The sequence below is a fragment of the Citrobacter sp. CK199 genome (assembly GCF_030333285.1).
Taxonomy (GTDB): Bacteria; Pseudomonadota; Gammaproteobacteria; order Enterobacterales; family Enterobacteriaceae; genus Citrobacter_B; species Citrobacter_B koseri.
Genome location: NZ_JAOWGF010000028.1, coordinates 173015 through 230685, shown reverse-complemented (window position 1 = coordinate 230685; position 57671 = coordinate 173015). Strand labels below are relative to the sequence as shown.

The window sequence follows — 57671 nt, the reverse complement described above, 5'->3', positions numbered from 1 at the left end:
TCGCACGTAATCTGGCCTTAAAACTCGGCGCGCGTGCGCATAAGGTGCTGGACGTAACGCTGCTGAGCGAACTGGCGGTCAGTAGCCTGACGCGCGATAACATTCCCGTACCGGACTATGAACCGGATGCCGACGGTATTCCGAATACGTTTGTCCCTGGGCGTAATATTCTGTTTCTGACTCTGGCGGCGATTTATGCCTATCAGGTGAAAGCCGAAGCGGTGATCACCGGCGTTTGCGAGACGGATTTCTCCGGCTACCCGGACTGCCGCGATGAGTTTGTCAAAGCGCTGAATCATGCCGTCACCCTGGGTATGGCGAAGGATATTCGCTTTGAAACCCCGCTGATGTGGATTGATAAAGCCGAAACCTGGGCACTCGCTGATTACTGGGGCAAGCTGGATCTGGTGCGTGAAGAGACGCTGACCTGTTATAACGGCATCAAAGGTGACGGTTGCGGGCAGTGCGCCGCCTGTAATCTGCGCGCCAACGGCCTGAACCATTATCTGGCGGATAAACCGGCAGTGATGGCGGCAATGAAGCAGAAAACAGGGTTAAAGTGATCGTTTTGCCGGATGGCAGTGCACGCACCTTATCCGGCCTGGCGACATTCACCGTGGTCAATGTCGCCCGCAGGCCTGATAAGCGAAGCGCCATCAGGCAACTTTCCGTTACTTCACCATCTGCTCCAGTTTCTCGCGTAACTCACCTTCCAGCGGCAATGCTTTCTGCGTTTTCAAATCAATACAGACAAAAGTAATCTGTGCGTCCACCACAACCTGCCCTTCCGGCTCAAGCGTAATGACCTGGCTTAAAATGCCGCTCTTCCCGTTTAACTGCTGCACCTGACTGGTGACGGTCAGCAGATCGCTCAGCACGGCAGGGCGACGGTAGTTAATATTAATATTCACCACCACAAAAGCGATGTTGCGGGCCGTCATCCATTGAAAGCTGTCACTGTTTTCCAGCCCATCCCAGCGTGCTTCTTCAAGAAACTCAAGATAGCGGGCATTATTAACGTGCTGATAAACATCAAGGTGATAACCACGGACTTTGATTTGTGTTTGCATAGCGCAATAACCTTACGTTGTTGTTATAGGAACAGAGGCCATAACTGGTATGACCTCATTATCCTGGCAAACTTTTGCCACAGTGCAAGTTATTACAGCGTCAACACCGCCAGATTGCGTTCCACCAGCGAACTCCCCATCCCCGGAACCTGCTTTAAATCATCCACCGTTTTAAACGGCCCATACTCTTCCCGATAGTTGACTATCGCCTGCGCTTTTTTCAGCCCGACGCCATTCATCACCCGCGCCAGATCTTCCGCTGAAGCCGTGTTGATACTGACCCTCGCGCCTTCATCATCGCTGGCCTTTGCTGGCACGGAGGCTTTAGTCTGCGCGGACGCAGACGAATCCGCCTTTGTTTGTACCGCCTGATTTTTCTCTACCGTTCCGGCAGCCAGCGCGTTGTGCGTCATGCCTGCGCAGGCCAGAGTCATCGTGACCAGCAGTGCGTTGATTCCATGTTTCATACTGTTTTCTCCTTGTGTGTTAACAGTGGCATCACGATAGCGGGGCGGCGAAAGGCAAACAAATAGCAAATATCAGAAATGGAAAAGGCCGCGAAGGCGGCCTTTGAGGGTTACAACTTTTTGCAGTTTTTTGCGAAGCGTCTCGGTGATTACTGCTGTTCCAGCGCATCGCCGACTTTGATTTTCGCCGCTTTACGCAGGTTACTCATCAGCGCTTCAAAGGTAATCTGTGCGTTATTCTGGGTAATACCCTGAACCATCGCTTTTTTCTGCTCTTCCGGCATAGAGCCCGCTTTCACGTCGTCCAGCGCCAGCAGCACAACGTTGCCCTGCATATCGTTAGCGACGCCATAGCTCGGCTTATCTTTCTCTGGCAGACCCAGCGCAAACGCAGCCTGGCTTACCGGGTCCTGCCCGGTACGGCTCAGCGTTTTCGCTTCGCCAAAGCTCAGACCGGCCGCTTTCATCGCTTCTGCGCCTTTACCCGCTTTCAGCTCAACCAGCAGTTTGTCAGCATCCAGTTTTGCCTGCTGCTCTGCTTTGTTGTGCTTAACGAGCGCAGCCACCTGCTCTTTCACGTCAGCCAGAGGCTTAACCGCTTCAGGTTTATGCTCGCTGATGCGCAGCACGAATGCGCGGTCGCCATCCACGGTGATGATATCGGAGTTGCTGCCCGGCGTACCGTTCTCGCCAACCAGACCACCGTTGAAGATAGCATCGGCAACCGGTTTAAAATTCAGCTCTTCTGGCAGGTTGTCATGGCTGAACCAGCCGGTTTCAACCGCTTTCACGCCAGCGGCCTGTTCAGCGCCCGCCAGAGATTCGGTATCGTTGCTCGCCGCATCGCTGACTTTTTGTTGCAGCGCGTAATAGGCATCCAGCGCTTTTTCCTGCTTCACTTTCGCGGCAATGTCATCACGCGCTTCGCTCAGCGGTTTCACTTTCGCAGGCTGAACATCATCCAGACGCGCAACCAGGAAGCCAACAGAGGATTTAATCACGCCAGACAGCTGGCCTTTTTCTTTCAGGCCGGCATTTTTCAGTTCGTCCGGCGTGGTGGCGTCTTCCAGCCAGCCCATATCGCCGCCGTTGCGCGCAGAGATAATGTCTGCGGATTTCTCTTTCGCCAGCGCGGCAAAATCACCGCCTTTGTTCAGCGCGTCCAGCACCGCTTTCGCTTCATCTTCCGTTTTGGTCTGAATGACGCTGTAACGGTTACGCTGCGGCTGGGTGAACTGATCCTGATGCTGGTCATAGTAAGACTGGATATCCGCATCGTTGACCGTTTCCTGCATGGCAGCCGCATCCAGCTTGATGTAGCTCACGCGGAACTGCTCCGGGGTCATAAAGCGGTTCTTGTTCTGCTCGTAGTAGCTGGACACTTCCTGATCGGTAGCCTGCTGCTTCGCAGCCAGTGCGTTTACGTCAATCGTCGCTTCACGCACCACACGCTGCTGCGCGACTAACGCCGCCAGCTCGTCCGTTTCACCTTTCAGCATGAAATCAGTACCGGCAACGCCAGCAATCAGTTGCTGGGTGGTGAGCTGGTTACGCAATGCCTGAGCATACTGATCGGCGGTCATCCCCATCTGATTCACAATCGCGTTGTAGCGGTTGTTATCAAATTTGCCGTCAACCTGGAAAGCCGCCGTTGAAAAGATGGCCTGCTTAACCTGTTCGTCGCTGATGCTGAGTTTAAGCTCATGCGCGTATTGATCCAGCAAGGCTTCATCGATAAGACGATTCAGTACCTGCTGACGCAGCGTTTTCATGTAGCCTTCATTCGCCGCCAGTTCAGAATACTGATCGCCCAGCTGCTGCTGCATACGATTACGTTCGCTGTTAAACGCATTCTCAAACTGCGAGCGGCTGATTTCCTGGTCATTCACTTTTGCGGCGTAGTTATTGCTTCCGCCAATCAGGTAACCACTCACGCCGGTCAAAATGAACGACACGATAATGATACCGAAAATAATCTTGAGCACGAGACTGTTAGCAGCCGTGCGTAAGCTGTCCATCATGGTGTAACCACACTCCGCTGTAGGTGACTGTTTTGCGTATTCATACTTCACGCAGCATAGCGTTTTCTGAACGCTGCGCGGAAAGCTGTATTGTGACAAGAAACCGGGGTAATTGTCAGCCCACAACCAGCATAAACTCAAATAAAGTAGTACTGGACAAATAAAAAAGGCACATCAGATGATGCGCCCTTGTACTTTGTCACATCCCCAGGGGGAGAAGCTCTTAGTTTACCGCGTCTTTCAGCGCTTTACCTGCACGGAAACCCGGCACTTTAGCGGCGGCGATGGTGATCTCTTTACCTGTTTGCGGGTTGCGACCAGTACGGGCAGCACGCTCTTTAACAGCAAAAGTACCAAAACCTACCAGCGCTACATCATCACCTTCTTTCAGTGATTCAGTGACAGAAGCAATAATTGCATCTAACGCACGTCCAGCCGCAGCCTTAGAGATATCAGCCCCTGCAGCAATTTTGTCGATCAGTTGAGATTTATTCACTCTTCTCTTCCTCTTTTATAATTTATATCGCACCGGAATCCTTCAAAGTGCGACCGCGCAGCAGTTATATCAGGCCTGCCATGCCCTTACAACACCCGTTAATGATGGCAAGCCCGATCCGTCATCTAAATTAGCTATACAAAAAAAGGCTGGCAAGCACGAAATGCCCTGCCAGCCCTGTTTTTCTTAGCGCTATTTGCGCGAGGTCACTATTTTGCGGTGACAACCTGTATGCCGGACGGCTCATTTTGCAACGCAAGAGTCAGAACTTCCTCAATGCGTTTCACCGGATGAATGTCCAGATCGGCAATAACATTGTCTGGAATCTCTTCCAGATCGCGTTTATTCTCAAACGGAATTAACACGGTTTTGATCCCGCCACGGTGCGCCGCCAGCAGTTTCTCTTTCAGGCCGCCGATAGGCAGTACCTGGCCTCGCAGGGTAATTTCCCCGGTCATCGCCACATCAGCGCGAACAGGATTACCCGTCAGGCAGGAGACCAGCGCGGTACACATCGCAATACCGGCGCTCGGGCCGTCTTTCGGCGTCGCCCCTTCCGGTACGTGAACGTGGATGTCACGTTTTTCGTAAAAGTCTGGATTAATACCCAGTTTTTCCGCACGCGCACGCACCACGGTCAGCGCAGCCTGAATAGATTCCTGCATAACCTCACCGAGAGAACCGGTGTAAGTCAGTTTGCCTTTACCCGGCACACAGGCGGTTTCGATGGTCAGCAGGTCGCCGCCCACTTCCGTCCATGCCAGACCCGTTACCTGACCCACACGGTTTTCGTTGTCCGCGCGGCCATAGTCAAAGCGCTGTACGCCGAGATAGTCATGCAGGTTATCGCCATCGATCACAATGTGTTTCAGAGACTTATCCAGCAGCAGCTGTTTCACGGCTTTGCGGCACAGTTTGGAGATTTCACGCTCCAGGCTACGCACGCCCGCTTCACGGGTGTAGTAACGGATAATGCCGATAATGGCGCTATCCTCAACCGTCAGCTCGCCTTTCTTCAGCGCGTTACGCTCGATCTGTTTCGGCAGCAGGTGCTGTTTAGCAATGTTCAGCTTCTCGTCTTCGGTATAACCGGACAGACGAATCACTTCCATACGATCCAGCAGTGGCGCCGGAATGTTCATGGAGTTGGAGGTGGCAACGAACATCACGTCGCTGAGATCGTAATCCACTTCCAGGTAGTGATCGCTGAACGCCACGTTCTGCTCAGGGTCCAGCACCTCAAGCAGCGCAGAGGCCGGATCGCCACGCATGTCGGAAGACATTTTGTCGATCTCATCGAGCAGGAACAGTGGGTTTTTAACGCCCACTTTGGCCATTTTCTGGATCAGTTTACCCGGCATAGAGCCGATGTATGTCCGGCGGTGGCCGCGGATTTCTGCTTCATCACGCACGCCACCGAGCGCCATACGGATATATTTACGCCCGGTCGCTTTGGCGATGGACTGGCCCAGAGAGGTTTTACCTACCCCCGGCGGCCCAACCAGACACAGGATCGGCCCTTTGATTTTGTTTACACGGCTTTGTACCGCGAGATACTCAAGGATACGATCTTTCACACGCTCCAGACCGTAATGGTCTGTGTCGAGAATTTCCTGTGCCTGACGCAGGTCTTTTTTGACCTTGCTACGCGCGTTCCACGGCACCTGCACCATCCAGTCGATGTAGCCGCGTACAACCGTCGCTTCCGCCGACATCGGAGACATCATTTTCAGCTTCTGCAATTCTGCTTCCGCTTTCTCTTTTGCCTCTTTCGGCATTTTTGCCGCATCGATTTTACGCTTCAGCGCTTCGTTTTCATCCGGCGCGTCGTCCATCTCGCCCAGTTCTTTCTGAATGGCTTTCATTTGCTCATTCAGATAGTACTCACGCTGAGATTTCTCCATCTGCTTTTTAACGCGGTTGCGAATACGCTTCTCAACCTGCAACAGATCGATTTCAGATTCCATCATCGCCATCAGATATTCCAGACGTTCGTTAACGTCGGACATCTCCAGCACGGACTGCTTATCCGCCAGTTTCAGCGGCATATGGGCTGCGATGGTGTCCGCCAGACGCGCAGGATCGTCAATGCTATTGAGCGACGTCAGCACTTCCGGTGGGATTTTTTTGTTCAGCTTGATGTAGCCTTCGAACTGACTGATGGCAGTGCGCACCAGCACTTCCTGCTCGCGCTCATCAATCGCCGGCGATTCAAGGTATTCCGCCTTAGCGGAAAAGTGTTCGCCGTTATCTGACAGCGCAGAAATACGCGCGCGCTGCAACCCCTCAACCAGCACTTTGACAGTACCGTCAGGCAGTTTCAGCATTTGCAAAATTGAGGCCACGGTCCCGACGGTGAAAAGATCGTTTACACCCGGCTCATCCGTTGATGCTTCTTTCTGGGCGACCAGCATGATTTTTTTATCATGGTCCATAGCCGCTTCCAGACAACGGATAGATTTTTCCCGCCCTACAAATAAGGGTATGACCATGTGCGGATAAACCACCACATCGCGCAACGGCAATACGGGGATTTCAATGCGTTCAGAACGCTCAGGATTCATAGAGCTCTCTCTTAGTTTAGTGTCCGCCAGGTAATCAGACTGCGCGACTGTGCTTCACGCAGCCATTAACATGTATGTCAGTATATGGGGATGTTTCCCACACATTCAACGCCATGTTTACGGAAAAATAAAAGGGGGGATAAAATCCCCCCTTTTTCGTTAACTGATTGTATGAGCTGGTTAATTATTCACCAGATGCCTGCTGCGCTTCCGGCTTGCCGTAAATCAGCAACGGCTTGCTCTGACCGCCGATGACGGACTCGTCGATAACCACTTTTTCGACGTCTTCCATAGAAGGCAGATCGTACATGGTATCAAGCAGCGCCGCTTCAACGATGGAACGCAGACCACGGGCGCCGGTTTTACGCGCCATCGCTTTCTTCGCGATAGCATCCAGCGCTTCGTCACGAAATTCCAGATCGACGCCTTCCAGGTTAAACAGCGCCTGATACTGTTTGGTCAGGGCGTTTTTCGGTTCTTTCAGGATCTGGATCAGCGCTTCTTCACTCAGCTCATTCAGCGTCGCCACAACCGGCAGACGACCAATAAACTCAGGAATCAGACCAAATTTGATCAGATCTTCCGGCTCAACCTGCGCCAGCAGTTCGCCTTCGCTGGCCTTGTCGGATTTCGCTTTGACCGTTGCGCCAAAACCAATGCCGGAGCCGGTTTCAACACGGTTAGCAATCACTTTATCCAGACCGGCGAACGCGCCGCCGCAGATAAACAGGATCTTAGAGGTATCAACCTGCAAGAACTCCTGCTGCGGATGCTTGCGTCCTCCCTGCGGTGGAACGGCGGCAACCGTCCCTTCGATCAATTTCAACAGCGCCTGCTGTACGCCTTCACCGGAAACGTCACGGGTAATGGACGGGTTGTCAGACTTACGGGAAATCTTGTCGATTTCATCGATGTAGACAATACCGCGCTGCGCTTTCTGCACATCGTAATCGCATTTTTGCAACAGCTTCTGAATGATGTTCTCAACATCTTCGCCCACATAACCGGCTTCGGTCAGGGTGGTGGCATCCGCCATGGTGAACGGTACGTCCAGCAGACGCGCCAGCGTTTCGGCCAGCAGCGTTTTACCGGAACCGGTCGGCCCGATCAGCAGAATGTTACTTTTGCCCAACTCAACGCCATTGCTGGTGTCGCCGTTGCGCAGACGTTTGTAGTGGTTGTATACCGCGACCGCCAGCACTTTTTTCGCCTGCTCCTGGCCGATAACATAATCGTCCAGATGGTTGCGAATTTCATGTGGCGTCGGCAGCGCACTGCGTTCACGGTGCGGTGCCACTTCCTTAATCTCTTCGCGAATGATGTCGTTACATAGATCAACACATTCGTCGCAGATATACACGGATGGACCGGCAATCAGCTTGCGCACTTCATGCTGGCTTTTGCCGCAAAAAGAGCAGTACAACAATTTGCCCGAGCCATCTTTGCGTTTATCTGTCATGAGTCAAAACCTCTTCTTTGTTCTTTGTGCCGCACACGACGACGCAAATGCCATTCTCAGGCGCAAGTCGCTTGTCAGCGTTGTGCCGCCCCTGGATAGTATTATAGCGGCACACCTGCGCCCTGGGCATCAATTACGATGGGTCAAAATCGAGTCGACCAGACCGTACTCCACCGCTTCAGACGCGGAGAGGAAGCGGTCGCGCTCGGTATCACGTTCAATCTGCTCAAGAGACTGACCCGTATGGTGCGCCATAAGTTCATTCATGCGCCCTTTCACCTTCAGGATTTCACGGGCATGAATTTCAATATCTGTCGCCTGGCCCTGATAACCGCCGAGAGGCTGGTGAATCATGACGCGAGAGTTAGGCAGGCAGAAACGTTTGCCTTTTGCGCCAGCAGTCAGCAGGAACGCGCCCATAGAAGCCGCCTGGCCCATACAAATCGTGCTAACGTCCGGCTTAATAAACTGCATGGTGTCGTAGATAGACATCCCTGCGGTGATAACCCCGCCTGGGGAGTTAATGTACAGGTAGATATCTTTTTCCGGGTTTTCCGCTTCCAGGAACAGCATCTGCGCCACAATCAGGTTAGCCATATGGTCTTCGACCTGGCCGGTCAGAAAAATGACACGTTCCTTAAGTAGACGAGAATAGATATCAAAAGAGCGCTCACCACGTGAGGTCTGTTCAATGACCATCGGCACCAGCGCCATATGGGGTGCAAAGTTATCTCGTTCGCCGCTGTATGACATTTCCGTCTCCTGGATAAAAATTGAAAAAACCTGCTGTACCGATTGTAACCTTATGGACGGATTATCAGCTAGTCCCTCTGTTATGGGTACGGCATCGCCATAATTCAAGCATAACAATCTTTTGTTGTAACGCTAACACTGAAACGCTGTTTTCGCACTCTTCCATGCAAAATGCGTGACAAAAAAAAGCCCGCCACCTGGAGGTGACGGGCTCTTGTGCGAATTTCGTGCTAATTAAGCGACGAATTACGCCTGCTGGTTCATCAGTTCGTTGAAGGAAGTGGCTTTTTCAGTCACTTTCGCTTTCGCCAGAACGGCTTCAACGGCCTGCTCTTCCAGAGCGACGTTACGCATGTTGTCCATCAGCTCTTTGTTTTTGCTGTAGAACTCGATAACTTCTTTCGGATCTTCGTACGCAGAAGCCATCTCTTCGATCAGACCTTTAACGCGCTCTTCGTCAGCTTTCAGTTCCTGAGTGCGAATCACTTCGCCCAGCAGCAGGCCGACAACAACGCGACGCTTAGCCTGTTCTTCGAACAGTTCACGCGGCAGTTCCAGCGCTTGCTTCTCGTTGCCGCCGAAACGCTGTGCAGCCTGACGACGCAGAACGTCAACTTCGCTGTCGATCAGCGCAGATGGAACGTCGATGTCGTTCGCTTTCACCAGGCCTTCAATCGCCTGAGACTTCACGCGGTTACGCACAGCGCCTTTCAGTTCGCGTTCCATGTTTTTACGCACTTCAGTACGCAGACCGGCAACAGAACCATCTTCAACGCCGAAACGTTTGATGAATTCTTCGGTCAGTTCCGGCAGCTCGCGCTCTTCAACTTTCTTCAGGTTGATAGCGAATTTAGCGGCTTTACCTTTCAGGTTTTCAGCGTGATATTCTTCCGGGAAGGTCACGTCGATAGTGAACTCTTCGCCTGCTTTATGACCTTTGATACCGTCTTCAAAGCCCGGGATCATACGACCCTGGCCCATCGCCAGTACGAAGTCAGACGCTTTGCCGCCTTCGAACTCTTCACCGTCAACAGAACCGGTGAAGTCGATGGTTACACGGTCTTCTGCATCAGCAGCGCCATCTTTGTCTTTCCAGGTTGCCTGCTGTTTACGCAGGGTGTCCAGCATCACGTCAACATCGGCGTCGGTCACTTCAACAACCGGTTTTTCAACTTCGATGGATTCCAGACCGGTCAGTTCAACTTCCGGGTAGACTTCAAATTCTACAGCGTAGGTGAAGTCTTCGCCCAGTTTGTATTCGCCCGGAACATAGTTCGGTGCGCCAGCCGGGTTGATTTTTTCTTTGATGATCGCGTCAACGAAGTTACGGCTCATCAGGTCACCCAGAACGTCCTGGCGAACAGAAGCGCCATAACGCTGAGCAACAACATTCATCGGTACTTTGCCCTTGCGGAAGCCGTCAATACGCACTTTCTTCGCTACGTTGACCAGCTCGCTTTTCACAGCGGTCTCGATGCTGTCAGCAGCGATAGTAATCGTTACACGGCGGCCAAGGCCTTGAGTGGTTTCAACTGAAACTTGCATCTTGTTACCTCAAAAAATCACAGTGCTCGGTCAACTCTACTCCGCAAGCACAGGTTGTTGGCTTCGCGGAACCGGGATGTTCTCATAATCAATCACATTCCCTGTCGTCAGAATCATCCCGAAGACATTCCGAAAAATAAGACGCCGCATTATAGCGGCATCACTTTTATGAGTCGAGAACGGTTATCGCGCGTTGCTGCGGCTTTTTTCACAATTCCCGGCTAATTTTGGTCTGAATACTGTACATCTCGCTCAAAATTCAGACAAAACAAAACGGCCCGCAGGCCGTTTTCACATAATCTGTAGCAACATACTGGAAAAGCGCCAACAGTTGCAAATGCGTTTTTCTACGCGATGCTTCCTGCGCCACGGCAAGGAGGCGATGCGAAGATCGTATCCTGCAATCCTTCCCACTCCTTAATGGTATAGGTATGCAGGGCCAGCGCATGTACGGTTGTGGAGAGTTCTGCCGTTAACGTACCGTAAATCATCCGGTGGCGATTAAGAAAACGTTCGCCAGTGAAGCGATCGCTGACCAGCACAACCTTAAAGTGGCTCTCAGAGCCTGCCGGAACATTGTGACGATAGCTTTCATCCACAACTTCGAGGAACACGGGTTCGAACGCTGCCCTTAATTTTTCTTCTATTTGCTCACGTATCATCATGAAATATCTCCTCCGACAACGCTGAGATGTCACCCATCCCTTTAAATACTAGCCGCTTTTACCGTTTACATTACATCATGACAACAAAAATTTAGCGTTCGTCTGATATTTTCATTCAAACGTATGAAGTTTACTGACTTATCCATTCATTTGGTTGCGAAAACCCGAAGTAAGGTGTACCGAGGGTCAGAAAACAGACAACGCGATGAATTTACATGCGTTGACCACTTCCCCTCGCCGTTGGCAATGTTATGATGGCGGGAATTTTTATCTATCACGCTTAAGAGTCACTGAGAGCCCGAACATGTTAAAGAAAATCCTCTTTCCATTAATTGCTCTGGTTATGCTGGCAGGGTGCGCAACACCGCCGACAACCATTGACGTATCGCCGAAAATCACACTGCCGCAACAAGATCCAAGCCTGATGGGCGTTACTGTGAGCATCAACGGCGCCGACCAGCGTCAGGATCAGGCGCTGGCGAAAGTTACGCGTAATAACCAACTGGTTACTCTGACCGCCTCCCGCGATCTGCGCTTCCTGCTGCAAGAAGTGCTGGAAAAACAGATGACCGCACGCGGTTATATGGTGGGGCCGAACGGCGCTGTGAACCTGCAAATCATCGTAAATCAGCTGTATGCCGATGTATCTCAGGGTAACGTTCGCTACAACATCGCCACCAAAGCGGATATCGCCATCATCGCGACGGCGGCAAACGGCAACAAGATGACGAAAAACTACCGTGCGAGCTACTCTGTTGAAGGCGCATTCCAGGCGTCCAACCAGAATATCGCCAACGCGGTTAACAGCGTCCTGACCGACACCATCGCTGATATGTCTCAGGACACCAGCATTCACGAATTCATTAAGCAGAACGCACGTTAATTTCTGTCCAGATGGCCCGGCGCTTGTCGGGCCTGTAGATGCCCATGCCCAACCAATATTTACGTATTTTTCAGCAACCGCGTTCAGCTATCCTGTTGATTCTGGGGTTTGCATCAGGTTTACCCCTCGCGCTCACCTCCGGCACGCTACAGGCCTGGATGACCGTTGAGAATATCGATCTCAAAACCATTGGTTTCTTCTCTCTGGTGGGCCAGGCCTACGTCTTTAAATTCCTCTGGTCTCCGGTCATGGACCGTTACACGCCGCCTTTTTTAGGTCGTCGTCGCGGTTGGCTGATTACCACGCAGATTCTGCTGCTGCTCGCCATTGCGGCGATGGGTTTTCTGGAACCCGGCACGCAGTTGCGCTGGATGGCGGCGCTGGCGGTTATCATTGCCTTCTGTTCCGCATCTCAGGACATTGTCTTTGACGCGTGGAAAACGGATGTTCTGCCTGCGGAAGAACGCGGCACCGGGGCGGCGATTAGCGTACTGGGCTATCGGCTAGGGATGCTGGTCTCCGGTGGGCTGGCGCTGTGGCTGGCGGATCGCTGGCTCGGCTGGCAGGGGATGTACTGGCTGATGGCGGCGCTGCTTGTGCCCTGTATTATCGCCACGCTCCTGGCCCCTGAACCTGAAGATTCCATTCCAGTGCCTAAAACGCTGGAACAGGCGGTCGCCGCTCCGCTGCGCGACTTTTTTGGCCGCAACAACGCCTGGCTGATCTTGTTGTTAATCGTGCTGTATAAGCTGGGCGACGCGTTCGCCATGAGCCTGACCACCACCTTTTTGATTCGCGGCGTTGGTTTTGATGCCGGTGAAGTCGGCGTGGTCAATAAAACGCTGGGACTGCTGGCGACGATTGTCGGCGCGCTGTACGGCGGCATCCTGATGCAGCGCCTTTCCCTTTTCCGCGCGCTGCTGATTTTCGGCATTCTGCAAGGCGTTTCCAACGCCGGTTACTGGCTGCTTTCCGTGACGGACAAGCATATGTTCAGCATGGCCGCAGCGGTCTTCTTCGAGAACCTGTGCGGCGGGATGGGAACGGCGGCCTTTGTCGCATTGTTAATGACGCTGTGCAACAAATCGTTTTCCGCCACCCAGTTTGCCCTGCTCTCCGCGCTCTCTGCGGTGGGACGCGTGTATGTCGGCCCCGTTGCCGGATGGTTTGTCGAAGCGCATGGCTGGCCCACGTTTTATCTCTTCTCCGTCGCAGCGGCTGTGCCTGGCCTTCTGCTTCTGCTGGTTTGTCGTCAAACCCTTGAACACAGTTGGGAAAGCGAAAGCTTCATCCCCCGTACGGAATTTCGCGGGGCGTATGGTCTGGCGCTGCTGACGCTAATGATCGGTTGCGGCCTGCTGGCGGTATGGCTGTTGCTGCTGACGATGAACGCCGTGGACTACACTCGCTTCTCCTTCCTGCCCGAACTGCTTGAGGCGGGGGTCATGGTGGCGATATGCGGCATTTTGTTCGGCGGGGTGCTGGATTATCTGGCGCTACGCAAAACACGTCTTGTGTAAGCGGGCAACGTTATTTGCCGTTGTAATAACAGAGCGAAATTATAACGGCTAAATAAGCAGCAGTTGCGAAAAATAATATTTGTTGTTTTGTGCGCAATAGCATCTGGAAATTATTGACGCCTTTTATAGATTTTATTTTCCTTACTCGATTCAGCCAATATAGTTTTATTTTTTGTTTTTCATTTGTCTCTTTGTTGATAATTAATTGTTAAACAATTGTTTTAATTTCGCATTGGTTATACCAATTACCCTGTAAGCCCTGCTTTCCTGCCCTCTTTCGTTATAACGTGATGTTGCAACAGGTTCTTAAAGTCAACGCGACATATCCTGCAACATATGTGACATGCCCGGCAGAACCCAGTAACACAGATCCAATCATGTTTACAGTAATGTAACCTTCCCGTAAAATGCCCACACACTTTAAACGCCACCAGGTCCCGTGGAATTGAGGTCGTTAAATGAGACTCAGGAAATACAATAAAAGTTTGGGATGGTTGTCATTAATTGCAGGCACTGCATTACTCAGTGGCTGTAATTCTGCACTTCTTGACCCCAAAGGACAGATTGGACTGGAACAACGTTCACTGATACTGACGGCTTTTGGCCTGATGTTGATTGTCGTGATTCCCGCCATCTTGATGGCTGTTGGTTTCGCCTGGAAGTACCGTGCGAGCAATAAAGATGCGAAGTACAGCCCGAACTGGTCACACTCCAATAAAGTGGAAGCTGTGGTCTGGACGGTGCCGATTCTGATCATCATTTTCCTTGCTGTACTTACCTGGAAAACCACTCACGCTCTTGAGCCAAGCAAGCCGCTGGCGCATGACGAGAAGCCCATTACCATCGAAGTGGTTTCCATGGACTGGAAATGGTTCTTCATCTACCCGGAACAGGGCATTGCAACCGTGAATGAAATCGCCTTCCCGGCGAACACTCCGGTTTATTTCAAAGTGACCTCCAACTCCGTGATGAACTCCTTCTTTATCCCGCGTCTGGGTAGCCAGATTTATGCCATGGCCGGTATGCAGACTCGACTGCATCTGATCGCCAACGAAGCCGGTACCTATGATGGTATTTCCGCAAGCTATAGCGGCCCTGGTTTCTCCGGTATGAAGTTCAAAGCTATCGCCACGCCGGACCGCGCCACATTCGACCAGTGGGTTGCTAAAGCTAAACAGTCACCGAACACCATGAGCGACATGGCTGCGTTCGAGAAAGTGGCTGCGCCAAGCGAATACAACCAGGTGGAATATTTCTCCAACGTGAAACCGGATTTGTTTAAAGACGTCATTAACAAATTTATGGCTCACGGTAAGAGCATGGACATGACCCAACCGGAAGGTGAGCACAGCTCGCATGAAGGCATGGAAGGCATGGACATGAGCCACGCGGAATCCGCTCACTAAGGGGCCGAGGAAGAAAACGATGTTCGGAAAATTGACACTGGATGCAGTCCCGTTCCATGAACCTATCGTCATGGTTACGATCGCTGCCATTATCGTCGGGGGTCTGGCGCTTTTAGCCTTGATCACTTACTTCGGTAAGTGGACCTACCTATGGAAAGAGTGGCTTACTTCGGTTGACCACAAGCGTCTTGGCATCATGTATGTCATCGTCGCAATTGTTATGTTGATACGCGGCTTTGCCGACGCCATCATGATGCGTAGCCAGCAGGCGCTGGCTTCTGCGGGCGAAGCAGGCTTCCTGCCGCCGCATCACTACGATCAGATCTTCACCGCTCACGGCGTGATCATGATCTTCTTCGTGGCAATGCCATTCGTTATCGGTCTGATGAACCTGGTGGTTCCGTTGCAGATCGGCGCGCGTGACGTTGCGTTCCCGTTCCTGAACAACCTGAGCTTCTGGTTCACCGTTGTCGGCGTTATCCTGGTTAACCTGTCTCTGGGCGTTGGTGAGTTCGCGCAGACCGGCTGGCTGGCTTATCCGCCGCTCTCGGGAATAGAGTACAGTCCGAGTGTCGGGGTCGATTACTGGATCTGGAGTCTCCAGCTATCCGGTATCGGTACGACGCTGACCGGTATCAACTTCTTCGTGACGATTCTGAAGATGCGTGCGCCAGGCATGACCATGTTCAAGATGCCGGTATTTACCTGGGCATCGCTGTGCGCGAACATCCTGATTATCGCCTCCTTCCCAATTCTGACTGTCACCATCGCGCTGCTGACCCTGGATCGCTATCTGGGCACCCATTTCTTTACCAACGATATGGGCGGCAACATGATGATGTACATCAACCTGATTTGGGCCTGGGGCCACCCGGAAGTGTACATCCTGGTACTGCCGGTCTTCGGGGTGTTCTCCGAAATCGCCGCAACCTTCTCGCGTAAACGCCTGTTTGGTTACACCTCGCTGGTTTGGGCGACCGTGTGTATCACCGTTCTGTCGTTCATCGTTTGGCTGCACCACTTCTTCACCATGGGTGCGGGCGCGAACGTAAACGCCTTCTTCGGTATTACCACGATGATTATCGCGATCCCGACCGGGGTTAAGATCTTCAACTGGCTGTTCACCATGTACCAGGGGCGTATCGTCTTCCACTCAGCGATGCTGTGGACGATCGGCTTTATCGTGACCTTCTCGGTCGGCGGTATGACTGGCGTTCTGCTGGCGGTTCCGGGCGCGGACTTCGTTCTGCACAACAGCCTGTTCCTGATTGCGCACTTCCATAACGTTATCATCGGCGGTGTGGTCTTCGGGTGCTTCGCCGGTATGACCTACTGGTGGCCAAAAGCGTTCGGCTTCACGCTGAACGAGACCTGGGGTAAACGCGCATTCTGGTTCTGGATCATCGGCTTCTTCGTGGCGTTTATGCCGCTGTACGTGCTGGGCTTCATGGGGATGACCCGTCGTCTCAGCCAGCAGATTGACCCGCAGTTCCATCCAATGCTGCTGATTGCCGCCTGTGGCGCCGCGCTGATTGCACTGGGCATCCTGTGCCAGCTGATTCAGATCTTCGTTTCTATTCGCGACCGCGAGCAGAACCGCGACCTGACCGGCGACCCGTGGGGCGCGCGTACGCTGGAGTGGGCAACCTCTTCTCCGCCTCCGTTCTATAACTTTGCCGTTGTGCCGCACGTTCACGAGCGTGATGCCTTCTGGGAAATGAAAGAAAAAGGCGAAGCGTACAAACAGCCTGCGCATTATGAAGAAATTCATATGCCGAAAAACAGCGGTGCGGGCATCGTTATCGCCGCCTTCTCCACTATTTTTGGTTTCGCCATGATCTGGCATATCTGGTGGCTGGCGATTGCAAGCTTCGCAGGCATGATCATCAGCTGGATTGTTAAGAGCTTTGACGAGGACGTGGACTACTACGTACCAGTCCCGGAAGTCGAAAAACTGGAAAACCAGCATTTCGATGAGATTTCTAAGGCAGGGCTGAAAAATGGCAACTGATACTTTAGCGCAAACGCACGCGACTGCCCACGCGCACGAACACGGGCACCACGATGCAGGCCAGACCAAAATCTTCGGATTTTGGATCTACCTGATGAGCGACTGCATTCTGTTCTCTATTCTGTTCGCGACCTATGCCGTTCTGGTGAACGGCACCGCAGGCGGCCCGACAGGTAAGGACATTTTTGAACTGCCGTTCGTTCTGGTTGAAACTTTCCTGCTGTTGTTCAGCTCCATCACCTACGGCATGGCGGCTATCGCCATGCACAAGGATAACAAGAGCCAGGTTGTCTCCTGGCTGGCGTTGACCTTCTTGTTCGGTGCCGGATTTATCGGGATGGAAATCTACGAATTCCATCACCTGATTGTTGAAGGCATGGGCCCGGATCGCAGCGGCTTCCTGTCTGCGTTCTTCGCGCTGGTCGGTACGCACGGTCTGCACGTCACCTCCGGTCTTATCTGGATGGCGGTGCTGATGGTGCAGATCGCCCGTCGCGGCCTGACCAGCACTAACCGTACCCGCATCATGTGCCTGAGCCTGTTCTGGCACTTCCTGGATGTGGTGTGGATCTGTGTGTTCACTGTTGTTTATCTGATGGGGGCGATGTAATGAGTCATTCTACCGATCACAGCGGCGCGTCCCACGGCAGCGTAAAAACCTACATGACAGGTTTTATTCTGTCGATCATCCTGACGGTCATTCCGTTCTGGATGGTGATGACGGGTACAGGTTCCCCGGCCGTGATTCTGGGGACTATCCTGGCGATGGCAGTGGTGCAGATTCTGGTGCATCTGGTGTGCTTCCTGCACATGAATACGAAATCTGACGAAGGCTGGAACATGACGGCCTTTGTCTTTACCGTGCTGATCATTGCCATTCTGGTGGTGGGCTCCATCTGGATTATGTGGAACCTGAACTACAATATGATGATGCACTAAGAGCGGCGGTTATGATGTTTAAGCAATACCTGCAAGTAACGAAACCAGGCATCATCTTTGGCAACCTGATCTCGGTGATTGGGGGATTCCTGCTGGCTTCTAAAGGCAGCATCGACTATCCCCTGTTTATCTATACGCTGGTCGGGGTGTCACTGGTTGTGGCGTCGGGTTGTGTATTTAACAACTACATCGACAGGGATATCGACAGGAAGATGGAAAGGACCAAGAATCGGGTGCTGGTCAAAGGCCTGATTTCTCCTGCTGTCTCGCTGGTGTACGCCACCTTGCTGGGTATTGCTGGCTTTATGCTGCTGTGGTTTGGCGCAAATCCTCTGGCCTGCTGGCTGGGGGTGATGGGCTTCGTGGTGTATGTCGGCATTTATAGTCTGTACATGAAACGCCACTCCGTTTACGGCACGCTGATTGGTTCTCTCTCCGGCGCTGCGCCGCCGGTGATTGGCTACTGCGCCGTAACGGGCGAGTTCGACAGCGGCGCGCTGATTCTGCTGGCGATCTTTAGCCTGTGGCAGATGCCGCACTCTTACGCTATCGCGATTTTCCGCTTCAAGGATTATCAGGCTGCCAACATTCCGGTTCTGCCGGTGGTGAAAGGCATCTCGGTGGCGAAGAACCATATCACGCTGTACATCATCGCCTTTGCCGTTGCGACGCTGATGCTCTCCCTGGGCGGCTATGCCGGATATAAATATCTGGTGGTCGCGGCAGCCGTGAGCGTCTGGTGGCTCGGAATGGCCCTGCGCGGTTACAAAGTGGAAGATGACAAAGTCTGGGCGCGTAAGCTGTTCGGCTTTTCCATCATCGCCATCACTGCGTTAAGCGTGATGATGTCCGTCGACTTTATGGTGCCGGACTCACACAGCCTGCTGGCTTCGGTCTGGTAACACCCGCCCCGCAACAAATCTTCTGCCGGATGGAGGCTTACGCCTTATCCGGCCTACGGAAACCGCATAGCGCCATCGGGCATTACGCAACGCGCTCAACAAGTAGGCCGGATAAAACGCTTTCGCGTTGCCATCCGGCATTTTATTGCCTGATAAAATCCCCCTCACAAACGCAACATTTGTTCATTAAGCACGTATTTACCCCACCCGTTTACCGCTTTACACTAGTCGCGGATTTTATACAGAGGTGGGAATGAACGATTACAAAATGACGCCGGGTGAGTTGCGCGCCACCTGGGGTTTAGGGACTGTATTTTCTTTGCGCATGCTTGGCATGTTTATGGTCCTGCCGGTTCTGACCACCTATGGTATGGCGCTTCAGGGCGCCAGCGAAGCCTTGATCGGCATTGCTATCGGTATTTACGGCCTGGCGCAAGCCGTTTTCCAGATCCCCTTTGGGTTACTCTCAGACCGCGTCGGGCGTAAACCGTTGATTATCGGCGGTCTGGCCGTGTTCGTGCTGGGTAGCGTGATCGCCGCGCTGTCTGACTCCATCTGGGGGATTATTCTTGGCCGCGCGCTGCAAGGTTCTGGCGCAATCGCCGCCGCCGTCATGGCGCTGCTGTCTGACTTAACCCGCGAGCAAAACCGAACCAAAGCGATGGCGTTTATCGGCGTCAGTTTTGGTATTACCTTCGCTATTGCGATGGTGCTTGGGCCGATCGTCACCCACAAACTGGGGCTGAACGCCCTGTTCTGGATGATTGCCGCACTCGCCGCGCTCGGCATCGCCCTGACCGTTTGGGTTGTCCCCAACAGCACAACCCACGTATTGAACCGTGAATCCGGCATGGTGAAAGGCAGTTTCAGCAAAGTGCTGGCCGAACCTAAGCTGTTGAAGCTTAACTTCGGCATCATGTGTCTGCATATTCTGCTGATGTCGACCTTCGTCGCCCTCCCCGGCCAGCTTGCCGCTGCCGGTTTCCCCGCCGCCGAACACTGGAAGATTTATCTGGTCACAATGCTGATCTCATTTGGCTCCGTAGTCCCGTTCATTATCTACGCCGAAGTCAAACGCCGGATGAAGCGGGTCTTTCTGCTGTGCGTCGCGTTGATACTGATTGCCGAAGTCGTGCTGTGGGGCGCAGGCGTGCACTTCTGGGGGTTAATTGCCGGGGTACAGCTGTTCTTCCTCGCTTTTAACCTGATGGAAGCCCTCCTCCCCTCGCTGATCAGCAAAGAGTCTCCTGCCGGTTATAAGGGCACTGCGATGGGCGTTTACTCCACCAGCCAGTTCCTCGGCGTCGCGATTGGCGGCTCGCTGGGCGGCTGGGTGAATGGTCTGTTCGGCGGTCAGGCGGTATTTCTGGCTGGCGCATTGTTGACCGTCGTCTGGCTGGCGGTAGCAAGTACGATGAAAGAACCGCCGTATGTCAGCAGCTTACGCGTGGAAATTCCGCCGGAGATTGCCGCCGATGACGCGCTGAAACAGCGTCTGCTGGCGACTGAAGGTGTGAGTGAGGTACTGATCGCAGAGAAAGAGCATTCCGCCTATGTGAAGATCGACAGCAAAGTGACCAACCGTTTTGAGGTTGAGCAGGCGATCAGGCTGGCGTGAGAAATGCCGGATGGCGGCTGCGCCTTATCCGGCCTACAAGACCGCATTGTCCGTAGGCCGGATAAGCGCAACGCCATCAGGCATCACAACTTAATCGCGGAAGTTTTTGAACTGGAACGGCTGTCCCAAATCCCCGCCGCGCACCAGCGCCATGACGGATTGCAGATCGTCACGGGATTTTCCGGTCACACGGATCTCTTCCCCCTGAATTTGCGCCTGCACTTTCAGCTTGCTGTCTTTAATCAGCTTCACGATCTTCTTCTGAACCGCGCTTTCAATGCCCTGCTTCAGCTTCGCTTCCACAAACCAGGTTTTACCGCTGTGGACAAATGCTTCCGGCACATCCAGCGAACTGCCTTCAATGCCGCGCTTGAGCAGCTTCGCGCGCAGAATATCCAGTAGCTGATTCACCTGGAAATCCGATTCGCTCAGTACTTTGATGGTTTTGTTCGCGTCGTTTAATTCAAACGTGGCCTCAACGCCACGAAAATCAAAGCGTGATTCAACTTCGCGAGTCGCATTATCTACTGCGTTACGCGCTTCCTGAAGATCGACTTCAGAGACAATATCGAAAGATGGCATCTTTTCCTCTCCCTTCGTTTTTGATGCGAAGCATAATACCCGTAACGAGACATAACGAGAAGCTTAGCTGATGGCGCTATACTTAGGCCATAACACCTGGCGCTGTTGCAGGTGAGGAGGAACAATGAAAATTACCGTACTGGGATGCGGAGCCTTAGGGCAACTTTGGCTTACAGCGCTGTGCAAACATGGACATGAAGTACAGGGTTGGCTGCGCGTACCGCAACCCTATTGCAGCGTGAATCTGATAGAGACGGACGGTTCAATATTTAACGAATCCCTGACGGCGAACGATCCTGATTTTCTGGCCAACAGCGATCTGCTGCTGGTCACGCTGAAAGCCTGGCAGGTCTACGATGCCGTAAGAGGTCTGGTCGCCACTCTGCCTGAAACCACGCCGATCCTGCTGATTCACAACGGGATGGGCACAATCGAAGAGTTGCAAAACATCCCGCAGCCGTTACTGATGGGCACCACGACGCATGCCGCCAGACGCGACGGGAATGTCATCATTCATGTCGCCAACGGCACTACCCATATTGGCCCGGCGCGTGAGCAGGACGGGGACTACAGCTATCTGGCCGATATTTTGCAGGGCGTGCTGCCTGACGTCGCCTGGCACAACAACATTCGCGCAGAGATGTGGCGCAAACTGGCGGTAAACTGTGTGATTAATCCCCTTACCGCGCTATGGGACTGCCCCAACGGCGAATTACGCCACCACCCGGAAGCGGTAATGGCGATATGTCAGGAGGTCGCTGCGGTTATCGAGCGCGAAGGACACCATACGTCGGCGGATGATTTACGTTATTATGTCGATCAAGTGATTGAGAGTACGGCAGAAAATATCTCGTCTATGTTGCAGGACATGCGTGCCCTGCGTCATACCGAGATCGACTATATTACGGGTTATTTGTTAAAACGCGCCCGCGCGCATGGCATCGCCGTCCCGGAAAATGCCCGTCTGTTTGAAATGGTAAAGCGAAAGGAGAGTGAGTATGAGCGCATCGGCACTGGTATGCCTCGCCCCTGGTAGTGAAGAGACCGAAGCGGTCACCACTATCGATCTGCTGGTTCGTGGCGGTATTCAGGTCACGACCGCGAGCGTCGCCAGCGACGGAAATCTCACCATAGTCTGTTCGCGTGGCGTAAAACTGCTGGCGGATGCGCCGCTGGTCGAGGTGGCCGACGGCGATTACGACATCATTGTATTGCCTGGCGGCATTAAGGGCGCGGAGTGTTTTCGCGACAGCCCGTTGCTGGTCGAAACCGTTAAGCAGTTCCACCGTTCCGGGCGTATTGTCGCCGCGATTTGCGCAGCGGCCGCCACGGTTCTCGTTCCGCACGATATCTTTCCCATCGGCAATATGACCGGCTTCCCGGCGTTGAAAGACAACATTCCCGCCGAACAGTGGCAGGATAAACGTGTGGTGTGGGACCCGCGCGTGAAGCTGCTGACCAGCCAGGCGCCAGGAACGTCGATTGACTTTGGACTGAAAATTATCGATCTGCTGGTTGGCCGTGAAAAAGCCCATGAAGTGGCGTCACAGCTGGTGATGGCGGCAGGAATTTATAATTACTACGAATAGCGCCGAATGGCGGTGCGTAGGCCGGATAAGGCGGTTACGCCGTCATCCGGCAATATGTTGCGCCTGACCTGATAGCGCGATGCATATCAGGCCTGCAATCATGCTAACAATTACGGACGATACACCTTCACATTCTGGAAGCCCTGCTCACGCAGATAGAGCGCCTGCAAACGGCTCATCACGCCGCGCTCACACCACAGCAGCCAGGTTTTGCTCTGGTCAAGATCGCCAAACTTCGTGCTCAGCTTGTAGAACGGCAGAGAAACCACATCCACGCCTTCGATTTTCAGCGGTTTGTCATCCTGCTCATCAACGGAGCGAATATCCAGAATCACGTCGTTCGGGCCAAAGCCGCTGACGGTTTCCACTTCCACCACGTCCTGCCCGGTCTGTTGGGCGATTTCGCGAATATCGACATTGCTCGCTTCCTCAACCACTTTATCGAGAATGCTAAAGTCGAAGTGCTCTTCTTCCGCTTCAATCTTCGCCTTGATCGCTTTCACCGTCGGGCTTTTCGAAATAACGCCGCAGTATTCCGGCATCGTGCGGGCAAAATCTTCCGTACCAATCTGGCGCGCCAGGTTGATGATGTGCTCTTTGTCATAAGAGATCAGCGGGCGCAGGATCAGCGTATCGGAAACGTTGTCGATAAGACGCAGGTTAGTCAGCGTCTGGCTGGAAACCTGCCCCAGCGCTTCACCCGTCACCAGCGCCTGTACGCCGTAGCGCTCCGCCACTTTCGACGCCGCGCGCACCATCATACGCTTCAGCACCACGCCCATCTGACCGTCATCAACTTTTTCGAGGATCTCGCCGACCACCGGTTCAAAGTTGATGGCGACAAAACGCACGCGATGCGAACTGCCAAAGCGGTTCCACAGGTAATGCGCCACCTGACGAACGCCGATTTCATGCGCCGCGCCGCCGAGGTTAAAGAAGCAGTAGTGTACGCGGCAGCCGCGACGCATCAGCATATAGCTGGAAACGCCGGAGTCGAAACCACCGGAGATCAGCGACAGGACATCTTCCTGGGTGCCGATCGGGAAACCGCCGATACCTTCGTAACGGCCTTTAATCAGCAGCAGACGATCGTCTTCCACTTCCAGATGTACCGTCACATCCGGGTTGGTCAGCTTCACGCGCGCCGATTCAATATGCTGATTTAAACCGCCGCCGACGTAACGTTCCACCTCAATGGAGCTAAACTCATGCTTACCACGACGTTTAACGCGCACACAGAAGGTTTTGCCCTCAAGCCGATCGCGATACTGCACCAGCGCTTTCTCAAAGATATCGTGCATATCAGTGAACGGCACATCTTCGACTTCGAGAATATGGTGGATGCCCGGAATACGGGTCAGCGCGTCGCGAATCGCCAGGCGTTGATTTTCATCTTTGGCGCGAACTTCAATGTTATCCCAGTGGCGAACAACGGCGAGGGTCTCATCGTAGTGCTTTAACACGTTACGGATGTTCCCGGTCAGAATTTTTATAAAGCGCAAACGCACAGATTGGCTTTTGATAGTGATTTCCGGGAACAATTTAATGATAAACTTCATGGCGGCAATGGTTCTTAAGCAAGCATCAAGGCTTGTCGTGGAGAAAAGAGTACAGCAGCCCATACATGGAGCTGCATCCAGGCGCGGAAGTATACCACCATCATGGTCGTCCTGTGCACATTGCGCGTTATTTGATAATTGCTCTGAGTCCGTTACCATATCAGAGCTGAAAATATTGAGAGTCAGATATTCATTATGCCGAAGAAAAATGAGGCGCCCGCCAGCTTTGAAACAGCGCTGAGCGAGCTGGAACAGATTGTTACCCGTCTGGAAAGCGGCGACCTGCCGCTGGAAGAGGCGCTGAACGAATTTGAACGTGGCGTGCAGCTGGCGCGTCAGGGGCAGGCAAAGTTGCAACAGGCCGAACAGCGTGTGCAGATTCTGCTGTCTGACAATGAAGATGCATCTCCTGAGCCTTTTACACCGGATAATGAGTAAATGGATTTTTCGCAGCAGCTACAGGCCTGCGTCGAGCAGGCCAACCAGGCGCTGAGCCGTTTTATCGCACCACTGCCCTTTCAGAACACTCCCGTGGTCGAAACCATGCAGTATGGCGCATTATTAGGCGGTAAACGTCTGCGCCCGTTCCTGGTTTACGCAACGGGCAGGATGTTTGGCGTAAGCCTGTCCACGCTGGATGCCCCGGCAGCCGCCGTTGAGTGCATTCACGCTTATTCGTTGATTCATGACGATTTACCCGCGATGGACGACGACGACCTGCGTCGCGGTCTGCCGACCTGCCACGTCAAATTTGGCGAAGCGAATGCCATTCTGGCCGGAGATGCCCTGCAAACGCTGGCGTTTTCTATCATCAGCGATGCCCCGATGCCGGAAGTGGCCGACCGCGACCGCATTGCTATGATTTCTGAACTGGCGAACGCCAGCGGCATCGCCGGAATGTGCGGTGGCCAGGCGTTGGATCTTGCTGCCGAAGGGAAACAGGTGCCGCTGGAGGCGCTGGAGCGTATCCATCGTCATAAAACGGGCGCGCTGATTCGCGCTGCGGTTCGTCTTGGCGCGCTAAGTGCCGGAGAAAACGGACGAAACGCCTTGCCGATACTCGATAAGTACGCAGAAAGTATCGGCCTTGCCTTCCAGGTCCAGGATGACATTCTGGATGTGGTGGGCGATACTGCAACGTTGGGTAAACGTCAGGGTGCTGACCAGCAACTTGGCAAAAGTACCTACCCTGCACTTCTGGGCCTTGAGCAAGCCCGGAATAAAGCCCGGGATCTGATCGAAGACGCCCGTCAGTCGTTAACGCAGCTGGCAGACCTCTCACTCGATACCTCGGCACTGGAAGCGCTAGCGGACTACATAATCCAGCGTGATAAATAAACAAACAACAAGTCTTACTTAATAGGCCTCTGATGAGTTTTGATATAGCCAAATACCCGACCCTGGCACTGGTCGACTCCACTTCGGAGTTACGCCTGCTACCAAAAGAGAGTCTGCCGAAACTCTGCGACGAACTGCGCCGCTATTTACTCGACAGCGTCAGTCGTTCCAGCGGACATTTCGCCTCCGGGCTGGGCACGGTGGAGCTCACCGTGGCGCTGCACTATGTCTATAACACTCCGTTTGACCAGTTAATCTGGGACGTGGGGCATCAGGCTTATCCGCACAAAATTCTCACCGGGCGTCGGGATAAAATAGGCACCATTCGCCAGAAAGGCGGTTTGCACCCCTTCCCGTGGCGCGGTGAAAGCGAATACGACGTACTGAGCGTCGGCCACTCCTCTACCTCCATTAGCGCAGGCATTGGCATTGCGGTCGCCGCAGAAAAAGAAGGCAAAGACCGTCGCACCGTTTGCGTCATTGGCGACGGGGCGATCACCGCCGGGATGGCGTTTGAAGCGATGAACCACGCGGGCGATATCAAGCCGGACATGCTGGTCATTCTCAACGACAACGAAATGTCGATCTCGGAAAACGTCGGCGCGCTGAACAACCACCTGGCGCAGCTGCTTTCCGGCAAGCTCTACTCGTCCCTGCGTGAAGGCGGGAAGAAAGTGTTCTCCGGCGTGCCGCCAATCAAAGAGCTGCTCAAACGCACCGAAGAACATATCAAAGGCATGGTCGTGCCAGGCACGCTGTTTGAAGAGCTGGGCTTTAACTATATCGGCCCGGTCGATGGTCACGACGTGCTGGGGCTGATTACCACGCTGAAGAACATGCGCGATCTGAAAGGCCCGCAGTTCCTGCATATCATGACCAAAAAAGGTCGTGGCTATGAACCGGCGGAAAAAGATCCGATCACCTTCCACGCGGTGCCAAAATTCGACCCGTCCAGCGGTTGCCTGCCAAAAAGCAGCGGCGGTCTGCCGAGCTATTCAAAGATCTTTGGCGACTGGCTGTGCGAAACCGCCGCCAAAGACAGCAAGCTGATGGCAATCACCCCGGCAATGCGCGAAGGTTCCGGCATGGTAGAGTTTTCACGTAAATTCCCCGACCGTTACTTTGACGTGGCGATTGCCGAGCAGCATGCAGTGACCTTTGCCGCTGGTCTGGCGATCGGTGGTTATAAGCCGATCGTGGCGATCTACTCCACCTTCCTGCAACGCGCCTACGATCAGGTGCTGCATGACGTCGCGATCCAAAAACTGCCGGTGATGTTTGCTATCGACCGCGCCGGTATCGTCGGCGCTGACGGGCAGACGCACCAGGGCGCGTTCGATCTCTCTTACCTGCGCTGCATCCCGGAAATGGTCATTATGACGCCGGGCGATGAAAACGAGTGCCGCCAGATGCTGTACACCGGCTATCACTATAACGATGGCCCAACGGCAGTGCGTTATCCGCGTGGCAACGCCGTTGGCGTGGAACTGACGCCGCTGGAAAAACTGCCGATCGGCAAAGGACTCGTCAAACGTCAGGGTGAAAAACTGGCAATTCTGAACTTTGGTACGCTACTGCCGGAAGCGGCAAAAGTCGCCGAATCCCTGAACGCGACCTTAGTCGATATGCGCTTTGTGAAGCCGCTGGATGAAACGCTGATTCTGGAGATGGCTGAACGTCACGAAGCGCTGATCACGCTTGAAGAGAACGCCATTATGGGCGGCGCAGGCAGCGGCGTTAACGAAGTGCTGATGGCGCATCGTAAAGTCGTTCCGGTACTGAATATCGGCCTGCCGGACTTCTTTATCCCGCAGGGTACACAGGACGAGGCCCGCGCGGAACTCGGTCTGGATGCCGCCGGAATTGAGGCCAAAATCAAGGACTGGCTGGCATAATCCCCTCCCCGCTCCTGCTATGCTTAATCAATAACGGGTATAACAGGAGCGGAACAATGCAATACAACACCTTAGGAAAAACAGATCTACGGGTTTCTCGCCTTTGTCTGGGCTGCATGACGTTCGGTGAACCGGATCGCGGCAATCACGCCTGGACGCTACCGGAAGAAAGCAGCCGCCCCATCATTAAGCGCGCGCTTGAAGGCGGTATTAACTTTTTTGATACCGCCAATAGCTATTCCGCAGGCAGCAGCGAAGAGATTGTGGGTCGCGCGCTGCGTGATTTCGCCCGCCGCGAAGAGGTGGTGGTCGCCACCAAAGTTTTTCATCGCGTCGGCGACCTGCCAGAAGGATTATCCCGCGCGCAAATCCTGCGTTCCATTGATGACAGTCTGAAACGTCTGGGTATGGACTATGTGGATATCCTGCAAATTCACCGCTGGGATTACAACACGCCGATAGAAGAGACGCTGGAAGCGCTGAATGATGTGGTGAAGGCCGGTAAGGCGCGCTATATCGGCGCCTCCTCCATGCACGCCGCACAGTTTGCCCAGGCGCTGGCGCTGCAAAAACAGCACGGCTGGGCGCAGTTTGTCAGTATGCAGGATCATTACAATCTCATCTATCGCGAAGAAGAGCGCGAGATGCTGCCGCTGTGCTATCACGAAGGGATCGCGGTGATTCCGTGGAGCCCGCTGGCACGAGGACGACTGACGCGCCCGTGGGGAGAAACCACCGCACGTTCGGTATCCGATGAGTTCGGCAAGACGCTGTACAGCGAGAGCGATGAGAATGACGCACGGATTGCAGAGCGTCTGACGGGCGTCAGTGAGGATCTTGGCGCAACGCGTGCTCAGGTGGCGCTGGCATGGCTATTGAGTAAACCAGGCATCGCTGCGCCGATTATCGGTACATCACGGGAAGAACAGCTGGATGAGTTGCTCGGCGCGGTGGATTTGACGTTGAAGCCAGAGCAGATTGCCGAGCTGGAAACGCCATATAAACAGCACCCGGTGGTCGGGTTTAAATAATATTGCCCGATGAGCATGTAGGCCGGATAAGGCATGTATGCCGCCATCCGGCCATACCACGCCAGATGGCGCTACGCTTATCGGGCCTACAGGTTTAAAACAACCCGATGGGCCAATGGTGCCCAATGAAATAAAGCAGACCGGCGGAAATAACCCCTGCGACGATATCGTCAACCATTATTCCCATTCCGCCGTGTACGTTACGGTCGAACCAGCGAATCGGCCAGGGTTTCCACATATCCAGAATACGGAAAATCACAAATCCGGCGGCAACCCACTGCCAGTCCATCGTAGGGATCGCCATCAGGGTGATCCACATCCCGATAAACTCATCCCAGACAATACTGCCGTGATCGTGAACGCCCATATCCTTCGCCGTTCGGTGGCAAAGATAAACGCCAATACAGATCCCCAACATCACCACCAGCGAGTAGAGCTGCCAGGGCAGAAATGTCATCAGATACCAGAATGGGATCGCCGCTAACGACCCCATTGTTCCCGGAATAATCGGGCTGAGGCCGCTGCCAAACCCGGTAGCCAGCAAGTGCCACGGGTTACGCAGGCTTAGCCGACTTTTGGCAACATCTTTATGGCGTGGCAAAATGGTCATATCCTTTCCAGTCAAAAGTGACAGGCTTTCCGTCACGCATGAAGCTGATGCCTTCCACATCCGCACTCATTTGTCCGATGCAGGTAAACGGTACGCCAAGATTCCCCAGCGCCACATCCAGCGCGCCACGGTTCAACTCCGGTACAGTGAAGCATAATTCATAATCTTCACCGCCGGAAAGCGCCCAGCGCAGCGCCTGCCCGGGATCAACATGACGGGTAACCGCCTCAGAATACCGCAGCGCATCCACATCCACCCGCGCGCCACAGCCGCTGGCGTTAACGATATGCCGCAAGTCAGAAATCAGGCCATCGGAAAGATCGATCGCCGCATTCGCCAGGTCGCGCAGAGCTTGCCCCTGCAAAATACGCGGCGTCGGGCGCAGGTGCCGCTTAATCAAGTAGTCTGCGTCTTTCGCATCCGCCACCTGTAAGCGATGCTGTAAAATCGCCAGCCCAGCGGCGCTGTCCCCCGGCGTGCCGGTGATGTAAATCCTGTCGCCAGGTTTTGCCCCGGAACGCTTGAGCGCGCGTCCCACGGGCACATAGCCATGAATACCCAGCGTCATCGACAGCGGCCCACGCGTGGTGTCGCCGCCAATCAGCTGCATATCGTAGTAATTCAGCAGGTCAAACAGGCTGTCGCTAAACGCTTCCAGCCACGCTTCGTCAACGTCCGGCAACGTCAGGGCCAGCGTCAGCCAGGCCGGATCGGCCCCCATCGCCGCCAGATCGCTTAAGTTAACCGCCAGCGCTTTCCAGGCCAGATCGGCAGGATCGATATCAGTCAGGAAATGGTTGCCCGCCACCAGCGTATCGGTACTGATCGCCAGCGTCTGTTTTTCAGGAATATTCAGGAGAGCGCAATCGTCACCGATACCGGTTTCGACGTCGAGACGAGAGCTTCTAACACGGTCAAAATAACGGGCAATCAGGGAGAACTCGCCGCATGCCATACGTTATGCCTCAGCAGAAAAAAAGAAAAGGCCGGAGATAGCGGGAATACATCCCGCCACCAGCCGACCTGGAGATTACTTTTTGTTGGGGCGAATCACAGGTGCTGCTTTGTCCAGTACGCCGTTGACGAACTTGTGGCTGTCTTCGGCGCCGAAGGTCTTCGCCAGTTCAATCGCTTCGTTGATGGCCACTTTATATGGCACATCGCTACGTTTAGACAGTTCAAACAACGCAATACGCAGCACAGCTTTTTCTACCTGACCCAGCTCTTCCAGCAGACGAGACAGGTACGGTTTCATCAATCCGTCCAGGTACGCGCTGTTAGTCGCCACCCCGGACAGCAGTTCACGGAAATACAGAACGTCGACATCTTTTACGTCCTGTTCCGCCAGGAACTGGTATTCAACATCAGCGATGTCGTTCTGGGACAACTGCCAGGAGTAGAGCGCCTGAACGGCACACTCACGAGCGCGGCGACGAGCAGCAGGTTTCACGGATTTCCCCTTACAAAAATCAGGCCTTGATGGCTTTCAATACATTAATCATTTCAAGCGCGGTCAGTGCGGCTTCCGCACCTTTGTTGCCAGCTTTAGTGCCAGCACGTTCGATGGCTTGTTCAATACTTTCAGTGGTCAGAACACCAAAGGCTACCGGGATTTCGCTGTCCTGGGCGACGTGCGCCAGGCCGTTGCTTGCACCGCCAGCCACATATTCAAAGTGCGCGGTACCGCCACGAATCACTGTACCCAGCGCAATCACCGCGTCATATTTACCGGTTTTTGCCAATGCGCCAGCCGCCAGCGGCAGTTCATACGCGCCAGGAACCCAAACCACGGTAATATTTTCATCTTTTACCTGACCAATACGCTTCAGGGCGTCAATCGCGCCTTCCAGCAGGCTGTCATTGATAAAATTGTTGAAACGCGCAATGGTGATGGCGACGCGAGCGTCCGGGGTAGCAACGTTAGCTTCAATAATGTTCATATTCTTCCTTCGGGTTCGATATGGCCCCGCAGGGGGGCGGATTTTATCATAATACTCGACGCGCCGCTTCTCTATTTCGAAGCCTTTACGCGGGAATCAAATGCAGGCAAACATCCGGGCCTACATGGCGTATCTCGTTGAATTTAAAATGGGGTGCCTCGCTCAGTTTCTCAAGCCCCGGCAGCACACATAATCCTCGCGCATCACTTCCTAACAGTTTAGGCGCAACATAGACGATAAGCTCGTCCACCACGCCCACCTGCAACAGCGCGCCCGCAAGCACCGGCCCGGCCTCCACCCAGATGCTGTTAATCTGCTGTTTACCCAACAGCATCATCAGCACCACCAGATCCAGATGACCGTTATGCTCCGGCACCCGCAGGCTGCGAACCGTCTCAGGCCAGATGCGGGAATCGTCCTGCGTACGGGCAAACCAGGTTTCTCCCGGCTGCTGCACAATACGGTGCTCCGGCGTCACGCGGTTTTGGCTGTCGAGGACAATGCGAATCGGCTGACGCAGATTTTCCTGCGGATAGAGAGTCTGGGTTGAGGTATCCAGTTCAGGCCACCGAACCGTTAACGCCGGGTCGTCGGCCAGCACCGTCGCGCTGCTGGTCAGAATCGCATGGCTTTGCGCCCGTAAACGCTGCACATCGCGCCGCGCCTGCGGGGAGGTAATCCACTGACTTTCACCGCTGGCCATCGCCGTGCGGCCATCCAGCGATGCGCCGAGCTTGAGCTGCACATACGGGAAGCCGGTGCGCATCCGCTTGAGGAAACCTTTGTTCAGCTGTTCCGTTTCGCTCATCATCAGCCCGTGGCTGACGTCGATCCCCGCCTGCTGCAAACGGTACAGCCCACGTCCCGCGACCTGCGGATTGGGGTCCTGCATCGCCGCAACGACCCGCGCCACGCCAGCGGCAATCAACGCATCGCAGCACGGCGGCGTACGGCCATGATGGCTGCACGGTTCAAGCGTGACATACGCGGTCGCGCCTTTGGCTTTGTCTCCCGCCATACGCAGCGCATGGACTTCAGCATGCGGTTCACCCGCGCGATGATGGTAGCCTTCGCCAACGACTTCGCCATCTTTGACGATCACACAGCCTACATTCGGGTTCGGGTGCGTGGTGAAACGCCCGCGCTGCGCCAGCTTCAGCGCACGCGCCATGTAAAACTCATCCAGCATGGCTTAATCCTGTAGGCGAGCAATCTCTTCGCCGAATTCTTTGATGTCTTCGAAACTCCGATAGACGGAGGCAAAGCGGATGTAAGCCACTTTATCGAGCTTTTTCAGTTGCTCCATCACCAGGTTGCCAATCATTTTGCTGGGAACTTCGCGTTCCCCCGTGGCTCGCAGCTGTGATTTGATGTGATTCAACGCCATTTCGACGTCATCAGAGCTGACAGGGCGTTTTTCCAGCGCTCTTAGCATACCGCTGCGCAACTTCTCTTCGTTGAAAGGTTCACGCACATCGTTACTTTTCACTACGCGCGGCATAACAAGCTCTGCCACTTCAAAGGTAGTGAAACGTTCATTACAGACCAGACACTGCCGACGGCGGCGTACGGAAGAGCCCTCACCCACGAGACGAGAGTCAATAACCTTAGTGTCTACGGCGAAACAGAATGGGCAATGCATACGGCGTCCTGACCAGGTGGTTAACAGAAATCTATTTTACCCTGAACTGGCGCGACAACAAAGGCGGAGCACTTTTGAGACAAAGGATCGATACCTTACGCCCCTTTGCGATCTACCATTAGGGTATCGCGACCATGAAGGAAATAATCTACATGACAAGACGTTACCTAAGAATTCTCCTGGTGGGAAGCCTCTTTAGCCTGAGCGCCTGCGCGCAGCAGAGCGAAGTTCGCCAGATGAACCAAAGCGTCAGCACGCTGAATACGGAAATGGCGCAGTTAAACCAGGAAACCGTGAAGATTACTCAGCAAAATATGTTGAATGCGAAATCCACCAGCGGGGTCTATCTGCTGCCGGGTTCAAAAACGCCTGCCCGCCTGAACAGTCAGATCGGTACGCTGCGTATGTCCCTGGTGAATATTGCGCCCAATGCCGACGGCACACGCGTGACGCTGCGCATTCAGGGTGAGTCCAACGATCCGTTACCGGCGTTTAGCGGTACTGTCGAATACGGGCAGATTCAGGGCACCACGGATAACTATCAGGAAGTGAATGTCCAGAATCAACTGATTAACGCTCCGGCCAGCATCCTGGCGCCGAGCGATGTGGACATCCCGTTACAATTAAACGGATTGACGCCCGACCAGTTAGGTTTTGTCCGCGTTCACGATATCCAGCCTGTTAATCAATAAACCTCCGGCGGAGCGTTTTGTGCGTTCCGCAACATCCCTCCCCGGCTTTTTGTTACTCCCCTGACATCACCGCAATTTTTGCTAAAAGTTGGCAACATTCATGAAAGTCAGTACAATCGCCGCGCTTAAAGTACGCAAACGTGAACGCAATCGATTACGTAGATGATAGATCTGTGAAACAAGACATATTTTTGTGAGCAATGATTTCTATAATAGGCTCCGCAGAAACACGAAATATTTAGAAACGCAAATTGCGCCTTTTTCATTCCCTTCAAGGGATTTCAAACAGTGGCATACAATATGAAAAAAACATTACTTGCAGCCGGTGCAGTGCTGGCGCTCTCATCGTCCTTTACTGTTAACGCAGCAGAAAATGACAAACCGCAATACCTTTCAGACTGGTGGCACCAGAGCGTTAACGTCGTAGGCAGCTACCATACCCGTTTCGGACCGCAGCTCCGTAACGATACCTATCTGGAATATGAAGCATTCGCGAAAAAAGACTGGTTCGATTTCTACGGCTATATGGATGCGCCGGTATTCTTCGGCGGTAACACCAACGCGAAGGGTATCTGGAACCACGGTTCCCCGCTGTTCATGGAAATTGAACCGCGTTTCTCTATCGACAAACTGACCGGAGCCGACCTGAGCTTTGGCCCGTTCAAAGAGTGGTATTTCGCTAACAACTACATCTATGACATGGGTCGTAACAAGTCTGGCCGTCAGAGCACCTGGTACATGGGTCTGGGTACTGACATCGAAACCGGTCTGCCGATGAGCCTGTCCCTGAACGTCTATGCGAAGTACCAGTGGCAGAACTACCTGGCTGATAACGAAAATGAGTGGGACGGCTACCGTTTCAAAGTGAAATACTTCGTGCCACTCACCGAGCTGTGGGGCGGTAACCTGAGCTACATCGGTTTCACTAACTTTGACTGGGGCTCCGATCTGGGCGACTCTCAGTACCGTACCAGCAACTCTATCGCATCCAGCCACATCCTGGCGCTGAACTACGATCACTGGCACTACTCTGTGGTGGCTCGTTACTTCCATAACGGCGGACAGTGGGAAAACGGCGCTCAGCCGGTATGGCAATCCGAAACGGTTAAAGCTACCGGTTGGGGTGGCTACCTGGTTGTCGGTTACAACTTCTAAGCTGTTTATTTGCCGCCCGGCCAGTACAACGCCGGGCACAGAAAGAGCACCGAACGCGCAACGCGCCGGTGCTTTTTTATTTCTTCTGATCCATCATCGCTTTCAAATTAGCGAAAGGGTTATGCATCGCAGCACCGACATCTTTCTGCGCATCCTCCCCGGCAATAACGGTTGAGCCATACTGATCGGCTTCGGTATATTTCGAATGCTCATGATCGTGACAGTACAGACACAGCAACTCCCAGTTACTGCCGTCTTCCGGGTTATTGGTGTGGTCGTGATCGATATGATGGACGGTTAATTCGCGCAGGTTAGAATAAACAAATTCGCGAGAGCATCGCCCGCATACCCACGGAAATAATTTGAGCGCCTTTTCACGATAGCCGTTTTCCAGCCGCGTATAGTTTTTAGGGATAATCGCCATAGTGACTCTGTATCTGCGTTGAATGTAGGGTTATGAGCAAGTTTAACACTCTGCGTACCCCATTGCCCGTGAAGGATGCAGAAGCCCGCTTAACCGCAGGCTTTTTTAGCGATAAAAAAATCCCGGCCATACGACCGGGATTCCAGTAATAACGTGACTGCGTGATTAAGGCAGAATAGACGGCTGATCCGCCCCTTCTTTCTCAACTTTCTGCTGCAACATATGCTCGCGCTTCATGCCCAGCTTCAGCGCCAACGCCGAGGCCACGTAGATCGACGATGCCGTACCGATAGAAACACCGATCAGCATGGTCAGAGAGAAGCCTTCCAGTACCGGACCACCGAAGAGGTACAGCATCAGAATCACCACTAACGTCGTCCCGGAGGTGATCAACGTACGGTGCAGCGTCTGGGTCAACGACACGTTAAAGATTTCGTAAGGCGTCCCGCGACGAATTTTGCGGAAGTTTTCACGAATACGGTCAGATACCACGATACTGTCGTTCAGCGAGTAACCGATAACCGACATCAACGATGCAACGATCGTCAGGTCGATCTCAATATGGAACAACGACAGAATCCCTAAGGTGATAATCACGTCGTGCGCCAGCGCGATAACCACCCCCGCAGCCAGTCGCCACTCAAAGCGGAAACCGACATAAATGAGGATAGAGATCAGCGCGACAATCAGCGCCATCGCACCGGTTTGCGCCAGATCGGCGCCCACGCTCGGCCCGACAAACTCAATACGCTTCACGGCGGCGTTCTGGCTGGTGGCTTCGTTAATGACACTCAGCACCTTGCTACCCAGCACCTGACCGCCGTCTTCACCTTCCGTCGGCGGCATACGCACCATAATGTCGTGGCTGCTACCGAAGTTCTGCAACAGCGGCTCGGCAAAGCCCGCTTTTTCCAGCGCATCGCGCATCACGTCCATTTCGGCCGGTTTTTCCAGCGTGATTTCGATAACCGTACCACCGGTAAAATCGAGACCCCAGTTAAAACCGCGCACGCCCATCACCACGATGGCCGCAATCAGCAGGAAACCAGAGATGCCGAAAGCCCAGTAGTCCCAGCGCATAAAGTCATAGACTTTACGGCCGTGGTTCAATTGTTCAACAGTATATTCCTGTGCCACATCGCACTCCTCAGATTGACAGCTTGTTGATGCGTTTGCCGCCATACAACAGGTTTACGATGGCACGCGTACCGACAATCGCGGTAAACATCGACGTCGCCACACCGATACCGGTAGTAATCGCGAACCCTTTAATTGCCCCGGTGCCGACTGCGTACAGGATGATGACTTTAATCAGCGTGGTGATGTTCGCATCGAAGATGGAACTGAACGCGCCTTTATAACCTTCATCAATCGCCTGCTGAACCGTACGCCCGTTGCTCAACTCTTCTTTAATACGTTCGTTGATCAGTACGTTGGCGTCGACCGCCACCGCAAGGGTTAGCACGATACCGGCAATCCCCGGCATACTCAGCGTGGCCCCCGGCAGCAGCGACATGATACCGACAATCAATACCAGGTTGGCCACCAGCGCGCTTGTCGCAATCAGACCGAACTTCTTGTAGAAGAAGATCATGAACAGGATGGAGACCACCAGACCGGCCAGACACGCTTCCAGGCCCTGTTTGATGTTCTGCATACCCAGCGTCGGGCCGATAGTCCGTTCTTCAACAATCTGAATCGGCGCAATCAGCGCACCGGCGCGCAGCAGCAGAGAGAGCTGGCGGGCTTCGTTCGGGTTGTTGATACCGGTAATACGGAAGCTGTTGCCCAGGCGAGACTGGATGTTGGCGATGTTAATCACCTCTTCCTGCTTCACCAGTACCGCACGACCGTTGGCATCTTTCTTACCGCTGTCTTTGTACTCCACAAACAAGGTCGCCATCGGCTTGCCGATATTGTCTTTGGTGAAGTTAGACATGATGTTGCCACCTGCGCTATCCAGCGAGATGTTAACCTGCGGTTGGTTGTATTCGTCCTGGCTGGAAGTGGAGTCGGTGATATGGTCACCGGTCAGGATCACGCGTTTGTACAGCACAACCGGCTGGCCTTCGCGCGTCTGTTTCACTTCCGAGTCACCCGGTACGCGCCCGGATGCCGCCGCAGACTGGTCAACGTTGGTGTTTACCAGACGGAATTCGAGGGTCGCGGTAGCGCCCAGAATCTCTTTCGCACGCGCGGTATCCTGAATACCCGGCAGCTCAACGACGATGCGATCCGCACCCTGACGCTGGACAACCGGCTCAGCCACGCCCAATTGGTTTACACGGTTACGCAGAATGTTGATGTTCTGCTGAACGGCATATTCACGCGCTTCGCTCAGACGCGCATCAGACATGACCGCACGCAGCACCGTATTGCCCTGGCTGGTAATCACCAGATCGCGGTGACGCCCGCTCAGATAAGAGATCGCTTCATCACGCGCTTTGTTATCGCGGAACGTGATGCTCAGACCGTAGTTATCTTCTTTGCGAACAGTGGTATAAGGAATGCCTTTTTCACGCAGGTCGCTGCGCAGGCTATCGATATTTTGCTCCTGAAGTTTACCTAACGCGGTGTCCATATCCACTTCCATCAGGAAGTGAACGCCGCCACGCAGGTCAAGGCCAAGTTTCATCGGCTCGGCTTTAATGGCCGCCAGCCAACGAGGCGTTGCCGGAGCAAGGTTAAGCGCCACGACGTATTTATCACCCAGCACGCCAACCAGCGCTTCACGGGCGCGCAGCTGGATGTCGGTGGTGTCGAAGCGCGCAAGAATAGCGCCCTCTTCCAGAGCCACAGACTTAGCGGTAATTTTTTCTTCTTGTAACGTTTTCTGGACCTGGATCAGCGTTTGCTCACTGGCGGCGACGCCGCGCGCGCCAGTGATTTGAACAGCCGGATCCTCACCATACAGGTTGGGAAGTGCGTAAAGCAGGCCGACGACAATCACGACGACCAGCATGATGTACTTCCACAAAGGATAACGGTTTAACACGGCAGTTCCCTTTGGGAAAACAATAGATTACAGCGCCTTCATAGTGCCTTTCGGCAGAACGGCAGCTACGAAGTCACGTTTGATAACCACTTCAGTGGTGTCATTCAGCGCGATAACGATGTAGCCGGATTCCGCTACTTTCGTTACACGACCCACCAGGCCACCGTTAGTCAGCACTTCATCGCCTTTTGCGATGGAGCTCATCAGGTTTTTGTGTTCTTTGGTGCGCTTCTGCTGTGGACGCAGGATCATGAAGTAGAAAATCAGACCAAACACCACCAGCATCAAAATCAGAGACATCGGGCTGCCCTGCGCCGGAGCACCTGTTGCCGCTACCGCATCAGAAATAAAAAAGCTCATTAAATTTCCCTCATTATTAAAATTAATCAACGTTCAAAGGTGGAACAGGTCGACCCTGACGTTGGTAAAAATCGGTCACGAAGCTCTCTAATTTACCCTCTTCAATAGCCTTGCGTAAACCCGCCATCAAACGCTGGTAGTAACGCAGGTTATGAATCGTGTTGAGTCGCGCGCCCAATATTTCGTTGCAACGGTCGAGATGATGCAAGTAGGCACGCGAATAATTGCGACAGGTGTAGCAATCACACTCGGCATCGAGCGGGCTGGTGTCGCTTTTATGCTTCGCATTACGAATTTTCACCACGCCGTCAGTCACGAACAGGTGACCATTACGGGCATTGCGTGTTGGCATAACGCAGTCAAACATATCGATACCGCGACGCACGCCTTCCACCAGATCTTCCGGTTTGCCGACGCCCATCAGGTAACGAGGTTTGTCCGCCGGGATTTGCGGGCAGACATGCTCCAGAATGCGGTGCATGTCTTCCTTCGGCTCACCTACAGCCAGACCGCCGACAGCGTAGCCATCAAAGCCAATCTCTACCAGACCTTTGACAGAGATATCGCGTAAATCTTCGTAAACGCTGCCCTGAATGATGCCAAAAAGCGCATTTTTGTTGCCCAAACCATCAAAACGGTCGCGGCTGCGCTTCGCCCAGCGTAAAGACATCTCCATAGAGCGTTTAGCATAGTCCCAGTCCGCCGGATACGGCGTACATTCGTCGAAAATCATGACGATATCGGAACCGAGATCGTACTGAATCTCCATGGATTTTTCAGGATCGAGGAAAATCGGATCGCCGTTGATCGGGTTGCGGAAATGCACGCCCTGCTCGGTGATCTTGCGAATATCGCCGAGGCTGAACACCTGGAAACCGCCGGAGTCCGTCAGGATCGGGCCTTTCCACTGCATGAAATCATGCAGATCGCCATGCAGTTTCATGATTTCCTGACCCGGGCGCAGCCACAGGTGGAAGGTGTTGCCGAGAATAATTTGTGCGCCGGTAGCTTCAACTTCTTCCGGCGTCATGCCTTTAACGGTGCCATACGTACCGACGGGCATAAAAGCAGGCGTTTCCACTACGCCACGATCAAACACCAGGCGGCCACGGCGAGCGCGTCCGTCGGTAGTATCCAGTTCGAATTTCATTTTCTCTCCATACGCCAGAAAAACAGTCTGACGTTTAAACCTGTGCCGCGAACCTACTTCCCGACACGCTCATTCAAAGCCTGCGGATTGTACGTGATAAACATCGCGTCCCCGTAGCTAAAAAAGCGATAATTTTGTTCTACCGCAGCCTTGTACGCATTCATCGTGTGCTGATAACCCGCAAAAGCGGACACCAGCATAATCAGCGTCGATTCCGGCAGGTGGAAATTGGTCACCAGCGCATCAATCACTTTGTATTGATAACCTGGGTAGATGAAGATTTGCGTATCGCCGAAGAACGGTTCGATCAGGTCGTTTTTCGCCGCCTGCGCCGCACTCTCCAGCGAGCGTACCGAGGTGGTGCCCACCGCGATGATCCGATTGCCCCGCGCTTTTGCCGCCAGCACCGCATCAACCACCTCCTGCGGGACTTCGGCGTACTCCGAGTGCATGATGTGATCTTCAATGGTCTCCACACGCACCGGCTGGAACGTCCCCGCGCCGACGTGCAGCGTCACAAACGCCATCTCAATGCCTTTTTCGCGCAGCGCGGCCAGCAGCGGATCGTCAAAGTGCAAACCCGCGGTTGGCGCGGCAACGGCTCCCGGTTTTTCACTGTAGACCGTCTGATACAACTCACGGTCGGCGTCTTCATCCGGGCGGTCGATGTACGGCGGCAGCGGCATATGGCCGATCGCGTTGAGAATCTCCAGAACCGGGCGCGCGTCGTTGAACTCAACTTCAAACAGCGCGCCATGACGTGCGGTCATGGTGGCGTTAATGCTTTCGTCATCGCCCAACAGCAGTTCCGCGCCCGGTTTCGGCGCTTTGGAAGCGCGAATATGCGCCAGAATGCGTTTGTCATCCAGCATCCGCTCAACCAACACTTCAATCTTACCGCCGCTGGCTTTACGGCCAAACAGACGCGCCGGGATGACGCGGGTATTATTAAAGACCAGCAGATCGCCAGGGTTGAGCTTATCGAGCAGATCGGTGAAAGTACCGTGCGTCAGCGCGCCCGTCGGCCCGTCCAGTGACAGCAAGCGGCAACGACTGCGCTCAGGCTGCGGATAGTGGGCGATCAGGGATTCGGGTAATTCAAAGGAAAAATCGGTAACGCGCATGACACTGACTCAGACTAAAATAAGAGGCGGGTAGTCTAGTGCCGGGGCGCGCTCCCTGCAACCGTTACCCCTCAAGTTAAGAGATATAAGCGATAGACAAAATCATTCAGGATGCATCGAGGCGGCAACTGAATGACAAATTCGTCAGGAACGAATTTGAACGCTGCTTGCAGCGGCCCCGCAGGGGTGAGGCCCGGGGATGGGCCGAGTAACTCGCAGCCAACAAAGAGGCAGTTTGAAGGATGAAGTGGATATGAATTTTCTTGCACACCTGCACTTAGCGCATCTCGCCGACAGCTCGCTTTCCGGCAATTTGCTGGCCGATTTTGTTCGGGGAAACCCGGAGGCGAATTTTCCCCCTGACGTGGTGGAAGGGATTTATATGCATCGGCGGATTGACGTCATGACCGATAATCTGCCGGAAGTGCGTGAAGCGCGGGAATGGTTTCGCAGCGAAACCCGTCGTGTAGCCCCCATCACTCTGGATGTGATGTGGGACCACTTCCTGTCGCGCCACTGGGCGACAATATCTCCCGATTTCCCGTTGCAGGCGTTCGTGGGCTACGCCCATGCGCAGGTCAGCACTATTTTGCCCGACTCGCCGCCGCGTTTTGTGAATCTGAACGATTATCTGTGGTCGGAAAAGTGGCTGGAGCGTTATCGCGATATGGATTTTATCCAGAATGTCCTCAACGGGATGGCGAATCGCCGCCCACGCCTCGATGCCCTGCGCGACTCCTGGTATGATCTGGATGCGCACTACGATGCGTTAGAAGCGCGCTTCTGGCGCTTCTACCCGCGCATGATGGCACAGGCGCGTCAGAAATCGCTTTAGTTGCCTGATAAGCGTAACGCCATCAGGCAAAAAATTGATAGGTGAAACCTGTCTCATTGATTGTCAGCACCGCGTTGAGTTGCCCTCTTCCCCTCCCTATACTTGCCCGCGTTGCGTTCCAAACCCCTTAACTTTGCAGGAGTATTTATATGGTACTGGTTACTCGTCAGGCCCCGGACTTCACAGCAGCCGCCGTACTGGGTAGCGGTGAGATCGTTGAAAACTTCAACTTCAAACAGCACACCAACGGCAAAGCAACCGTTCTGTTCTTCTGGCCGATGGACTTCACCTTCGTTTGCCCGTCTGAACTGATTGCTTTCGACAAACGTTATGAAGAGTTCCAGGCGCGTGGCGTAGAAGTTGTCGGCGTTTCTTTTGACTCTGAATTCGTCCACAACGCATGGCGTAACACCCCTGTCGATAAAGGCGGCATCGGTGCAGTGAAATACGCAATGGTTGCTGACGTGAAGCGTGAAATCCAGAAAGCCTACGGTATCGAACACCCGGAAGCGGGCGTTGCCCTGCGCGGTTCTTTCCTGATCGACGCCAACGGCGTGGTTCGTCACCAGGTGGTTAACGATCTGCCGCTGGGCCGTAACATCGACGAAATGCTGCGTATGGTTGACGCGTTGCAGTTCCACGAAGAGCACGGCGAAGTGTGCCCGGCACAGTGGGAAAAAGGCAAAGAAGGGATGAACGCCTCTCCAGACGGCGTGGCAAAATACCTGACTGAAAACGTCGCCAGCCTGTAATCGGCTCGAATTGAAAAAAGCTCGCTATGGCGAGCTTTTTTATTGCGCTTATCAGGCCTATGGATTTTTGTAGGCCGGATAAGGCGTTCCGCCGCCATCCGGCGTAGTGCCCGGTGGCACGCCGTTTACCGGGCCTACAAACATGTCGCGTTTACGCCGCGCCGTCCTTTTTCACCTCGCGCCAGATTCGCCACGCCATCACCAACAGTACCGCGACGCCAGCAATCAACGCCCCCCACACCAGTAACGTTTTCCAACGGCTTTGCTGCTCCGCAGCCGACGTTGCCGTCAGCCGCGCCTCACCACCCAGCGTTACGCGCTGCTGCGTCATCGCCCAGGGCAGGTCGTTAACATCCTGCGTTTTGCGCAGCGACGCCGGGATCAGCATATCCAGCTCAACATCGGCTTTTTCCGCCGCCCGGTTTCCCCAGGCCAGCATATATGGGCCTTTCCCCTGCGTATTGAACACCAGTTGATAACTGTCCCGCGCGCCGCTCAGCGCAGGCAGCGTTTCCGGCAATCGGGCGTTGATGGTGGTCATACGGATAGCTTCAACCTGTTGACCTGAAAGAAAAATATCCTCCGAACGCTTCCCGTCGAGGCGGTACAGGATCGTTTTCGTCAGTGGACGCCACGCCTCTTTTTCCCCGCCGCGCCATGCCAGCTCAACCGGTAAAACGCCCTCGTTTTCCAGCGCAATTCTGAGCGACGTCAGCGGCTGCGGCTGATTCCAGCGCCATACGGCTTCTGTTTCCGACACTTTCTTTGCGTGGGCCTCCAGCGCAATACGCTCCGACGCCGGTTCTCCGCTGTCCGCAATGGCGCTTACGCTGTTTAACGTCAGCGGCGGACTTTGCGAATCGAGAATCACCAGCAGGTAGCGACGGCCTTCCGCAGAGAGCGTCAGGCTGGCGCTGATGGTGTCCATTTTCAGCCGATCGTTATCGCGCGTCAGATCCATCAGCGGCGCGTCTTCTTGCACGAGTTGCCAGTAGCGTAAATCACGGCTGGCATAAACGGACGCCTTCCCCTGCCAGTTGCCCGCAGGCGTGTTCCAGTTCAGGCGCAGTTGCGCCAGCGAAAAGGCCGCCGTCATCTCTTCCGGCAGAGTCAGTAAATAGCTCTGCCCAACCGCGTTAACGTCATCGCTTTCCAGATGAATTTCCACGCCGGTCTTTGAACGCAAGACAAAGGATTCGCTTCCTCGGCGCTCCCCTTCCCGCGGTGATACTGGCGACATATCCAGAGGAAAAAGCCGCAGCGCCACCGTCTCTGGCGTGACAGACTGCGTTTTCTGCGCCGTCAGCGCAAAGGGCACCGTATCGCCCTGGCGGTTAAAAACCCGCACATCGCGTAAATCCGGCCAGGCGCTTTGTTGGTAAAGCGCCAGCGGCAGCGAAACGCGATACCACGGCGATGAACCCGTCGCTTCCAGCATCATGCCGGTGGCGTAATCCTGCGGCGTTTCCGGGGCTTCGTCACGGCTGAACGCCGGCCACGCCGTACTCAGCAACGCGCTCCAGACTACCGCTTTCATCCATTTCATTTTTCTTCTCCTGCTTTGGGCGGTAACGGTGAGAAATACCCGACGATAAGTACCAGGATCGCCACGCCGATAAAAGCGATGGCGCGCGCCAGCCCGCCGCCGCGCGCGCTATCCACCAGCATCAGCTTAACAATGACGATCCCCAAAAGCACCGCGCCGCATAACCATTCCCGCCGCGAACGGCGACGGGTCGCGAGCAACATCATAATTAACGCCGTCAGCATCCAGAACAGGGCGAAACAGGTCTGGATCAACCGCGAATGCCACAATGTCTCCATGCTCCACGCCACCTCGCCATACCACGCCAGCGCCCGCATCAGCCCTCCGTTCAACCACCAGAATGCGAGCGCCGCCAGCACCACAGGCGCCCATGCGTGATATTTCGCTAACGGCGACGGCAGAAAACGACGAGAGAAACGCGCAAGGAGGAACAATCCCAGCAAGGCGAAAGCGGCTCCCTCCTCAAGCGGGTTCACCACTGGCAGATAGCGCTGTTGGAAAACCACGCCATCCTGTAAATTCGCCAGCACCAGAAGCAACAGCAGGATCGCTGCCACGGGCGCCAGCGCCAGCGCGCCGTACAACGCAGGCCAGCATTTGAACGGCCACAAATCGCGGCGCAGCGCGGCGTGTACCAGCAGTATGACGATTCCGCCCGCCGCCATCATCAACCCGCTGCGCCAGGCGTCCATTCCCCACGGCAACGACTGCACAAACCAGAACAGCTCCATCCCGAGCGCTAAAAGCACCATCCAGAACAAGGATAAATGCAGCGTCCGGGAGATGCGCGGCGGCAGATGCGCATCATCACGATAAAGCATGAGCACCGCACAAGGCAGCGCCACGCACCACGCCAGATTTTGCCAGCCTGCGGCGAAAATCTGGCGTTCTTCAATCTGGTACAGCAATGCCAGCAGCATCGCAGGCCACAGCAGCCAGGGGCTGTAACCTAACGCCTGCCAGGCGAGCCGCCCGCTCAGATAACGCCAGAGCCAGGCGGACGCGGCGAGTAGCGCCAGCACGCCAGACCATTCGGCAGCATAACGCGCCAGCGCCAGTTGCGAGGCGCCCGTCAGCGCGACGATCCAGAAGGCGATGCCGCCCGCCAGCAGCGCCCAACTGACCTCCTTCTTCTCGCTGCGCCACAGCCACGCGCCGCCCAGCCAGCACAAACTCAGCACGGCGAAGATCATCATCACCGTCAGCGGCGCGGCATCATCAGCCAGCGCCCACAGCGCGCTGCCCACAGCCAGTAGCATTAGCGCAGTGCCGCTATAGCTCATCCGCCGCTGCTGTTGCTGCATACCCAGCCACAATACGCCAAGCCCCTCCAGCGCCCAGGCCATTGCCGTCCAGCGCGCCGAAAGCGCCAGCGGGATGGCGAGGGTAGTAAACGCGCCGCCCAACGCGAGCGCCGCCAGCACCAGCGGCCTTCCCATCGACGGGTAGCGGCGCAGCGCCAGCCACGCCAGCGCCATATAGAACGCGCCGTAGCCCAGCGCACTGAGCGCTGGACCATAATCCATATGTTGGGTAATGGCGTACTGCATGCCAAACCCAACCAGCGGCGGCGCAAACAACAGCACACCATCAACAATATGTTTGCCTTTTTCCTGCGCCCGCAGCGACAGCGCCACGCTCAGCACGCCGAAAATAATGATATTGGCAATCAGGAAAAGCTGGCAGTTGAGCCAGTATTCAGGCTGGTAGTCGCTGACGCCCCACAGACCGCCGACCCCGAAAGTGAATAATAACCCCAGCAGATTAAGCTCACGCCAGTGCTGCCAGACGCTTATGGCAAGAATGCCTGCCGACAGCAGGAGATAGAACGAGAACAGCGCCACATAGTTCCCGCCGCCCGTCGACAGCAGCAGCGGCGCAAGATAGCCGCCCAGGCTGGCCAGCATCGCCAGGCTAAGCGCTTTTTGCAAAATAGCCAGCCCTACGCTTGCGGCGCAAATCAGCACCAGCAGCGCAAACGCCAGCGTCATCGGCAGCATTTGCCACAGCCGGAATGCGCCAAAGACGGTCAGATAGAGCGCGCCTGTCGCGCCGCCTTGCAGGATCAGCGCATAGACCGGCTGTTTGCGTCGCAAACGCCAGCCTGTCGCGAGCAGCACTACGGCACACAGCGCCGCAGTGACAAGACGCAGTTCAAGCGGAAACAGCGCGTGTTCAACCGTATAACGCAACAGGAAGGATAAACCGAAAAAGAGGAGCAGAATGCCCAGCTTCGCCAGCGGATTTCCCTGCATAAACCAGCGCGCCAGCGAGGTGAAAACGCCGCCGAACGCGGAAGGTTTCGCCGTTTTCGCAGGCGCCGGGAGCGGTTTTGCGAGGGTTTCCTGCGCAGCCCAGGGATTTTCCGGCTCAGATATGGCCGCTTCGATGGCATCAGGCGGCGATGGCGCGACACGCTCTTTCGCAGGTAGCGAAGGTTCCGCCGTCACCTGTACCGCTGGCGCTTCTCCCGCACGCTGCTGTTCAAGTTGCTCAACCCGTCGGCGCAACACCGCCAGCTCAAAGCGAACCGCCGCGCTGCGGTTGAGCGCGACAATCGCGAGAATGGGAACCACCACCAGCGCGAAGAATAAAACAATGCAGCCAAGGATTAAAAGCTCATCCATGTTTCCACCTTCACTGTACAAGGACAGACCAGAATGACATAGATTATTACATTTTTGCCATCCCTGAAGGTGAAAATGCCGGATCGCAGCGTAAACCAGAACGCGGCTTCGGGGCGAATAGAGCCGACCATTTTGAATGCATTATTGAGGAAATGAACCATGCTAATAATGTGGTTATTTCATCTTATTTTGCATAACAGACACCCTCAAAAAAATGCCATGCTTTGGTCTAAATTATTCACTGGCATTGTTTTTCGACAGTCTGTACAACGTACTTATTTCATTTTCAGGATATTTTCAGATCATGCGAATCAATCTGGACGTTCTGCTCATTCTTGATGCTATCGACAAACACGGCTCGTTTGCCGCTGCGGCCGGGTCGCTGTTTAAAACCCCCGCGGCGCTTAGCTATATGATTCAGAAACTGGAAAACGATCTCGATATTGAGCTTCTCGATCGCTCCGGCCACCGGGCAAAATTTACCGATACCGGACGGATGATGCTGGAAAAAGGGCGTCTGCTGCTCAACGCCGCAAAAGACCTGGAGAAACAAGCCGTGCAGTTAAGCTCTGGCTGGGAAAAAGAGCTGGCGATAGCGCTGGATGATTCCTTCCCTTTCGAGACGCTGCTGCCCGTTATTGATGCGTTTTATGCGCTGAATAAGCAAACGCGCCTCAATTTTACACACCATACGCTGGCGGGATCGTGGGAAGAGCTGACGCACAACGGCGCGGACATCATTCTCGGCGCAATTAACGAGCCTCCGACCTCCGCCGCCTGGTCATATAAAATGCTCGGCACCCTGGACAACGTATTTGTGGTCGCGCCTTCGCACCCGCTGGCCGCCGCCACGGACGGCCTGACCAATGAGCAACTCTGTCTGCACCGGGCGGTGGTGATCAGCGACAGCGCCCGCTTCTGCCATCCCCTGCAATCCAATTTAATGGATGAGCAGCCGCAAATTCGCGTGGATGACTTCGACAGCAAAGTGACGCTGCTGCGCGCCGGTTTAGGGTGCGGATTCCTCCCCCGCCATATTGCCAAACCGTGGTTTGCCACCGGCGAGCTGGTGGAGAAATCCGTCATCTCTTTTCGGCAGAAAGATGTCGCCTATATGGCATGGCGCAACCACAGCGATGGTCTGGCGCAGCGCTGGTGGCGAGAAGCCCTGCTCGCCAGCCCGGAAGTCGCGCAGCTCTATCAGTGATTCACCCAGACCGTAGCGGAAATGGCGGGCAGGCTGAGAACACCCTCAGCCAGTTGGCCTTTCCCCTCTTTGCCTCGCCATTCGCTGACGTTAAGCAACGGTGAGGCAGGCAATACGACCTCACAGGCCTCGCCCCGGTTGATCGCCACCAGTACGCGCTGCTGGTGATAGACTCGCACAAAGACCACCACATCTTCTTCGGCATAAATCACCTGGCAACCGCCGTGACGTAGCGCCTGCGTGCGCTGGCGAAGTTTCCCCAGACGCTGGTACAGCGCCAACAGCGTGGCATCCTGTTTTTCAACCTGCCACGGGAACGGCTTACGACAGAACGGATCGTTATTACCGTCCAGCCCCACTTCATCGCCGTAATAGATGCAGGGAACGCCAGGCCAGGTAAACAGCCAGACGACCGCCAGCGGCAAACGCGCCACGTCTTTGCCCAGCAGCGATTTGAAACGGGCGGTATCGTGGCTGTCCAGTTGGTTAAACATCCGTAACTGCTGCTGATGCGACAGGCCAGCACGGTAGTTATCCATCCAGGCGATGCAGGTTTGCGCGTCAATGTGCTGCGGATCGTAAGAGATATCGGTATTGGCGAGAAATCCCCACAGCGGGAAAGTAAAGCCGCGATAGTTCATGGCGGCGTCTTCCGCATCCGCCTGGAGCCATTGCCGCGCATCGCCAAAATGCTCGCCAACGATATAGGCGTCAGGCTGCGTCTCTTTTGCCGCCTGCGTAATACCGGCAACGTGTTGCAGGTTATTGCGCGCGCCTCCGGCCTCGCCCAGCATATGCACCACATCAAGCCGCCAGCCGTCCATATGCCACGGCGCTTTCAGCCAGTGACGCACAATGCTGTCTTCACCACGGTAGATTTCATTGACCAGGCTTTCCGACTGGAAATCCAGCTTGGGCAGACTCGGATACCCCAGCCAGTCCAGCGCCACGCCCTCCGGGGAGAAAGAGTACCAGTCACGCCAGGGCGAATCCGGGTTGTGGCATGCGCCGCCGCTTCCCCGATTGTGCCTGTCAAACCAGGCGTGCGAGTCGCCGCTATGGTTAAAGACGCCGTCCAGCACCAGGCGCATTCCCTGCTGCTGCGTATGCTGCCGCAGGCGCAACAGCGCCCGATCGCCGCCAAACTGCGGATCAACGTGACGATAATCTTCCGTATCGTATTTATGGACGCTTGGCGCGCTAAAGACCGGGTTCAGGTACAGCGCCGTCACCCCCAGTTTTTTCAGGTACGGCAGTTTCTCGCTGATCCCGTCCAGATCGCCGCCGTAGAACGTCGATCCCCCGGCCTGCGCAGTCACCGGATCGTCCCAGTCGTGCAAGACGATATCCTGACCGGCGGCATGATGGTAATAGACATTATCCTGTTCCGCTTCGCGCGGCTGGCTGCGGGCAAAGCGATCCGGGAAGATTTGATAGAAAATCTGATCGGCGACCCATTGTGGGCCATTGTCCGGCACATCGACGGCAAACTGCTCCAGCCGCGCGGGCGGGAAACGGCTAAATCCCTGCGGCGTGAACCACAGCTGGCGATCGTGCCAGAGCAGCTTAAAGCTGTAGCGACGGCGCGGCTGTCCGCTGGCGAGATCGATCGCCGCCCGCCACGCCGTGACGCCCGGTTGCGGTTGACTGCGCAGCCGATGCATCTCCAGCGAGATTTCTTCATTATCGTTCTCAGCGCGTAGCGTCACACGCTGGGGCGGGTTTTCCCCGTTCAGCCATAACGTAATGGTCAGTTGTTCTTTGTTTTGCTTAACAAATGGGGCAACCGGAAGGTGCCAGGCGTTCAACATCACGTATCCCCTTTGATGAAAATGAAGCCACCTTGCCATAGCGACATCAAGGATAACTCATCATCTTAATGTTTATTGGGGGAGGAGTCCGGGGGAGGATATTGTTTGATACTGCCGGGCGGCGACTTCGCCTGACCCGGCCTACGGTTGCCTGTAGGCCGGATAAGCGTTAGCGCCATCCGGCGGGGAATCACCCCACTTCAGCCAGTTGGCGGTCGCGGCGGCGTTTAAACATCCAGCCGACCAACAGCAGTGCGATCCAGGCGAAACCGACGTACAGCGAAATACGGGTATCTGGATGGTAGCCGATAAGCGCGATAATAAAGACCAGGAAGATCAGGCCCGTAACGGTTGTCGCCACGCCGCCCGGCACTTTAAATTTCAGCGCCTTCACCTCATCCGGCGGCAGACGGCGGCGGAACGCAATCTGCGACAGCAGGATCATAATCCATACCCATACCGTGGCAAAGGTCGCCAGCGAAGCAATCACCAGGAAGACGTTTTCCGGCATGATGTAGTTCAGGTAAACCGCGAACAGCAGCGCAATGGTCATCACCATAACCGTCACCCACGGAATACCGCGACGCGACGTTTTCGCGAACACTTTCGGCGCACTGCCCTGCTCCGCCATACCGTGCAGCATACGCCCCACGCCGAACACGTCGGAGTTAATCGCCGACAGCGAAGCGGTCAGCACCACAAAGTTCAGAATGCTGGCGGCAAACGTAATGCCAAGATGCTGGAAGGTCAGGACGAACGGGCTGCCGCTGGTGCCAACCTGGTTCCACGGGTAGATAGACATGATGACGAACAGCGTGCCCACGTAGAACACCAGAATACGCATCGGCACAGAATTGATGGCACGCGGAATAGATTTTTCCGGGTCTTTCGCTTCTCCGGCGGTGATGCCGATAATTTCAATCCCGCCGTAAGCGAACATCACCATTTGCAGCGACATCACCATTCCCAGCCAGCCGTTGCTGAAGAACCCGCCGTTGCTCCACAGGTTGTGGACCCCGGTCGGCTGCCCGCCGTTGCCAATCCCCCAGATAATGATGCCGAAGCCGGCGACAATCATGATGATGATAGTGGCGACTTTAAAGAACGAGAACCAGAATTCCAGTTCGCCGAATACCTTCACGCTCATCAGGTTGATGGCGCAGATAAGTAGCACCACGCTCAGCACCCAGATCCAGTGCGGCACCGCAGGGAACCAGACCCCCATATAGATACCGAAGGCGGTCACGTCGGCAATGGCGACAATCAGAATTTCAAAACAGTAAGTCCAGCCGGTAATGTAACCCGCGAGCGGGCCGAGGTTTTCCTGCGCATAGCGCGAGAACGAGCTGGCGGCGGGGTTATGCACGGACATTTCGCCCAGCGCGCGCATAATAATGTACGCCGCGACCCCGCCGATAATGTAGGCCAGCAACACGCTTGGCCCGGCCATTTTGATGGCGTCTGCCGAGCCATAAAATAATCCGGTGCCAATTGCCGATCCCAATGCCATAAAGCGAATGTGCCGGGTGCTCAGCCCACGCTTTAGCTTGTTATTGCTTTCCATCAATTCCGAACCCATCAAAATAATAAAAAAACCACGGGGCCTGTAGCCCCGTGGTTAAAACATACTGTCAGTGATCTTAGTGAGCGCTGGAGGTCACTTGTCGACCTGCGGCGCGATCCCAGATAATTGCCAGAACAACCATCACCACTGTTGGCATCAACCACGCCAGCCCCTGTTCCGCCAGCGGTAAACGCTGGGTCCAGGCCGGTAAGATGTCACCAATCGCAGAGGCTTTAATCCCGTCAAGGATACCAAAAACCAGGCTGATAAACATCGCCGGAGCAATGACGCGGGAAGAATTATGCCACCATGAGCGGGTAAAGCTTAATACAACCAGTGCGATACACGGCGGATAGATGGCTGTCAGCACCGGAATAGAAATCTGAATCAGATGGCTCAGACCCAGATTCGATACCACCATTGAGAAGCCGCCCAGAATAAACACCAGCGTGCGATAAGAGAGTGGGACGTACTGCGCAAAGAACTCCGCACATGCGCAGGTCAGGCCAACCGCCGTCACCAGACAGGCGATGAAAATCAGCGCCGCCAGCAGCAGGCTACCCGCGCCGCCGAAGGTATGCTGAACGTAAGCGTGCAGGATTGCCGCGCCGTTAGCAGACTGATCGACCAGCGTCGCGCTATCCGATCCCAGACGGAACAGCGCAAGATACAGCAGCGTCAAACCCACACCCGCCATCAGGCCCGCCCAGACGGTATAACGGGTCAGCAGACGCGCTTCTTTAACGCCGCGCGAGCGCGCCGCATTGACGATAACGATACCAAACACCATTGCGCCCAGCGTATCCATCGTCAGATAGCCATTCACAAAGCCATTAGAGAACGCCGCGTTCTGGTAGGCATCCATCGCGTCGCTAATCGGGCCGGCAGGCCAGATGATTGCCGCAACGGAGAGAATAATCAGCGCGATGATTTTCAGCGGCGCCAGGAAGTTACCCACCGTGTCCAGCAGTTTTCCCGGATAGAGCGATACCAGAATCACAATGGCGAAATACACCAGGCTGTAGATAAACAGCGGCAGTGCGGAATCGCCGGTCAGCGGCGCAATCCCGACTTCAAAGGAGACGGTCGCCGTACGCGGCGTTGCGAATAACGGCCCCACCGCCAGATAACAGACGGTCGCCAGCAGAACGCCAGCCACTTTACCAATCGGGGTGCTCAGGCTATCAACGCCGCCGCCGACTTTCGCCAGCGCCACAACGGTAAGTACCGGAAGACCAACGGCAGTAATCAGAAAGCCGAACGCCGCCGTCCAGACGTGTTCGCCTGCCTGCAAACCGACCATCGGCGGAAAGATAATATTGCCTGCGCCAACGAACAGCGCAAATGTCATAAAGCCCAGAGCGATAATATCGCGCGATTTTAACTGATGGGTCATAAAGTTTTACTGCCTGTGGATGTGGTGTTGAAAACGTTAAATTTTCTGCCCTTCCCTGCGGGACGATACAGCGGCATTTTTAAGCAATTCCAGCGGGATATGCTCCTGGGCTGGCGCGGCGAAGAATAGTTTTTCGATTTACCGCGTAAATGCAGTCGGTATGACAGCATCTGGAGCGCAATTTAAACGCTTATAACGTTTTAAAGCAAGGTGAGATCCAAAAACCAGAAGAATATAGCGATATGAAATTAGAAACCAGTACAAAACGCTATCCATAAGAAAAAGTCATGGCTAATCATGCGAACAAAAAAGCATCAGACGTTGAAAAATTCAGCAGAGTCTTCTTTACTGCAAAGAAAATAAGCCAGCATCCGCTGGCTTATGGAAAGCTAACCTTACGAACCACAATTAAGCGCAATTTTTGGCAATTAATCGTTCCGGCAGCACAAAGCTGAAGCGCGTCCCTTTACCCGGCGAACTGTCGATAATCAATCGACTCTCGTGATGATTCAGCGCATGTTTCACAATCGCCAGACCTAATCCGCTTCCCCCGGTTTGCCGCGACCGCGCTTTGTCCACACGGTAGAAACGCTCCGTCAGACGCGGAATATGCTCAGGCGCAATCCCCGGCCCGTTATCTTCCACGCTGAACTCCGCACCGTGGGTCACATGCTGCCAGCGCACGGTAATATGCGTTCCCGCAGGCGTGTGATTCACCGCGTTATAGACCAGGTTCGAAATCGCACTGCGCAACTGTTCTTCGTTACCCAATACGCTCAGCCGGGCATCCACTTCAAACGTAAAGGTGTGTTTCTGCTGGCTAAGCGCCTGCGCCTCACGCTCGACAACGCGCAGCATCATCGGCACATCCACCCTTTCGTTCAACAGCAGCGCGGGCGCCGCCTCAATTTTCGACAGCGTCAGCAGTTGTTTCACCAGCCCTTCCATCCGGTGCGTTTGCTCACGCATCGTATGCAGCGCCTTCTCCCGCGTCGCGCCTTCCAGAGGCTGCTCCTGCATCATCTCCAGATAGCCCTGCAAGACGGTGAGCGGCGTGCGTAGTTCATGGCTGACGTTCGCGAAGAAATTGCGCCGCGCGCCTTCAAGCTGGTGCATCTGCGTCACGTCGCGCGCGACCATCAACAGTTGCTGATCGGTATAGGGCATCACGCGGATCTCCAGATGCCGCCCGGTGTTGAGCACCAGATTGAGCGGCCGGATAAAATCGCGTGTTTTGAGATACTGCGTAAATTCCGGGTAGCGCAGCAGGTTCAGAATGTTTTGCCCGTTGTCGTCCGGCCAGCGCAGCCCAAGCACCTGTTGCGCCAGTCCGTTACACCAGAAAATCCCGCCGTCTTCGGTTGTCAGCACCACCGCGTCGGGGAGGGATTCCGCCCCGCTGCGAAAGCGTTTAATCAGGTTTCCCAGTTCGCGACGCCGCTTTTTATTACGCAACTGCATCTGGTGCAGACCGTACAGCAGCGGCTCCCAGCTCCCGCGTCCCGGCGGCGGCGTCATACTCATATCGACCCACAGCCACCAGGAGAGGCGCAATAAATTCCAGAAATGCCAGATCAGCAATCCCGTTACCGACGCCAGTAAAAACCAGGGCAGATAACCAAAAAAAGCACTGAGGATAAAAGCGGGGATGCAGCAGAGGATCAGCTCCAGCACCAGCCTTTTCCATGACAGCCGTTCCAGCACGCGTCACACTCCCTTCAGAATAGTAAACCCGCCCGCCACACCGAGATGCCGGTCTGGCGGCAAGGTATTAAAAACGGGTCGAAAAGCGATACCCGGTTCCGCGTACCGTTTGCACCATACGATCGTGACCGCTGTGCTCCAGCGCTTTACGCAAACGACGAATATGCACATCGACCGTACGGTCTTCAACATACACATTCGTTCCCCAGACATGGTTGAGGAGCTGCTCGCGACTGTAGACGCGCTCAGGGTGCGTCATAAAGAAGTGTAACAATTTAAATTCGGTCGGCCCCATATCGAGCGGATTTTCCCCGGTCATCACGCGGTGCGAGGTTGGATCGAGGCTAAGCCCCTGCATCTCAATCACCTCTTCTACCGCCATCGGCGAAATGCGGCGCATCACAGCTTTGATACGCGCCACCAGCTCTTTAGGGGAAAACGGCTTGGTGACATAGTCATCCGCCCCGGTTTCCAGCCCGCGCACGCGGTCTTCCTCTTCGCCTCTTGCCGTCAGCATAACCACAGGGATATCCCGGGTCATCGCTTCACGCTTGAGGTGTTTAATAAACTGAAGGCCCGACCCGCCGGGCAACATCCAGTCAAGGAGGATTAAATCCGGCCAGGGTTCATTCAGTTGGTTCACAGCACTGTCATAATCTTCGGCTTCTACTGGCTGAAAGCCATTTTGCTCGAGCACGAAGCAGACCATTTCACGAATTGGAGCTTCATCTTCTACGACCAGAATACGTCTCGCCATGATTTGCCCTGTTTAAATAAGTCGTTGTCATCAATGCGGCGCCATTATGCGTCAGATTTATGACAGATTTATGAAAAAGATAGTCGACATTCGGCTCAGGTTATTGATTTATGACAGTCACGAAACAAGATATTACCGTTCCCGACGGGTTATAATCCTGCCCACGCTTTTTCGTCATGGAACCGTTATGCGCATCCTTCACACCTCTGACTGGCATCTGGGACAAAACTTCTACAGCAAAAGCCGCGCCGCCGAGCACCAGGCGTTTCTCGACTGGCTGCTGGAAACCGTGCAATCTCACCAGGTGGATGCGATTATTGTCGCGGGTGACATTTTTGATACAGGATCGCCGCCAAGCTATGCCCGCGAGTTGTACAACCGGTTTGTTGTCAATTTACAGCAAACCGGCTGTCATCTGGTGGTGCTGGCCGGAAACCATGACTCCGTCGCCACGCTCAACGAATCCCGCGATATTCTGGCGTTTCTCAACACCACCGTGGTCGCCAGCGCAGGCCACGCGCCGCAGTACCTTTACCGTCGCGACGGCACGCCGGGCGCCGTGCTTTGCCCGATTCCGTTTTTACGCCCGCGCGACATCATCACCAGCCAGGCGGGGCTTTCGGGCAATGAAAAACAGCAGCATCTGCTCGGGGCGATCACTGATTATTACCAACAACAGTATCAGGAAGCCTGTAAGCTGCGCGGCGACGGCGATCAAACTCTGCCGGTTATCGCCACCGGGCACCTGACCACCGTCGGCGCCAGTAAAAGTGACGCGGTACGTGACATCTATATCGGCACGCTGGATGCCTTCCCGGCGCAAAACTTCCCTCCTGCCGATTATATCGCGCTGGGACACATTCACCGGGCGCAGATCATTGGCGGCACGGAACACATCCGCTACTGCGGCTCTCCGATCGCGCTGAGCTTTGATGAGTGCGGCAAAAGCAAATGCGTCCATCTGGTCAGTTTTGCAAACGGCAAATTACATCAAGTAGAGAACCTCACCGTTCCCGTCACTCAACCGCTGGCGGTGCTGAAAGGCGATCTGGCCTCCATCACCGAACAACTTGAGCAATGGCGCGATGCTCACCAGGAGCCTCCCGCCTGGCTGGATATTGAAATCACCACCGACGAATACCTTCACGATATGCAGCGCAAAATTCAGGCATTAACGGAGTCGCTGCCCGTTGAGGTTTTACTGGTGCGCCGCAGTCGGGAAAATCGCGAACGCATTATGGCTAACGAACGACGTGAAACCCTGAGCGAACTGCGCGTGGAAGACGTTTTTACCCGCCGTCTGGCGCTGGAAGAGCTGGATGAACCCCAGCGTGAACGTCTGACGCAGCTTTTTACCACCACCCTACATTCGCTGGCCGGGGAGCATGACGCATGAAGATTCTCAGCCTGCGCCTGAAAAATCTCAACTCCCTGAAGGGAGAATGGAAAGTCGATTTCACGGCAGAACCTTTTGCCAGCAACGGGCTATTTGCCATCACCGGGCCGACCGGCGCGGGGAAAACCACGCTGCTCGACGCCATCTGTCTTGCGCTCTATCACGAGACGCCGCGCCTGAGCACCGTTTCGCAATCGCAAAACGATCTGATGACCCGCGATACGGCCGAATGCCTTGCTGAAGTGGAGTTCGAGGTTAAAGGCGAGTCTTACCGCGCTTTCTGGAGCCAGAACCGCGCCCGCAATCAGCCGGACGGAAACCTGCAAGTGCCGCGCGTGGAGCTGGCGCGCTGCGCCGACGGAAAAATCCTCGCCGATAAGGTCAAAGATAAGCTGGAGATGACGGCATCGCTCACCGGGCTGGATTACGGACGCTTTACCCGCTCCATGCTGCTGTCGCAGGGGCAGTTCGCTGCGTTTCTCAATGCGAAGCCGAAAGAGCGCGCCGAGCTTCTGGAAGAGCTGACCGGAACAGAAATCTACGGGCAGATCTCCGCGCTGGTGTTTGAAAAGCACAAGACCGCCCGCACCGACCTGGAAAAGCTTCAGGCGCAGGCCAGCGGCGTCTCGCTGTTAGCGCCGGAGCAGCAGCATTCCCTCAATGAAAGTTTGCAGGTGCTCACTGACGAAGAAAAACAGCTGCTCGCCCGCCAGCAGCTTCACCAGCAACATCTGCACTGGCTGACCCGTCAGAATGAGTTGCAGGCTGAAATGAATCGCCGCCAGCAGGCGCTTCGGATCGCCCAGGAAGAACAGGAAAACGCGCAGCCGCAGCTGGCTGCGCTGAACCTGGCGCATCCTGCCCGGCAGTTACGCCCACACTGGGAACGCATTGAGGAACAAACCGCTGCCGCCGGGCGCACACGCCAGCAAATTCAGGAAGTAAATACTCGCTTACAAAGCGTATTACACCTGCGCAGCCGCATTCGACACAGCGCTCAACAACAATCCGCCGAACTGCGCGCCACCATGCAGACGCTGATCGGGTGGCTCACCGAACATGAACGCTTCCGCTTGTGGAGCAGTGAACTGGCAGGCTGGCGTGCGCTGTTTGCTCAACAGTCCAGCGATAAAGCGCAGTTGCTTAAATGGCAGCAGCAGTGTGCAAGCGATATCCGCAAGCGTGACGCGCTTCCACCGAATCCTCTGACGCTTACGCCAGAAGAGGCCACGGCAGCGCTGGCGCAGCATACGCAACAGCAGCCGTTGCGTCAGCGTCTCGCCAGCCTGCATGGGCAGATAGCGCCTAAGCAAAAACGACGGGAACAACTGCAAACTGCGATCCAGAATAGTCAGCAGGAGTTGGCCAGACGCAATGCGGCGCTGGAGGATAAGCGACAGAAATATAAAGAAAAAAATCAGCAGTTCATGGATGTAAAAACGATTTGCGAGCAGGAGGCGCGCATCAAAGATCTGGAAAGCCAGCGAGCACTGCTGCAATCCGGCCAGCCATGCCCGCTCTGCGGATCGACCTCGCATCCGGCGATTGCATCCTATCAGGCACTCGAACCCGGCGTGAATCAGGCGCGGCGCGATGCACTGGAAAAAGAGGTCAAGACGCTGGCGGAAGAAGGCGCCGCCTTACGCGGGCAACTGGAAACATTAACGCAGC

52 protein-coding genes (2 of these 52 running past the window's edge) are annotated in these 57671 nt (G+C 54.8%); 22 read left to right on the top strand and 30 right to left on the bottom strand.

The window, feature by feature from the left end; all coding sequences use genetic code 11:
- Nucleotides 1-563 carry the 3' portion of a 7-cyano-7-deazaguanine synthase QueC gene (gene queC, locus OGX75_RS16070; protein WP_049008410.1) on the top strand. The gene continues 133 nt to the left of window position 1, outside the view, so 563 of the gene's 696 nt are visible here — the last part of the coding sequence; its start codon lies beyond the left edge, outside the window; the stop codon is at nt 561-563.
- 108 nt (nt 564-671) lie between these two features.
- Here the strand turns inward: queC and fadM are convergent, their stop codons facing one another.
- The 9 genes from fadM to bolA form a co-directional block, all read right to left on the bottom strand.
- On the bottom strand, nt 672-1070 hold the full coding sequence (gene fadM, locus OGX75_RS16065) for a long-chain acyl-CoA thioesterase FadM (protein WP_012133539.1): 399 nt from the start codon (nt 1068-1070) through the stop codon (nt 672-674).
- Between the two features lie 92 nt (nt 1071-1162).
- Nucleotides 1163-1537, bottom strand: a complete 375-nt coding sequence (locus OGX75_RS16060) for a helix-hairpin-helix domain-containing protein (protein WP_049008409.1) — start codon at nt 1535-1537, stop codon at nt 1163-1165.
- A 149-nt stretch (nt 1538-1686) separates the two neighbouring features.
- A complete protein-coding gene (gene ppiD / locus OGX75_RS16055; protein WP_012133541.1) occupies nt 1687-3558 on the bottom strand; it encodes a peptidylprolyl isomerase in 1872 nt (623 codons plus the stop codon).
- A 223-nt stretch (nt 3559-3781) separates the two neighbouring features.
- Nucleotides 3782-4054: a nucleoid-associated protein HU-beta gene (gene hupB, locus OGX75_RS16050; RefSeq protein ID WP_003021629.1), complete on the bottom strand. Its 273-nt coding sequence runs from the start codon at nt 4052-4054 to the stop codon at nt 3782-3784.
- Between the two features lie 209 nt (nt 4055-4263).
- Nucleotides 4264-6618 carry an endopeptidase La gene (lon, locus tag OGX75_RS16045; RefSeq protein ID WP_012133542.1) on the bottom strand — a complete coding sequence of 785 codons (2355 nt, stop codon included), beginning with the start codon at nt 6616-6618 and terminating at the stop codon, nt 4264-4266.
- 184 nt (nt 6619-6802) lie between these two features.
- The gene (gene clpX, locus OGX75_RS16040; RefSeq protein WP_012133543.1) at nt 6803-8077 is read right to left on the bottom strand and encodes an ATP-dependent protease ATP-binding subunit ClpX; all 1275 of its coding nucleotides are present in this window, start codon (nt 8075-8077) and stop codon (nt 6803-6805) included.
- 129 nt (nt 8078-8206) lie between these two features.
- A complete protein-coding gene (gene clpP / locus OGX75_RS16035) occupies nt 8207-8830 on the bottom strand; it encodes an ATP-dependent Clp endopeptidase proteolytic subunit ClpP (RefSeq protein WP_003021624.1) in 624 nt (207 codons plus the stop codon).
- A gap of 246 nt (nt 8831-9076) precedes the next feature.
- Nucleotides 9077-10375: a trigger factor gene (tig, locus tag OGX75_RS16030; RefSeq protein ID WP_012133545.1), complete on the bottom strand. Its 1299-nt coding sequence runs from the start codon at nt 10373-10375 to the stop codon at nt 9077-9079.
- A 347-nt stretch (nt 10376-10722) separates the two neighbouring features.
- Nucleotides 10723-11040 (bottom strand): transcriptional regulator BolA, encoded by a 318-nt coding sequence (gene bolA / locus OGX75_RS16025; RefSeq protein ID WP_012133546.1) that lies wholly within the window; start codon nt 11038-11040, stop codon nt 10723-10725.
- Nucleotides 11041-11344: 304 nt separating this feature from the next.
- On the opposite strand from bolA, the gene OGX75_RS16020 reads away from it, so the two are divergent.
- The 8 genes from OGX75_RS16020 to OGX75_RS15985 all read left to right on the top strand — a co-directional run bounded on the left by OGX75_RS16020 (nt 11345) and on the right by OGX75_RS15985 (nt 20319).
- Complete coding sequence (locus tag OGX75_RS16020; protein WP_012133548.1) at nt 11345-11923, top strand: lipoprotein; 579 nt, start codon at nt 11345-11347, stop codon at nt 11921-11923.
- A 44-nt stretch (nt 11924-11967) separates the two neighbouring features.
- Nucleotides 11968-13443: a muropeptide MFS transporter AmpG gene (ampG, locus tag OGX75_RS16015; protein WP_024130594.1), complete on the top strand. Its 1476-nt coding sequence runs from the start codon at nt 11968-11970 to the stop codon at nt 13441-13443.
- Nucleotides 13444-13901: 458 nt separating this feature from the next.
- Complete coding sequence (cyoA, locus tag OGX75_RS16010) at nt 13902-14849, top strand: cytochrome o ubiquinol oxidase subunit II (RefSeq protein ID WP_012133550.1); 948 nt, start codon at nt 13902-13904, stop codon at nt 14847-14849.
- A gap of 19 nt (nt 14850-14868) precedes the next feature.
- Nucleotides 14869-16860, top strand: a complete 1992-nt coding sequence (gene cyoB / locus OGX75_RS16005) for a cytochrome o ubiquinol oxidase subunit I (RefSeq protein WP_012133551.1) — start codon at nt 14869-14871, stop codon at nt 16858-16860.
- Nucleotides 16850-17470: a cytochrome o ubiquinol oxidase subunit III gene (locus tag OGX75_RS16000; protein WP_012133552.1), complete on the top strand. Its 621-nt coding sequence runs from the start codon at nt 16850-16852 to the stop codon at nt 17468-17470. Before cyoB ends, OGX75_RS16000 begins: the two co-directional genes overlap by 11 nt.
- Nucleotides 17470-17799 (top strand): cytochrome o ubiquinol oxidase subunit IV, encoded by a 330-nt coding sequence (locus OGX75_RS15995; protein ID WP_012133553.1) that lies wholly within the window; start codon nt 17470-17472, stop codon nt 17797-17799. Before OGX75_RS16000 ends, OGX75_RS15995 begins: the two co-directional genes overlap by 1 nt.
- A gap of 11 nt (nt 17800-17810) precedes the next feature.
- Nucleotides 17811-18701, top strand: a complete 891-nt coding sequence (gene cyoE / locus OGX75_RS15990) for a heme o synthase (protein WP_072025291.1) — start codon at nt 17811-17813, stop codon at nt 18699-18701.
- Nucleotides 18702-18954: 253 nt separating this feature from the next.
- A complete protein-coding gene (locus OGX75_RS15985) occupies nt 18955-20319 on the top strand; it encodes an MFS transporter (RefSeq protein WP_012133555.1) in 1365 nt (454 codons plus the stop codon).
- Between the two features lie 90 nt (nt 20320-20409).
- On the opposite strand, the gene OGX75_RS15980 is transcribed toward OGX75_RS15985, so the two are convergent.
- Nucleotides 20410-20901, bottom strand: coding sequence for a YajQ family cyclic di-GMP-binding protein (locus OGX75_RS15980; protein ID WP_012133556.1), 492 nt, complete (start codon nt 20899-20901; stop codon nt 20410-20412).
- 124 nt (nt 20902-21025) lie between these two features.
- Here OGX75_RS15980 and panE point away from each other — a divergent pair, with 124 nt between their 5' ends.
- Together panE and yajL are read left to right on the top strand one after the other, a co-directional pair.
- On the top strand, nt 21026-21937 hold the full coding sequence (gene panE, locus OGX75_RS15975) for a 2-dehydropantoate 2-reductase (RefSeq protein ID WP_047458477.1): 912 nt from the start codon (nt 21026-21028) through the stop codon (nt 21935-21937).
- A complete protein-coding gene (gene yajL, locus OGX75_RS15970; RefSeq protein ID WP_012133558.1) occupies nt 21900-22490 on the top strand; it encodes a protein deglycase YajL in 591 nt (196 codons plus the stop codon). Before panE ends, yajL begins: the two co-directional genes overlap by 38 nt.
- Before the next feature lie 110 nt (nt 22491-22600).
- Here the strand turns inward: yajL and thiI are convergent, their stop codons facing one another.
- Nucleotides 22601-24049 (bottom strand): tRNA uracil 4-sulfurtransferase ThiI, encoded by a 1449-nt coding sequence (gene thiI / locus OGX75_RS15965; protein WP_049008398.1) that lies wholly within the window; start codon nt 24047-24049, stop codon nt 22601-22603.
- Between the two features lie 195 nt (nt 24050-24244).
- On the opposite strand from thiI, the gene xseB reads away from it, so the two are divergent.
- Genes xseB through yajO form a run of 4 tightly spaced genes read left to right on the top strand, consistent with a single transcriptional unit; the run spans nt 24245 to nt 28313 of the window.
- Nucleotides 24245-24487: an exodeoxyribonuclease VII small subunit gene (xseB, locus tag OGX75_RS15960; RefSeq protein WP_012133560.1), complete on the top strand. Its 243-nt coding sequence runs from the start codon at nt 24245-24247 to the stop codon at nt 24485-24487.
- Nucleotides 24488-25387, top strand: a complete 900-nt coding sequence (gene ispA / locus OGX75_RS15955; RefSeq protein ID WP_012133561.1) for a (2E,6E)-farnesyl diphosphate synthase — start codon at nt 24488-24490, stop codon at nt 25385-25387.
- Between the two features lie 32 nt (nt 25388-25419).
- Entirely contained in the window at nt 25420-27282 is a 1863-nt protein-coding gene (dxs, locus tag OGX75_RS15950) for a 1-deoxy-D-xylulose-5-phosphate synthase (protein ID WP_112002118.1), read from the top strand.
- 56 nt (nt 27283-27338) lie between these two features.
- A complete protein-coding gene (gene yajO, locus OGX75_RS15945; RefSeq protein ID WP_024130596.1) occupies nt 27339-28313 on the top strand; it encodes a 1-deoxyxylulose-5-phosphate synthase YajO in 975 nt (324 codons plus the stop codon).
- A 94-nt stretch (nt 28314-28407) separates the two neighbouring features.
- On the opposite strand, the gene pgpA is transcribed toward yajO, so the two are convergent.
- The 6 genes from pgpA to nrdR all read right to left on the bottom strand — a co-directional run bounded on the left by pgpA (nt 28408) and on the right by nrdR (nt 32505).
- A complete protein-coding gene (pgpA, locus tag OGX75_RS15940) occupies nt 28408-28923 on the bottom strand; it encodes a phosphatidylglycerophosphatase A (RefSeq protein ID WP_115181915.1) in 516 nt (171 codons plus the stop codon).
- Nucleotides 28901-29878 (bottom strand): thiamine-phosphate kinase, encoded by a 978-nt coding sequence (thiL, locus tag OGX75_RS15935; protein WP_012133565.1) that lies wholly within the window; start codon nt 29876-29878, stop codon nt 28901-28903. The genes pgpA and thiL overlap by 23 nt, the downstream gene beginning before the upstream one ends.
- A gap of 75 nt (nt 29879-29953) precedes the next feature.
- Nucleotides 29954-30373 (bottom strand): transcription antitermination factor NusB, encoded by a 420-nt coding sequence (gene nusB, locus OGX75_RS15930; RefSeq protein ID WP_000801129.1) that lies wholly within the window; start codon nt 30371-30373, stop codon nt 29954-29956.
- A gap of 19 nt (nt 30374-30392) precedes the next feature.
- Nucleotides 30393-30863 (bottom strand): 6,7-dimethyl-8-ribityllumazine synthase, encoded by a 471-nt coding sequence (gene ribH / locus OGX75_RS15925; RefSeq protein WP_001021161.1) that lies wholly within the window; start codon nt 30861-30863, stop codon nt 30393-30395.
- Nucleotides 30864-30948: 85 nt separating this feature from the next.
- Nucleotides 30949-32052, bottom strand: coding sequence for a bifunctional diaminohydroxyphosphoribosylaminopyrimidine deaminase/5-amino-6-(5-phosphoribosylamino)uracil reductase RibD (ribD, locus tag OGX75_RS15920; protein WP_286450936.1), 1104 nt, complete (start codon nt 32050-32052; stop codon nt 30949-30951).
- A 3-nt stretch (nt 32053-32055) separates the two neighbouring features.
- On the bottom strand, nt 32056-32505 hold the full coding sequence (nrdR, locus tag OGX75_RS15915) for a transcriptional regulator NrdR (protein WP_012904816.1): 450 nt from the start codon (nt 32503-32505) through the stop codon (nt 32056-32058).
- A gap of 152 nt (nt 32506-32657) precedes the next feature.
- On the opposite strand from nrdR, the gene OGX75_RS15910 reads away from it, so the two are divergent.
- Both OGX75_RS15910 and OGX75_RS15905 read left to right on the top strand, forming a co-directional pair.
- Entirely contained in the window at nt 32658-33197 is a 540-nt protein-coding gene (locus OGX75_RS15910) for a SadB/YajI family lipoprotein (protein WP_024130597.1), read from the top strand.
- Nucleotides 33198-33497: 300 nt separating this feature from the next.
- Nucleotides 33498-34352 (top strand): nucleoside-specific channel-forming protein Tsx, encoded by an 855-nt coding sequence (locus OGX75_RS15905; protein ID WP_012133569.1) that lies wholly within the window; start codon nt 33498-33500, stop codon nt 34350-34352.
- A 76-nt stretch (nt 34353-34428) separates the two neighbouring features.
- Here OGX75_RS15905 and yajD read toward each other — a convergent pair whose 3' ends face one another.
- From yajD to queA, 6 genes are all read right to left on the bottom strand, one after another.
- Entirely contained in the window at nt 34429-34776 is a 348-nt protein-coding gene (gene yajD / locus OGX75_RS15900; protein ID WP_047458501.1) for an HNH nuclease YajD, read from the bottom strand.
- 165 nt (nt 34777-34941) lie between these two features.
- Entirely contained in the window at nt 34942-35913 is a 972-nt protein-coding gene (secF, locus tag OGX75_RS15895) for a protein translocase subunit SecF (protein WP_024130598.1), read from the bottom strand.
- A 10-nt stretch (nt 35914-35923) separates the two neighbouring features.
- Nucleotides 35924-37771, bottom strand: a complete 1848-nt coding sequence (gene secD / locus OGX75_RS15890) for a protein translocase subunit SecD (RefSeq protein ID WP_048902403.1) — start codon at nt 37769-37771, stop codon at nt 35924-35926.
- A 27-nt stretch (nt 37772-37798) separates the two neighbouring features.
- Entirely contained in the window at nt 37799-38131 is a 333-nt protein-coding gene (yajC, locus tag OGX75_RS15885) for a preprotein translocase subunit YajC (RefSeq protein ID WP_012133573.1), read from the bottom strand.
- A 22-nt stretch (nt 38132-38153) separates the two neighbouring features.
- Complete coding sequence (tgt, locus tag OGX75_RS15880; protein WP_012133574.1) at nt 38154-39281, bottom strand: tRNA guanosine(34) transglycosylase Tgt; 1128 nt, start codon at nt 39279-39281, stop codon at nt 38154-38156.
- A 53-nt stretch (nt 39282-39334) separates the two neighbouring features.
- The gene (gene queA / locus OGX75_RS15875) at nt 39335-40405 is read right to left on the bottom strand and encodes a tRNA preQ1(34) S-adenosylmethionine ribosyltransferase-isomerase QueA (protein WP_012133575.1); all 1071 of its coding nucleotides are present in this window, start codon (nt 40403-40405) and stop codon (nt 39335-39337) included.
- Between the two features lie 253 nt (nt 40406-40658).
- Here queA and acpH point away from each other — a divergent pair, with 253 nt between their 5' ends.
- Both acpH and OGX75_RS15865 read left to right on the top strand, forming a co-directional pair.
- Nucleotides 40659-41240, top strand: coding sequence for an ACP phosphodiesterase (gene acpH, locus OGX75_RS15870; RefSeq protein WP_049009713.1), 582 nt, complete (start codon nt 40659-40661; stop codon nt 41238-41240).
- 149 nt (nt 41241-41389) lie between these two features.
- Nucleotides 41390-41992, top strand: a complete 603-nt coding sequence (locus tag OGX75_RS15865; protein WP_012133577.1) for a peroxiredoxin — start codon at nt 41390-41392, stop codon at nt 41990-41992.
- A 151-nt stretch (nt 41993-42143) separates the two neighbouring features.
- On the opposite strand, the gene OGX75_RS15860 is transcribed toward OGX75_RS15865, so the two are convergent.
- Both OGX75_RS15860 and OGX75_RS15855 read right to left on the bottom strand, forming a co-directional pair.
- On the bottom strand, nt 42144-43538 hold the full coding sequence (locus OGX75_RS15860; protein ID WP_286450935.1) for a DUF3999 domain-containing protein: 1395 nt from the start codon (nt 43536-43538) through the stop codon (nt 42144-42146).
- Nucleotides 43535-46165, bottom strand: a complete 2631-nt coding sequence (locus OGX75_RS15855) for a DUF2339 domain-containing protein (RefSeq protein ID WP_286450933.1) — start codon at nt 46163-46165, stop codon at nt 43535-43537. The genes OGX75_RS15860 and OGX75_RS15855 overlap by 4 nt, the downstream gene beginning before the upstream one ends.
- 304 nt (nt 46166-46469) lie before the next feature.
- Here OGX75_RS15855 and OGX75_RS15850 point away from each other — a divergent pair, with 304 nt between their 5' ends.
- Entirely contained in the window at nt 46470-47372 is a 903-nt protein-coding gene (locus tag OGX75_RS15850) for a LysR family transcriptional regulator (protein WP_286450932.1), read from the top strand.
- Here OGX75_RS15850 and malZ read toward each other — a convergent pair.
- The 5 genes from malZ to phoB all read right to left on the bottom strand — a co-directional run bounded on the left by malZ (nt 47366) and on the right by phoB (nt 54604).
- On the bottom strand, nt 47366-49183 hold the full coding sequence (gene malZ / locus OGX75_RS15845; protein WP_286450931.1) for a maltodextrin glucosidase: 1818 nt from the start codon (nt 49181-49183) through the stop codon (nt 47366-47368). The genes OGX75_RS15850 and malZ overlap by 7 nt on opposite strands.
- 190 nt (nt 49184-49373) lie before the next feature.
- A complete protein-coding gene (proY, locus tag OGX75_RS15840) occupies nt 49374-50747 on the bottom strand; it encodes a proline-specific permease ProY (protein ID WP_104869004.1) in 1374 nt (457 codons plus the stop codon).
- 76 nt (nt 50748-50823) lie between these two features.
- Nucleotides 50824-52143 carry a branched-chain amino acid transporter carrier protein BrnQ gene (gene brnQ / locus OGX75_RS15835; RefSeq protein ID WP_012133587.1) on the bottom strand — a complete coding sequence of 440 codons (1320 nt, stop codon included), beginning with the start codon at nt 52141-52143 and terminating at the stop codon, nt 50824-50826.
- Nucleotides 52144-52551: 408 nt separating this feature from the next.
- Nucleotides 52552-53847 (bottom strand): phosphate regulon sensor histidine kinase PhoR, encoded by a 1296-nt coding sequence (phoR, locus tag OGX75_RS15830; protein ID WP_012133590.1) that lies wholly within the window; start codon nt 53845-53847, stop codon nt 52552-52554.
- A 67-nt stretch (nt 53848-53914) separates the two neighbouring features.
- Complete coding sequence (phoB, locus tag OGX75_RS15825) at nt 53915-54604, bottom strand: phosphate response regulator transcription factor PhoB (protein ID WP_012133591.1); 690 nt, start codon at nt 54602-54604, stop codon at nt 53915-53917.
- A gap of 187 nt (nt 54605-54791) precedes the next feature.
- On the opposite strand from phoB, the gene sbcD reads away from it, so the two are divergent.
- Nucleotides 54792-56000 carry an exonuclease subunit SbcD gene (sbcD, locus tag OGX75_RS15820; protein ID WP_286450930.1) on the top strand — a complete coding sequence of 403 codons (1209 nt, stop codon included), beginning with the start codon at nt 54792-54794 and terminating at the stop codon, nt 55998-56000.
- Nucleotides 55997-57671, top strand: the 5' portion of a protein-coding gene (sbcC, locus tag OGX75_RS15815) for an exonuclease subunit SbcC (RefSeq protein WP_286450929.1). It continues 1469 nt past the right edge of the window; the window shows 1675 of its 3144 coding nt (coding positions 1-1675); its start codon is at nt 55997-55999; its stop codon lies beyond the right edge, outside the window. The genes sbcD and sbcC overlap by 4 nt, the downstream gene beginning before the upstream one ends.

Coding starts and splice junctions, on each gene's coding strand:
- OGX75_RS15850 (WP_286450932.1), top strand. CDS start 46,470: ATGCGAATCAATCTGGACGTTCTGCTCATTCTTGATGCTATCGACAAA.
- phoB (WP_012133591.1), bottom strand. CDS start 54,604: ATGGCGAGACGTATTCTGGTCGTAGAAGATGAAGCTCCAATTCGTGAA.
- xseB (WP_012133560.1), top strand. CDS start 24,245: ATGCCGAAGAAAAATGAGGCGCCCGCCAGCTTTGAAACAGCGCTGAGC.
- malZ (WP_286450931.1), bottom strand. CDS start 49,183: ATGTTGAACGCCTGGCACCTTCCGGTTGCCCCATTTGTTAAGCAAAAC.
- clpP (WP_003021624.1), bottom strand. CDS start 8,830: ATGTCATACAGCGGCGAACGAGATAACTTTGCACCCCATATGGCGCTG.
- ppiD (WP_012133541.1), bottom strand. CDS start 3,558: ATGATGGACAGCTTACGCACGGCTGCTAACAGTCTCGTGCTCAAGATT.
- OGX75_RS15980 (WP_012133556.1), bottom strand. CDS start 20,901: ATGCCATCTTTCGATATTGTCTCTGAAGTCGATCTTCAGGAAGCGCGT.
- yajC (WP_012133573.1), bottom strand. CDS start 38,131: ATGAGCTTTTTTATTTCTGATGCGGTAGCGGCAACAGGTGCTCCGGCG.
- yajL (WP_012133558.1), top strand. CDS start 21,900: ATGAGCGCATCGGCACTGGTATGCCTCGCCCCTGGTAGTGAAGAGACC.
- ampG (WP_024130594.1), top strand. CDS start 11,968: ATGCCCAACCAATATTTACGTATTTTTCAGCAACCGCGTTCAGCTATC.
- OGX75_RS16060 (WP_049008409.1), bottom strand. CDS start 1,537: ATGAAACATGGAATCAACGCACTGCTGGTCACGATGACTCTGGCCTGC.
- bolA (WP_012133546.1), bottom strand. CDS start 11,040: ATGATGATACGTGAGCAAATAGAAGAAAAATTAAGGGCAGCGTTCGAA.
- tgt (WP_012133574.1), bottom strand. CDS start 39,281: ATGAAATTCGAACTGGATACTACCGACGGACGCGCTCGCCGTGGCCGC.
- cyoE (WP_072025291.1), top strand. CDS start 17,811: ATGATGTTTAAGCAATACCTGCAAGTAACGAAACCAGGCATCATCTTT.
- nrdR (WP_012904816.1), bottom strand. CDS start 32,505: ATGCATTGCCCATTCTGTTTCGCCGTAGACACTAAGGTTATTGACTCT.
- OGX75_RS15855 (WP_286450933.1), bottom strand. CDS start 46,165: ATGGATGAGCTTTTAATCCTTGGCTGCATTGTTTTATTCTTCGCGCTG.
- panE (WP_047458477.1), top strand. CDS start 21,026: ATGAAAATTACCGTACTGGGATGCGGAGCCTTAGGGCAACTTTGGCTT.
- OGX75_RS15995 (WP_012133553.1), top strand. CDS start 17,470: ATGAGTCATTCTACCGATCACAGCGGCGCGTCCCACGGCAGCGTAAAA.
- fadM (WP_012133539.1), bottom strand. CDS start 1,070: ATGCAAACACAAATCAAAGTCCGTGGTTATCACCTTGATGTTTATCAG.
- cyoA (WP_012133550.1), top strand. CDS start 13,902: ATGAGACTCAGGAAATACAATAAAAGTTTGGGATGGTTGTCATTAATT.
- tig (WP_012133545.1), bottom strand. CDS start 10,375: ATGCAAGTTTCAGTTGAAACCACTCAAGGCCTTGGCCGCCGTGTAACG.
- ispA (WP_012133561.1), top strand. CDS start 24,488: ATGGATTTTTCGCAGCAGCTACAGGCCTGCGTCGAGCAGGCCAACCAG.
- thiL (WP_012133565.1), bottom strand. CDS start 29,878: ATGGCATGCGGCGAGTTCTCCCTGATTGCCCGTTATTTTGACCGTGTT.
- OGX75_RS15985 (WP_012133555.1), top strand. CDS start 18,955: ATGAACGATTACAAAATGACGCCGGGTGAGTTGCGCGCCACCTGGGGT.
- queA (WP_012133575.1), bottom strand. CDS start 40,405: ATGCGCGTTACCGATTTTTCCTTTGAATTACCCGAATCCCTGATCGCC.
- OGX75_RS16000 (WP_012133552.1), top strand. CDS start 16,850: ATGGCAACTGATACTTTAGCGCAAACGCACGCGACTGCCCACGCGCAC.
- sbcD (WP_286450930.1), top strand. CDS start 54,792: ATGCGCATCCTTCACACCTCTGACTGGCATCTGGGACAAAACTTCTAC.
- OGX75_RS16020 (WP_012133548.1), top strand. CDS start 11,345: ATGTTAAAGAAAATCCTCTTTCCATTAATTGCTCTGGTTATGCTGGCA.
- proY (WP_104869004.1), bottom strand. CDS start 50,747: ATGGAAAGCAATAACAAGCTAAAGCGTGGGCTGAGCACCCGGCACATT.
- brnQ (WP_012133587.1), bottom strand. CDS start 52,143: ATGACCCATCAGTTAAAATCGCGCGATATTATCGCTCTGGGCTTTATG.
- yajD (WP_047458501.1), bottom strand. CDS start 34,776: ATGGCGATTATCCCTAAAAACTATACGCGGCTGGAAAACGGCTATCGT.
- cyoB (WP_012133551.1), top strand. CDS start 14,869: ATGTTCGGAAAATTGACACTGGATGCAGTCCCGTTCCATGAACCTATC.
- yajO (WP_024130596.1), top strand. CDS start 27,339: ATGCAATACAACACCTTAGGAAAAACAGATCTACGGGTTTCTCGCCTT.
- dxs (WP_112002118.1), top strand. CDS start 25,420: ATGAGTTTTGATATAGCCAAATACCCGACCCTGGCACTGGTCGACTCC.
- lon (WP_012133542.1), bottom strand. CDS start 6,618: ATGAATCCTGAGCGTTCTGAACGCATTGAAATCCCCGTATTGCCGTTG.
- OGX75_RS15910 (WP_024130597.1), top strand. CDS start 32,658: ATGACAAGACGTTACCTAAGAATTCTCCTGGTGGGAAGCCTCTTTAGC.
- acpH (WP_049009713.1), top strand. CDS start 40,659: ATGAATTTTCTTGCACACCTGCACTTAGCGCATCTCGCCGACAGCTCG.
- thiI (WP_049008398.1), bottom strand. CDS start 24,049: ATGAAGTTTATCATTAAATTGTTCCCGGAAATCACTATCAAAAGCCAA.
- pgpA (WP_115181915.1), bottom strand. CDS start 28,923: ATGACCATTTTGCCACGCCATAAAGATGTTGCCAAAAGTCGGCTAAGC.
- ribH (WP_001021161.1), bottom strand. CDS start 30,863: ATGAACATTATTGAAGCTAACGTTGCTACCCCGGACGCTCGCGTCGCC.
- OGX75_RS15860 (WP_286450935.1), bottom strand. CDS start 43,538: ATGAAATGGATGAAAGCGGTAGTCTGGAGCGCGTTGCTGAGTACGGCG.
- ribD (WP_286450936.1), bottom strand. CDS start 32,052: ATGCTGGATGAGTTTTACATGGCGCGTGCGCTGAAGCTGGCGCAGCGC.
- OGX75_RS15905 (WP_012133569.1), top strand. CDS start 33,498: ATGAAAAAAACATTACTTGCAGCCGGTGCAGTGCTGGCGCTCTCATCG.
- clpX (WP_012133543.1), bottom strand. CDS start 8,077: ATGACAGATAAACGCAAAGATGGCTCGGGCAAATTGTTGTACTGCTCT.
- OGX75_RS15865 (WP_012133577.1), top strand. CDS start 41,390: ATGGTACTGGTTACTCGTCAGGCCCCGGACTTCACAGCAGCCGCCGTA.